This is a genomic window from Bacillus sp. SJZ110, from assembly GCF_006715455.1.
GTDB classification, from domain to species: domain Bacteria; phylum Bacillota; class Bacilli; order Bacillales; family Bacillaceae; genus Bacillus; species Bacillus subtilis.
On record NZ_VFNF01000008.1, the window covers coordinates 1 to 57,671 of the forward strand.

The 57,671-nt window shown below is 42.7% G+C and carries 56 protein-coding genes and 4 pseudogenes (1 of these 60 running past the window's edge); 27 read left to right on the plus strand and 33 right to left on the minus strand.

Features of this window, described 5'->3' with window-relative positions:
- The 14 genes and pseudogenes from ppsD to nrnB all read left to right on the plus strand — a co-directional run.
- A pseudogene (gene ppsD, locus FB592_RS19020) lies at positions 1-4,482 on the plus strand (plipastatin non-ribosomal peptide synthetase PpsD); the annotation flags it as partial.
- 7 nt (positions 4,483-4,489) lie between these two features.
- Complete coding sequence (gene ppsE / locus FB592_RS19025; protein ID WP_141949999.1) at positions 4,490-8,329, plus strand: plipastatin non-ribosomal peptide synthetase PpsE; 3,840 nt, start codon at positions 4,490-4,492, stop codon at positions 8,327-8,329.
- A gap of 107 nt (positions 8,330-8,436) precedes the next feature.
- Complete coding sequence (locus FB592_RS19030) at positions 8,437-8,829, plus strand: DUF1360 domain-containing protein (RefSeq protein WP_014476970.1); 393 nt, start codon at positions 8,437-8,439, stop codon at positions 8,827-8,829.
- 135 nt (positions 8,830-8,964) lie between these two features.
- Positions 8,965-10,497: a glycoside hydrolase family 10-like protein gene (locus FB592_RS19035; RefSeq protein ID WP_141950001.1), complete on the plus strand. Its 1,533-nt coding sequence runs from the start codon at positions 8,965-8,967 to the stop codon at positions 10,495-10,497.
- A gap of 84 nt (positions 10,498-10,581) precedes the next feature.
- Positions 10,582-10,733, plus strand: a pseudogene (locus tag FB592_RS19040) (hypothetical protein).
- Positions 10,723-11,026, plus strand: a pseudogene (locus tag FB592_RS19045) (DUF5367 family protein). Before FB592_RS19040 ends, FB592_RS19045 begins: the two co-directional pseudogenes overlap by 11 nt.
- A 90-nt stretch (positions 11,027-11,116) precedes the next feature.
- Positions 11,117-12,259: an acyl-CoA dehydrogenase gene (locus tag FB592_RS19050; RefSeq protein ID WP_021479787.1), complete on the plus strand. Its 1,143-nt coding sequence runs from the start codon at positions 11,117-11,119 to the stop codon at positions 12,257-12,259.
- 43 nt (positions 12,260-12,302) lie between these two features.
- On the plus strand, positions 12,303-13,952 hold the full coding sequence (locus tag FB592_RS19055; RefSeq protein ID WP_021479786.1) for an AMP-binding protein: 1,650 nt from the start codon (positions 12,303-12,305) through the stop codon (positions 13,950-13,952).
- Between the two features lie 9 nt (positions 13,953-13,961).
- A complete protein-coding gene (locus FB592_RS19060; RefSeq protein ID WP_038827841.1) occupies positions 13,962-15,296 on the plus strand; it encodes an acetyl-CoA carboxylase biotin carboxylase subunit in 1,335 nt (444 codons plus the stop codon).
- A gap of 14 nt (positions 15,297-15,310) precedes the next feature.
- Entirely contained in the window at positions 15,311-15,532 is a 222-nt protein-coding gene (locus FB592_RS19065) for an acetyl-CoA carboxylase biotin carboxyl carrier protein subunit (protein WP_021479784.1), read from the plus strand.
- A 14-nt stretch (positions 15,533-15,546) separates the two neighbouring features.
- Positions 15,547-16,446, plus strand: coding sequence for a hydroxymethylglutaryl-CoA lyase (gene ldeG, locus FB592_RS19070; protein WP_141950003.1), 900 nt, complete (start codon positions 15,547-15,549; stop codon positions 16,444-16,446).
- A 20-nt stretch (positions 16,447-16,466) separates the two neighbouring features.
- Positions 16,467-17,249: an enoyl-CoA hydratase gene (locus tag FB592_RS19075; protein WP_015251989.1), complete on the plus strand. Its 783-nt coding sequence runs from the start codon at positions 16,467-16,469 to the stop codon at positions 17,247-17,249.
- A gap of 10 nt (positions 17,250-17,259) precedes the next feature.
- Entirely contained in the window at positions 17,260-18,795 is a 1,536-nt protein-coding gene (locus FB592_RS19080; RefSeq protein ID WP_072175928.1) for an acyl-CoA carboxylase subunit beta, read from the plus strand.
- Positions 18,796-18,963: 168 nt separating this feature from the next.
- Positions 18,964-20,163, plus strand: a complete 1,200-nt coding sequence (gene nrnB / locus FB592_RS19085; RefSeq protein WP_015714023.1) for an oligoribonuclease NrnB — start codon at positions 18,964-18,966, stop codon at positions 20,161-20,163.
- A 48-nt stretch (positions 20,164-20,211) separates the two neighbouring features.
- Here nrnB and uptA read toward each other — a convergent pair whose 3' ends face one another.
- The 3 genes from uptA to FB592_RS19100 form a co-directional block, all read right to left on the minus strand.
- On the minus strand, positions 20,212-20,808 hold the full coding sequence (uptA, locus tag FB592_RS19090) for an undecaprenyl phosphate transporter UptA (protein WP_003231529.1): 597 nt from the start codon (positions 20,806-20,808) through the stop codon (positions 20,212-20,214).
- Between the two features lie 72 nt (positions 20,809-20,880).
- Positions 20,881-21,774, minus strand: coding sequence for a UTP--glucose-1-phosphate uridylyltransferase GalU (gene galU, locus FB592_RS19095; RefSeq protein WP_003245127.1), 894 nt, complete (start codon positions 21,772-21,774; stop codon positions 20,881-20,883).
- A gap of 6 nt (positions 21,775-21,780) precedes the next feature.
- The gene (locus FB592_RS19100) at positions 21,781-22,227 is read right to left on the minus strand and encodes a GtrA family protein (protein ID WP_014479951.1); all 447 of its coding nucleotides are present in this window, start codon (positions 22,225-22,227) and stop codon (positions 21,781-21,783) included.
- A gap of 676 nt (positions 22,228-22,903) precedes the next feature.
- Between FB592_RS19100 and xynD the strand changes: the two genes are divergently transcribed.
- Positions 22,904-24,445, plus strand: coding sequence for an alpha-L-arabinofuranosidase (gene xynD, locus FB592_RS19105; RefSeq protein WP_124048703.1), 1,542 nt, complete (start codon positions 22,904-22,906; stop codon positions 24,443-24,445).
- Between the two features lie 130 nt (positions 24,446-24,575).
- Entirely contained in the window at positions 24,576-25,844 is a 1,269-nt protein-coding gene (xynC, locus tag FB592_RS19110; RefSeq protein ID WP_038827855.1) for a glucuronoarabinoxylan endo-1,4-beta-xylanase XynC, read from the plus strand.
- Positions 25,845-26,102: 258 nt separating this feature from the next.
- On the opposite strand, the gene FB592_RS19115 is transcribed toward xynC, so the two are convergent.
- From FB592_RS19115 to FB592_RS19125, 3 genes are all read right to left on the minus strand, one after another.
- Entirely contained in the window at positions 26,103-26,366 is a 264-nt protein-coding gene (locus FB592_RS19115; protein ID WP_003231535.1) for a YnfE family protein, read from the minus strand.
- 66 nt (positions 26,367-26,432) lie between these two features.
- Positions 26,433-27,932 carry an endo-1,4-beta-glucanase EglS gene (eglS, locus tag FB592_RS19120; protein ID WP_021479778.1) on the minus strand — a complete coding sequence of 500 codons (1,500 nt, stop codon included), beginning with the start codon at positions 27,930-27,932 and terminating at the stop codon, positions 26,433-26,435.
- Positions 27,933-28,234: 302 nt separating this feature from the next.
- A complete protein-coding gene (locus FB592_RS19125) occupies positions 28,235-29,632 on the minus strand; it encodes an alanine/glycine:cation symporter family protein (protein WP_021479777.1) in 1,398 nt (465 codons plus the stop codon).
- Between the two features lie 509 nt (positions 29,633-30,141).
- On the opposite strand from FB592_RS19125, the gene FB592_RS19130 reads away from it, so the two are divergent.
- Both FB592_RS19130 and FB592_RS21215 read left to right on the plus strand, forming a co-directional pair.
- On the plus strand, positions 30,142-30,495 hold the full coding sequence (locus tag FB592_RS19130; protein WP_014476950.1) for a hypothetical protein: 354 nt from the start codon (positions 30,142-30,144) through the stop codon (positions 30,493-30,495).
- 25 nt (positions 30,496-30,520) lie between these two features.
- Positions 30,521-30,646 (plus strand): hypothetical protein, encoded by a 126-nt coding sequence (locus FB592_RS21215; protein ID WP_003231548.1) that lies wholly within the window; start codon positions 30,521-30,523, stop codon positions 30,644-30,646.
- A gap of 46 nt (positions 30,647-30,692) precedes the next feature.
- Here FB592_RS21215 and parC read toward each other — a convergent pair whose 3' ends face one another.
- The 3 genes from parC to FB592_RS19145 all read right to left on the minus strand — a co-directional run bounded on the left by parC (position 30,693) and on the right by FB592_RS19145 (position 35,890).
- Positions 30,693-33,113 (minus strand): DNA topoisomerase IV subunit A, encoded by a 2,421-nt coding sequence (gene parC, locus FB592_RS19135; RefSeq protein WP_014479945.1) that lies wholly within the window; start codon positions 33,111-33,113, stop codon positions 30,693-30,695.
- 3 nt (positions 33,114-33,116) lie between these two features.
- Positions 33,117-35,084, minus strand: coding sequence for a DNA topoisomerase IV subunit B (gene parE / locus FB592_RS19140; RefSeq protein ID WP_014479944.1), 1,968 nt, complete (start codon positions 35,082-35,084; stop codon positions 33,117-33,119).
- Between the two features lie 398 nt (positions 35,085-35,482).
- Complete coding sequence (locus FB592_RS19145) at positions 35,483-35,890, minus strand: CoA-binding protein (RefSeq protein ID WP_003245606.1); 408 nt, start codon at positions 35,888-35,890, stop codon at positions 35,483-35,485.
- A gap of 169 nt (positions 35,891-36,059) precedes the next feature.
- Here FB592_RS19145 and plsY point away from each other — a divergent pair, with 169 nt between their 5' ends.
- Both plsY and FB592_RS19155 read left to right on the plus strand, forming a co-directional pair.
- Complete coding sequence (plsY, locus tag FB592_RS19150; RefSeq protein ID WP_003231560.1) at positions 36,060-36,641, plus strand: glycerol-3-phosphate 1-O-acyltransferase PlsY; 582 nt, start codon at positions 36,060-36,062, stop codon at positions 36,639-36,641.
- Positions 36,642-36,728: 87 nt separating this feature from the next.
- Positions 36,729-37,016 (plus strand): HesB/YadR/YfhF family protein, encoded by a 288-nt coding sequence (locus FB592_RS19155; protein ID WP_003231562.1) that lies wholly within the window; start codon positions 36,729-36,731, stop codon positions 37,014-37,016.
- Positions 37,017-37,046: 30 nt separating this feature from the next.
- Here the strand turns inward: FB592_RS19155 and FB592_RS19160 are convergent, their stop codons facing one another.
- The 7 genes from FB592_RS19160 to acnA form a co-directional block, all read right to left on the minus strand.
- Positions 37,047-37,346: a hypothetical protein gene (locus FB592_RS19160; protein ID WP_024571429.1), complete on the minus strand. Its 300-nt coding sequence runs from the start codon at positions 37,344-37,346 to the stop codon at positions 37,047-37,049.
- 15 nt (positions 37,347-37,361) lie between these two features.
- Positions 37,362-37,778, minus strand: a complete 417-nt coding sequence (locus tag FB592_RS19165) for a YbgC/FadM family acyl-CoA thioesterase (protein ID WP_017696516.1) — start codon at positions 37,776-37,778, stop codon at positions 37,362-37,364.
- A gap of 84 nt (positions 37,779-37,862) precedes the next feature.
- Positions 37,863-38,114, minus strand: a complete 252-nt coding sequence (gene tlp / locus FB592_RS19170) for a small acid-soluble spore protein Tlp (RefSeq protein ID WP_003231568.1) — start codon at positions 38,112-38,114, stop codon at positions 37,863-37,865.
- Between the two features lie 36 nt (positions 38,115-38,150).
- Positions 38,151-38,297 (minus strand): acid-soluble spore protein SspN, encoded by a 147-nt coding sequence (sspN, locus tag FB592_RS19175; protein ID WP_003231569.1) that lies wholly within the window; start codon positions 38,295-38,297, stop codon positions 38,151-38,153.
- Positions 38,298-38,361: 64 nt separating this feature from the next.
- Positions 38,362-38,487 (minus strand): FbpB family small basic protein, encoded by a 126-nt coding sequence (locus tag FB592_RS19180; RefSeq protein ID WP_041851057.1) that lies wholly within the window; start codon positions 38,485-38,487, stop codon positions 38,362-38,364.
- A gap of 79 nt (positions 38,488-38,566) precedes the next feature.
- A complete protein-coding gene (locus FB592_RS19185) occupies positions 38,567-39,079 on the minus strand; it encodes a redoxin domain-containing protein (protein WP_041850783.1) in 513 nt (170 codons plus the stop codon).
- A 71-nt stretch (positions 39,080-39,150) separates the two neighbouring features.
- A complete protein-coding gene (acnA, locus tag FB592_RS19190; RefSeq protein WP_072174019.1) occupies positions 39,151-41,880 on the minus strand; it encodes an aconitate hydratase AcnA in 2,730 nt (909 codons plus the stop codon).
- 227 nt (positions 41,881-42,107) lie between these two features.
- Here acnA and sspO point away from each other — a divergent pair, with 227 nt between their 5' ends.
- The 4 genes from sspO to yneK all read left to right on the plus strand — a co-directional run bounded on the left by sspO (position 42,108) and on the right by yneK (position 43,568).
- Complete coding sequence (gene sspO / locus FB592_RS19195) at positions 42,108-42,254, plus strand: acid-soluble spore protein SspO (protein ID WP_003244839.1); 147 nt, start codon at positions 42,108-42,110, stop codon at positions 42,252-42,254.
- Between the two features lie 33 nt (positions 42,255-42,287).
- On the plus strand, positions 42,288-42,434 hold the full coding sequence (locus FB592_RS19200; RefSeq protein WP_003221237.1) for a small acid-soluble spore protein P: 147 nt from the start codon (positions 42,288-42,290) through the stop codon (positions 42,432-42,434).
- 79 nt (positions 42,435-42,513) lie between these two features.
- Complete coding sequence (gene cotM, locus FB592_RS19205) at positions 42,514-42,906, plus strand: outer spore coat protein CotM (RefSeq protein ID WP_072174018.1); 393 nt, start codon at positions 42,514-42,516, stop codon at positions 42,904-42,906.
- Positions 42,907-43,139: 233 nt separating this feature from the next.
- Positions 43,140-43,568 carry a DynA interaction protein YneK gene (yneK, locus tag FB592_RS19210; protein ID WP_003231580.1) on the plus strand — a complete coding sequence of 143 codons (429 nt, stop codon included), beginning with the start codon at positions 43,140-43,142 and terminating at the stop codon, positions 43,566-43,568.
- Positions 43,569-43,598: 30 nt separating this feature from the next.
- On the opposite strand, the gene FB592_RS19215 is transcribed toward yneK, so the two are convergent.
- The 3 genes from FB592_RS19215 to ccdA form a co-directional block, all read right to left on the minus strand.
- A complete protein-coding gene (locus FB592_RS19215) occupies positions 43,599-44,090 on the minus strand; it encodes a CcdC family protein (protein WP_072174017.1) in 492 nt (163 codons plus the stop codon).
- Positions 44,091-44,168: 78 nt separating this feature from the next.
- A complete protein-coding gene (locus tag FB592_RS19220; RefSeq protein WP_014476939.1) occupies positions 44,169-44,531 on the minus strand; it encodes a response regulator in 363 nt (120 codons plus the stop codon).
- A gap of 88 nt (positions 44,532-44,619) precedes the next feature.
- On the minus strand, positions 44,620-45,327 hold the full coding sequence (gene ccdA, locus FB592_RS19225; RefSeq protein WP_015383767.1) for a cytochrome c-type biogenesis protein CcdA: 708 nt from the start codon (positions 45,325-45,327) through the stop codon (positions 44,620-44,622).
- A gap of 219 nt (positions 45,328-45,546) precedes the next feature.
- On the opposite strand from ccdA, the gene ynzD reads away from it, so the two are divergent.
- The gene (gene ynzD / locus FB592_RS19230; RefSeq protein ID WP_010886518.1) at positions 45,547-45,720 is read left to right on the plus strand and encodes an aspartyl-phosphate phosphatase YnzD; all 174 of its coding nucleotides are present in this window, start codon (positions 45,547-45,549) and stop codon (positions 45,718-45,720) included.
- Between the two features lie 73 nt (positions 45,721-45,793).
- Here the strand turns inward: ynzD and FB592_RS19235 are convergent, their stop codons facing one another.
- From FB592_RS19235 to yneA, 6 genes are all read right to left on the minus strand, one after another.
- Complete coding sequence (locus tag FB592_RS19235) at positions 45,794-46,012, minus strand: YneF family protein (protein ID WP_003221221.1); 219 nt, start codon at positions 46,010-46,012, stop codon at positions 45,794-45,796.
- A gap of 85 nt (positions 46,013-46,097) precedes the next feature.
- The gene (gene sirA, locus FB592_RS19240; protein WP_003231591.1) at positions 46,098-46,544 is read right to left on the minus strand and encodes a sporulation inhibitor of replication protein SirA; all 447 of its coding nucleotides are present in this window, start codon (positions 46,542-46,544) and stop codon (positions 46,098-46,100) included.
- Between the two features lie 152 nt (positions 46,545-46,696).
- Positions 46,697-48,700, minus strand: a complete 2,004-nt coding sequence (gene tkt / locus FB592_RS19245; protein WP_141950005.1) for a transketolase — start codon at positions 48,698-48,700, stop codon at positions 46,697-46,699.
- A gap of 168 nt (positions 48,701-48,868) precedes the next feature.
- Positions 48,869-49,102, minus strand: a complete 234-nt coding sequence (locus FB592_RS19250) for a DUF896 domain-containing protein (RefSeq protein WP_003231595.1) — start codon at positions 49,100-49,102, stop codon at positions 48,869-48,871.
- A gap of 63 nt (positions 49,103-49,165) precedes the next feature.
- Positions 49,166-49,819, minus strand: a complete 654-nt coding sequence (locus tag FB592_RS19255; protein WP_003231596.1) for a YneB family resolvase-like protein — start codon at positions 49,817-49,819, stop codon at positions 49,166-49,168.
- An 18-nt stretch (positions 49,820-49,837) separates the two neighbouring features.
- A complete protein-coding gene (gene yneA / locus FB592_RS19260; RefSeq protein WP_003231598.1) occupies positions 49,838-50,155 on the minus strand; it encodes a cell division suppressor protein YneA in 318 nt (105 codons plus the stop codon).
- A 149-nt stretch (positions 50,156-50,304) separates the two neighbouring features.
- On the opposite strand from yneA, the gene lexA reads away from it, so the two are divergent.
- Positions 50,305-50,922, plus strand: coding sequence for a transcriptional repressor LexA (lexA, locus tag FB592_RS19265; protein WP_003238209.1), 618 nt, complete (start codon positions 50,305-50,307; stop codon positions 50,920-50,922).
- Between the two features lie 371 nt (positions 50,923-51,293).
- On the opposite strand, the pseudogene FB592_RS21220 reads toward lexA, so the two are convergent.
- Both FB592_RS21220 and fosB read right to left on the minus strand, forming a co-directional pair.
- A pseudogene (locus FB592_RS21220) lies at positions 51,294-51,552 on the minus strand (hypothetical protein).
- Positions 51,461-51,895, minus strand: coding sequence for a metallothiol transferase FosB (gene fosB, locus FB592_RS19275; protein WP_141950007.1), 435 nt, complete (start codon positions 51,893-51,895; stop codon positions 51,461-51,463). The pseudogene FB592_RS21220 and the gene fosB overlap by 92 nt, the downstream one beginning before the upstream one ends.
- Positions 51,896-52,105: 210 nt before the next feature.
- Between fosB and FB592_RS19280 the strand changes: the two genes are divergently transcribed.
- Positions 52,106-52,555, plus strand: a complete 450-nt coding sequence (locus FB592_RS19280; RefSeq protein ID WP_003245454.1) for a YndM family protein — start codon at positions 52,106-52,108, stop codon at positions 52,553-52,555.
- A 26-nt stretch (positions 52,556-52,581) separates the two neighbouring features.
- On the opposite strand, the gene pghL is transcribed toward FB592_RS19280, so the two are convergent.
- The 6 genes from pghL to FB592_RS19310 form a co-directional block, all read right to left on the minus strand.
- Positions 52,582-53,340 (minus strand): gamma-polyglutamate hydrolase PghL, encoded by a 759-nt coding sequence (pghL, locus tag FB592_RS19285; RefSeq protein ID WP_141950009.1) that lies wholly within the window; start codon positions 53,338-53,340, stop codon positions 52,582-52,584.
- Between the two features lie 223 nt (positions 53,341-53,563).
- Positions 53,564-53,878, minus strand: coding sequence for a hypothetical protein (locus tag FB592_RS19290; RefSeq protein ID WP_172849938.1), 315 nt, complete (start codon positions 53,876-53,878; stop codon positions 53,564-53,566).
- An 89-nt stretch (positions 53,879-53,967) separates the two neighbouring features.
- On the minus strand, positions 53,968-55,608 hold the full coding sequence (locus tag FB592_RS19295; protein ID WP_070549062.1) for a YndJ family protein: 1,641 nt from the start codon (positions 55,606-55,608) through the stop codon (positions 53,968-53,970).
- Positions 55,605-56,222: a DUF4166 domain-containing protein gene (locus tag FB592_RS19300; RefSeq protein ID WP_070549060.1), complete on the minus strand. Its 618-nt coding sequence runs from the start codon at positions 56,220-56,222 to the stop codon at positions 55,605-55,607. The genes FB592_RS19295 and FB592_RS19300 overlap by 4 nt, the downstream gene beginning before the upstream one ends.
- Before the next feature lie 4 nt (positions 56,223-56,226).
- Complete coding sequence (locus FB592_RS19305) at positions 56,227-57,033, minus strand: hypothetical protein (protein ID WP_021479209.1); 807 nt, start codon at positions 57,031-57,033, stop codon at positions 56,227-56,229.
- Between the two features lie 126 nt (positions 57,034-57,159).
- Positions 57,160-57,671, minus strand: partial view of a Ger(x)C family spore germination protein gene (locus tag FB592_RS19310; RefSeq protein WP_038827867.1) — the final stretch only. 703 nt of this gene lie beyond the right edge of the window; 512 of the gene's 1,215 nt are visible here — the last part of the coding sequence; its start codon lies off the right edge, out of view; its stop codon occupies positions 57,160-57,162.

Below are 57,671 nucleotides of genomic sequence, written 5' to 3' on the forward strand. Positions count from 1 at the left end.
AATATGCCGGCTGTGTTAGAGCTCGAAGGGAAGCTCAACCCTGAAAGGATGGACAGAGCTTTCAAAGAGCTGATCAAGCGCCACGAGTCGCTTCGGACCTCCTTCGAACAGGACGCAGGAGGCGATCCGGTGCAGCGCATCCATGACGAGGCGCCGTTTACGTTACAGACTACAGTTCTCGGCGCACGAACCGAACAGGAGGCCGCAGCCGCATTTATCAAACCGTTTGATCTCAGCCAAGCGCCGCTGTTCCGTGCCCAAATCGTAAAGGTATCAGATGAGCGGCACCTGTTGCTGGTTGATATGCATCACATCATTTCAGACGGTGTTTCCGTCAACATTCTGATTCGGGAATTCGGCGAACTGTACAATAATCGGAAGCTTCCGGCACTGCGCATTCAATATAAAGATTATGCCGTATGGCAAGAAGGATTCAAAACAGGAGACGCGTACAAAACGCAGGAGGCGTACTGGCTGAAGCAGCTCGAGGGCGAGCTGCCTGTGCTGGATCTTCCGGCTGATCATGCCCGCCCGCCGGTGCGAAGCTTCGCGGGTGACAAGGTCTCATTTACGCTGGAACCAGAGGTTGCATCAGGCCTTCACAAGCTGGCACGAGAAAACGGAAGCACACTGTACATGGTGCTCCTTGCGGCTTACACCGCGTTCTTGTCACGCTTAAGCGGACAGGAGGATATCATCGTCGGCTCGCCAATTGCCGGCCGTCCGCACAAGGATCTTGAGCCGATACTCGGCATGTTTGTGAACACGCTGGCGCTTCGGACACGCCCGGAGGGCGGGAAGCCATTCGTACAGTATTTGCAGGAAGTGCGTGAGACAGCATTGGAAGCCTTTGAGCACCAGGATTACCCGTTCGAAGAGCTTGTTGATAAGCTTGAATTGACACGGGATATGAGCCGGAATCCAGTGTTTGATGCGATGTTAGTTGTTCAAAATAATGATTACGAGCCATTGCATCTTCATGATTTGCAAATGAAGCCGGCACAAGTTTCTCATCTCGTTTCTAAATTTGATTTGACACTACAGGCATCTGAAGGCGACGGAAACATTCATTTCCTTTTTGAATATTCAACCGCATTGTTCGAGAAAACCACCATTGAACGCTGGGCATCGCATTTAACAAATGTACTTAGCATCATCGGCAAAAACCCGGAGGTGACACTCAACCATATCGACATCCTGACCCAAGAAGAGCGGCACCAGCTGCTTAATGAGTTTAACACCGGGCAAGCGAATCAATACGGAGTTCAAACAATCAGTCAACTGTTTGAGCAGCAAGCTGCACGAACACCAAAAGCTTCTGCACTTGTCAGCGGAGACAAAACACTCACTTATCAGGAGCTTGACGAGTGGTCCAATGGAATCGCACGTGCATTGCGCAGCCGAGGTGTTAAGCCGGACACACCAGTAGGCATCATGATGCATCGTTCGTTCAGTATGATAGCATCCATACTTGGTGTGTGGAAAGCCGGAGGCTGTTACGTTCCCATCGATCCTGAATACCCGACAGAACGGAAACGCTATATCCTTAGCGACAGCGGAACGAAACTGCTGATGACAATAAATGAAGCGGATCGGGAAGCACTTGCTGACTTTGAAGGAGAGATCTTAGCGATAGAAAGTGTAGAGGCAGACGACAAATCGCCGCTGCCGCAAATGTCGTCTGCCCATCATTTGGCTTATATCATTTATACCTCTGGAACGACTGGCCATCCAAAAGGGGTAATGGTCGAGCATAAAGGTATTGCCAACACTCTTCAGTGGCGGCGAAACGCTTATGCATTCAACGAGACAGATACCATTCTGCAGCTCTTTTCTTTCTCATTTGACGGCTTTTTAACTAGTATGTTTACACCGCTTTTGTCAGGTGCAAAAGCCGTTTTGCTTCATGAAGAGGAAGCGAAGGATATTCTGGCCATTAAGCATCAGCTGTCTCGTCAACGGATTACACATATGATTATTGTGCCTGTTTTATATCGAGCGCTTTTGGACGTAGTGCAGCCGGAAGATGTAAAGACGCTTAGAGTCGTCACACTGGCGGGAGAAGCGGCTGACCGCGAATTGATCGACCGCAGCTTAGCTATATGTCCGCATACCGAACTCGCCAACGAATATGGACCGACAGAAAACAGCGTGGCGACTACCGTCATGAGACATATGGAAAAGCAGGCATACGTAAGCATCGGCCAGCCGATTGACGGGACTCAAGTGCTGATTTTAAATAGCAATCATCAGCTTCAGCCAATCGGTGTTGCGGGAGAGCTTTGTATAGCAGGAACAGGGCTTGCAAGAGGGTACGTCAATCTTCCAGAACTGACAGAGAGAGCATTCACGCAGAATCCATTTAAACCCGAAACACGAATGTACCGAACAGGAGACGCCGCCAGATGGATGGCCGACGGTACACTCGAATATCTCGGAAGAATCGATGATCAAGTCAAAATCAGAGGATACCGTGTAGAAACGAAAGAAATTGAATCGGTCATCCGGTGTATAAATGGTGTAAAAGACGCCGCAGTAGTTGCTCATGAAACAGCGTCAGGACAAACCGAATTAAGTGCTTATGTGGTGGCAAAACCAGAGTTGAGCACAAATGCTGTACGCTCAGAATTACAAAACAAGCTGCCGGTGTTTATGCACCCTGCGTTTATTGAAAGACTGGATTCACTTCCATTGTCATCAAACGGCAAGCTGGATCGCAGAGCACTACCGAAACCCGTATCGAAGAGCGGAGCTGAACGTCCATTCCTCCCGCCAGCCAGCAAAATGGAACAAATACTGGCAGATATATGGAAAGAAGTACTGGGGGCAGAAAAGATCGGAACAGCTGATTCGTTCTTTGAACTTGGTGGAGATTCAATCAAAGCGTTACAGGTATCTGCGCGGCTTCACCGGTTAGGCAAGCAAATGGCAGTGAAAGATTTGTTTAGCCATCCGACCATTCAAGAATTGGCAGCTTATATCCGTGATTCAGATACAAGTTCCAGCCAAGCTGCGGTTGAGGGAGACGTACAATGGTCGCCTGTTCAAAAATGGTTTCTTTCTCAAGATATAAAAGAAAAACACCATTTTAATCAGTCCGTAATGCTGCATCGAAGCACCTCTGTACAAGAAGACGCACTGCGCAAAACGTTAAAAGCAATAACGTGTCATCATGATGCGCTGCGAATGGTGTTTACACAGAATGAACAAGGAAAGTGGGATCAATATAATCGGCCGCTCAGTCATTCGGACGGCGCGTTGTACGGCCTTCAGATGATTGATTTATCAGCTCCGGACGGCACTGATGGAAATAGAGCGTATGAGCCTATTATCAAACGCCATGTACTTGATATTCAGCAGAAAATGGATTTGAAGAATGGTCCGCTGCTGCAAGCCGGTCTTTTCCACACAATTGACGGTGATTTCTTATTTTTATCGGCTCATCACCTCGTCGTTGACGGCATCTCATGGCGGGTTTTGCTTGAAGATTTGGCTTTAGGGTATCGCCAAGCTGCAGGCGGGGAAGAGATTCAGCTGCCCCCTAAAACAAGCTCATTTAAAGCGTATACGAAAAAGCTCTCTGACTACGCTGAAAGCCAGCAGCTAATGAAACAGCTCAAGTATTGGCGCGAAGCCGAAGAGTATCAAACAGAGGCATTGCCTTTTGATCACATTGATGGCACTAGAGCACACGAGGGACAACGGTCCACGATTTCGTTTACCTTAAACGAGAAAGAGACAGCAGCACTCTTAAAAGACGCCAACAGCGCATATAACACTGATACGCAGGACATGCTGCTCGCTTCTGTCATTCTTGCGCTGCGCCATTGGACCAATCAATCCGCCTTCAAACTATCATTAGAGGGCCACGGGCGAGAGGATGTATTAGAAGGAATAGATGTGAGCCGGACGGTTGGATGGTTTACCGCCATTTATCCGTTATTGGTTAAATTGAACGCAGACTTGCCAGATTCGGAAGAATACATGGTTCATGTGCTAAAAACAACAAAAGATACACTGAGACGTGTACCTGACAAAGGATTCGGCTACGGTGTCATCAAATATTTGACGCCGCCTGGCAAAAAAGACATCAATTTCACAGGTGCACCAGAAATCAGCTTTAATTATCTTGGTCAATTTGAAAGCGGCCGCTCAGCTGAAGTACCTGAGGAGGACGCCTTCTCATTCTCTCCGCTGGGTGCCGGAGGTGATATCAGCACAACATGGAACCGTGAACAGTCGCTGGATATCAGCGCAATCGCTGCAGAAGGAAAATTGACTGTCAATATGACTTATGACAATGCCCGCTTTCAGCGCAAAACCATCGAACAGCTTAGCGAAACATGCCGTCAATTTTTATTACAGCTGATCGAACACTGCCAGAACAAAAGCGAAACAGAAAAGACGATCAGTGATTATGATGATCAAGAACTGACCGAGGACGCGCTGCAAGAGATCGCTGATATGCTCAGTTTTCACTAATGAATCCGTGAAGAAAGGTGCAGACACTATGGATAACATCAAAAAAATCAAGAACATTTATCCTCTGAGTCATATGCAGGAGGGAATGCTGTTTCATTCCTTCCTCCGTAAAGAGGAGGGGGCATACGTTGAGCAGTCGCTCTTCACCATTAAAGGAAGCCTCAGCTATGAATGGTTTCAGCGCAGCATTCAAGCCATTATCGACCGCCATGATATTTTCAGAACTGTGTTTTTGCCGCACGTCCCGCATTTGTCGGGACCTCGGCAAGTCGTGATGACAGAACGTGAATTCCATTTGTACAGCGAAGACATTTCTCATCTGCCAACAAACGACCAGAATGAGTATATTGAACGCTTTAAGGAGAAGGACAAGCAAAAAGGCTTTGATCTGCAAAAAGACATGCTGATGCGGATTTCTCTATTCAAAACAGCTAAAGATGAGCATGTCTGTATCTGGAGTCACCATCATATTTTAATGGACGGATGGTGCCTAGGTATTGTTATGCAGGAATTTATGCAAATTTATCAATCAATTCATGCAGGAAAACCGCTTTCATTAGACCCTGTCCGTCCGTACAGCACCTATATTTCCTGGCTGACAAACCGAGACAAAGAAAAAGCAGCAGCCTACTGGGATACCTATTTAAAAAACTACAGCACTCCATCACCTCTGCCTCGTGTGTCTGATAAAGAAACAAAAGAAGGTTATCACCGTGAAGATTTGATATTTTCATTAAATAAACCACTGACAGACAAGCTGAAAGAGACTGCAAAACAACACGGCGTCACGCTCGCTACCCTAATTCAGGCGGTCTGGGGTGTGATGCTGCAGCAATATAACCGCACAGACGACGTTGTGTTTGGCGCAGTTGTATCAGGAAGACCGTCAGAAATCCCGGGCGTGGAGCAAATGATAGGGTTGTTTATCAATACCATACCGATTCGAATTAAAACACATCAAGACGAAACGTTTCAAGAACTGCTCATACGATGCCAGAAAGAAATGCTGGAAGCTGAGCCGTTTACCTGCCAGCCTTTATTTGATATTCAGGCAAACACCGCATTAAAACAGGAACTGATTGATCACATTATCGTCTTTGAAAACTATCCGTTACAGCAGAAAATCGCCGATTCCGCTGATCAAACCGATTCACCGCTGCAAATCGATCAAGTTCAAGTATCCGAGCAATCAGGATATAACTTTAATCTTGTCGTTGCTCCCGGCGAAGAGCTTGTCGTCAAGTTCAGCTATAATGCATTCGTTTACGATGCTGCCTGGATCAGCTGTATCAAGAAGCAATTTACGCAAGCGCTTAGCACAGCTGCACAGCACCCTCATATGCCAATTGCTGATTTTTCTTTTCTTGATGCAACAGAAAAAGAGCAGATTGTCACACAGTTCAACAATACAAAAACGGAGTATCCAAAGAATCATACAATTATCGATTTATTTCGCGAACAAGCAGAAAAGACGCCAGACCATACCGCACTTGTGTATGGCAATATGTCTATTTCGTATAAAGAGCTTGATAAACGCTCTAATGCGCTCGCCAGAGAGTTAATTCAAAAGGGATTTCGGAAAAACGAGACAGCCGGAATATTGGCTGCACATTCTCCCGAATTCATGATCAGTGTGCTTGCCGTATTAAAAGCAGGGGGAGCATACCTCCCGCTTGATGAGGAGCTTCCGCCTGAACGAGTCAGCTTTATGCTTGAGGAAACGCAAGCAAAAATGCTGATTGTTCAAAAGGGGCTGGAGCAAAATGCTGCGTTCTCAGGAACATGTATGATTGCAGATGCGCAGGCATTGATGGGAGAGAACCATTTTCCTATCAACACCATCTCCAGTCCAGACGATCTTGCATATATCATGTATACCTCAGGATCAACAGGCCGGCCGAAAGGGGTCATGATCACGAATCGCAATGTCGTGTCCCTTGTCAGAAACAGCAATTACACGTCTGCGTCCGGTGATGACCGGTTTATTCTGACTGGATCTATCAGCTTTGACGCCGTCACCTTTGAAATGTTCGGGTCACTTTTACATGGCGCAAGCCTTCATATCATTGATAAATCGACAATGCTGACACCTGATCGGTTTGGAGCGTATTTGCTTGAAAATGACATCACAGTGCTATTTTTAACGACAGCTCTTTTTAATCAGCTGGCACAGGTACGATCTGATATGTTTCGCGGACTCCATACGTTATATGTCGGAGGAGAAGCACTTTCGCCTGCTCTGATGAATGCTGTCAGGCACGCCTGCCCAGATCTCGCGCTTCATAATATTTACGGGCCTACGGAAAACACGACTTTTTCAACCTTTTTTGAAATAAAGAGAGACTATGCGGGGCCGATTCCGATCGGAAAACCAATCAGCAATAGCACCGCTTACATCTTAGATACAAAAGGACGTCTTTTGCCAATAGGCGTTCCCGGCGAGCTTTGTGTTGGCGGTGATGGGGTCGCTAAAGGCTATTTGAACAAAGATGACCTGACAAATGCTGTGTTTTCTCCTCATCCTTTCTTGCCTGGAGAAAGAATATACCGTACCGGTGATTTGGCGCGCTGGCTGCCTGATGGAAACTTAGAATACATCAGCAGAATTGACAGGCAAATGAAAATCCGCGGAAAACGAATTGAGCCTGCCGAAATAGAAGCGCGACTGTTAGAAATGGAAGGCGTTCAAGAAGCAGCAGTGACATTGAGAGAAAAAGATGGAGAGGCGCAACTGTACACTCATTACGTCGGTGATCACAAAAAAACAGATACGGATTTTCGCGCCGATTTGGCGCGTGTGCTTCCAGACTATATGATCCCGCAGCACTGGGTGCGTGTGGAGCGGATGCCGCTTACCGGAAACGGAAAAATAGACCGCAGCGCGCTGCCTATTCCAGAAAATAAGCCTGCCAAACGACAGAACATCATATTGCCAAGAAACTTGGTTGAAGAAAAATTGGCGAACATTTGGAAGCAAGTCCTCGGTGTTAACACAATCAGTATTGATGATGACTTCTTTGCTATTGGCGGACATTCACTAAAAGCACTGCAAGTCATACATACACTAAAACATCAGCAGAACATTGACATACCGATTGATTTCTTGTTCGAACATCCGACAATCGCTCAGCTTGCCGAAAAACTTTATTCTAAACAGCTGACAGCGGCAGATGAACAGCATGTGATCAAACTGAACCAGCACGGCGCGCAAAATCTTTTCTGCTTCCCGCCGATATCGGGATTTGGCATTTATTTTAAAGACCTTGCTTTATTACTGAATGAGAAGGCAGCCGTATACGGGTTTCACTTTATTGAACAAGACACCCGCATTGAACAATATGTTAATTGCATGACGGACATACAGCCTGAGGGCCCATACGTTTTATTAGGCTACTCTGCAGGCGGAAACCTGGCTTTTGAAGTGGCACAGGCTATGGAGCGCAAAGGATTAGAAGTCAGCGACTTCATTATCGTGGACGCTTATCTAAAAGAACAGCCTTTGCCTATTGATACCGGGAATGACGAATCTGCAGCATATCTGCCTGAAGCAGTCAGAGAAAAGGTGATGAAGAAAAAAAGAAACTATCAAGAATATTGGGCACAATTGCTGAATGAAGGGCACATCAAAGCAAGCATTCATTTCATCGAAGCTGGAATTCAAATCGAAACCAGCGAGAATACAAGCTTAACGAAATGGGAAGGCGCCTGTGGAAACTACAGCGAGTACACGGGTTTTGGCGCTCATAAAGACATGCTGGAAGGAACATATGCTGAAAAGAATGCTGACATCATCCTTGACATTTTAGAAAAGATCACTTCAAATAAAGCAATTCCGCACAAACAATAGAACAGATTCGCGGACAGAGGCATTCTCTGTCCGCTTCTTTTTGTATCAAAGAATGGATCGATGACACTAGGGAATGATAACATCATCCTTTTTCTTGGAGGCTTGTCATGGATCATCTATCTTTTCTTACGTTTATCATGCTGATTCTAGCCAGTTACAGGCTGACACATTTGATTGTATTCGACAAAATCACAGAATTTATCCGAAAACCTTTTATGAAAAAGAAAAGGATTGTTGATCAAAACGGGCATGTAGATGAAAAAAGCGTGCCGGCTTCTAACTTTGGATACATGCTCAATTGCTACTGGTGTGCCGGTGTTTGGTGTGCCATCTTGATCGGACTTGGCTATCTTTTTTTGCCTCGTATTGCAATACCGCTGATCTTTATTTTAGCTATTGCCGGAGCACAAGCGATCCTTGAAACGGCTGTCGGTGTCGGCGTAAAACTTATTGACGTGTTAAAAAGTCTGCAAACCATGATGAATGATAAAAAGTCCTAAAAGCGGTTCACAACATGCTTTAGGACTTTTTTCGTTTATTTAGTGAGATAGACATTCTGTTAATCACCCTTTTATAGCCCGGGAATACCGTAATAGCGAATAGTGAAAGTGATGTAATGGGGGAGAAGAAACAGAATGAAGGTTTGCCAAAAGTCGATTGTCCGTTTCCTTGTCAGCTTGATCATCGGAACGTTTGTCATTTCCGTTCCGTTTATGGCCAATGCGCAGTCTGACAGGGAGCTGAGAGCCGTATGGATTGCTTCCGTATTAAATATTGATTGGCCGTCCAAAAAAGGGTTATCTGTGAAAGAGCAAAAACAGGAGTATAGCAAACTGCTGGACGATGTGCAAAAAATGGGAATGAATGCCGTTATCGTTCAGATTAAACCGACGGCTGATGCCTTTTATCCGTCAGCTTACGGGCCTTGGTCGGAATACTTAACCGGTGTCCAAGGGAAGGACCCGGGCTATGATCCTCTTGCATTTATGATTGAAGAAACCCATAAACGAAATTTGGAATTTCACGCGTGGTTTAACCCTTACCGTATTACAATGAATCATACAGATCTTAATAAATTGTCTGAGAGTCACCCGGCAAGAAAACATCCAGATTGGGTTGCCGCCTACGGAAACCAGCTGTATTATCATCCAGGCATTCCAGAAGCGAGAGATTTTATCGTCAAAGGCATTGAAGAAGTCGTAAAACATTATGATATCAATGCTGTTCATATGGATGATTATTTTTACCCTTATAAAATAGCAGGACAGGAATTTCCTGATCAAGCACAGTATGAACAATACGGAAAAGACGCTTTTTCTAATATCGATGACTGGCGGCGGGACAATGTGAACCAGCTTGTCAAACAAATCAACCAAACAATTAAAGCTGCAAAACCGTATGTCAAATTCGGCATCAGTCCCTTTGGAGTATGGAGAAACGCCGCAGATGACCCGACCGGATCGAATACAAAAGCAGGCGTCAGAAATTATGACGATCTATATGCAGACACAAGACATTGGATCCAAGAAGGCGACATCGATTATATTGCTCCGCAAATTTATTGGAGTATCGGCTTTAACGCAGCGGCTTACGACGTGCTGGCTGATTGGTGGAGCAATGAAGTCAAAAATAGGCCTGTTCACTTATATATTGGCCAGGCAGCATATAAAATCAATAACAATTTTGATCCGCCTTGGTCCGACCCTGAGGAATATGTGCGGCAAATCACTTTGAACCGCCAGCTTGAACTGGTGAAAGGAAGCATGCATTTCAGCCTCAAGGACCTCAACAAAAATCCGCTTGGCATCAAAGACAGGCTTATCGCCGATCTTTACAGCAAGCCGGCACTGGTTCCGCAAATGCCTTGGCTTGACAATACCGCCCCAAAAAAACCGAAGCTTACGAAAGTCACCGAAGACAAAAACGGCAATCTTCTGCAGATTAAAGATCACCCATCAAATCAAAAAACGAAAGAAACAGCCTATTATGCGATATACAGAGCCGAAGGGAAAAAGCAGAACACATTGCTGGCAACGCAAAGAAAAACACATGAGCAGCAAACCTTCTTAGATAACACGGCAGATCCTAACAAGAAATATACGTATTATGTCACTTCAGCAGACCGGCTTCATAACGAAAGCAAGGCTTCCAAACGAACAACAAAATAAGAAATGAGAAGGACGGCTTTCTAAGTCGTCTTTTTTTAAAAAGTGATTTTGGAGACAGGAAACAATGGTAAACCGCTGTAGGCGGTGTTTGGACATTTTCCATTATTGGAATCTGAGAAACTAGTGCTAAGTAAATCGAAGAGAAACACGTACAGGACGTGTTTTACGTTTTCATTTCTAGTCTGGTTAGGTGCCACATTATTTTTTGTGCTGTTCGAAGATGCTGTGTTGACTGATCCGGCTGAAGAAGCCTTTTTGCCGAACTTTCTTCTCTTGGAAGCGGGCACCGCTCTTGTTTTATGCCTTGTGTTCTTTCTCTATCAAAAACTCGATCAATCACAGTTCGCGGTGATCAAGCTAGGTATATGGGGATCAGCGGTCGGTTTATTGATTGATACGATTTCCCTTTGGAATCTCCCTCATCTTCCCGGCTTTATCAAAGGGCCAAGTTATTGCGTTTGCGATATGGATGGTATGCGCCTACTGCATGTATTTGCTCATTCCGCTGAAATTATCACATAAAAAATGATTCAGTTTTAATTTTCAGACTTTTCTTGTCAGGGAATGATTATAGAACTCGCCTAATAGGATGTTACAAAGATGTGAAGGAGGAAACGATGTGAATTTTGAGCTGACAAAAGAACAACAAATGGTGCGTGAAATGGTAAAAGATTTTGCGAAAAAAGAAATTGCTCCTCACGCTGAACATGTAGATCAAACAGGCGAGTTCCCGATGCAAACATTTAAAAAAATGGGTGAACTCGGTCTGATGGGTATTCCATTTCCAGAAGAATACGGCGGATCTGGCGGTGATACGATTTCATATGCCTTAGCGGTTGAAGAAGTCGGCAAAGCCTGCGGCAGTACTGGATTAAGCTATGCTGCAGCGGTCTCGCTAGGCGCAAGCCCTCTATACTACTTCGGAACAGAAGAGCAAAAACAGACGCATTTGACGCCGCTGGCTTCAGGCACAGCACTCGGATCATTCGGCCTGACGGAGCCAAATGCCGGCTCAGATGCAGGAGGCACTCAAACAAAAGCGATTTCAAATGGTGACGAGTATGTAATCAACGGCGAAAAGTGCTGGATCACTAATGCAAGCTACGCACGCACAGTTATTGTAACCGCCGTAACAGGCAAAAACAAAGACGGAAAAAACATCATCTCCGCATTAATCGTGCCAACTGACACACCAGGACTTACGATTACGAGCCCGTACGATAAAATGGGCGTCCGCGGTTCGAATACAGCGGAAATTTTGCTTGAGGATGTAAGAGTGCCTGCGGCCAACTTACTAGGCGATCCAACAAAAGGGTTTAAACAGTTTCTATATACGCTGGACGGAGGGCGAATCTCCATCGCTGCTCTTGCAGTCGGCATTGCCCAAGCGGCCCTTGACGCATCATTGGCATATGCGAAAGAACGAAAGCAGTTTGGACAGCCGATTTCTTCCTTTCAAGCGATTCAATTTAAGCTTGCTGACATGGCGATGGAAATTGATCTGGCACGGCAAATGGTGTTAAAAGCCGCCTGGCTGAAAGACCATAACCACCCGTTCACCAAAGAAGCGGCGTACGCCAAGCTATTCGCATCTGAAATGGCGACAAGAGCTTGCAATCAAGCCATTCAAATCCATGGAGGTTCAGGCTATATGAAAGAGTATGGGGTGGAACGGATGCTGAGGGACGCAAAATTAATGGAAATCGGTGAAGGCACATCTGAAATTCAGCGTCTCGTGATCGCCAGACAGCTTTTAAAATAAAAATGTAAACGCTTTCCTATCATTGAGAAAGGAGGAACAATGAATGGCTGAACTCATCCATTCCACAATCGGCAGGCTGCTGGAACAAACAGCTGATGCGTATCCCGATCGAGATGCTGTTGTGTATCCAGACCGAAATATCCGCTATACGTACGCTCAATTTGACAGTCTGTGCCGTCAAACCGCTAAAGGTCTTATGCGGATGGGGATTGGAAAAGGAGACCACGTCGCCATATGGGCTTCTAATATCCCTGAATGGCTTGCCGTCCAGTTCGCAACTGCGAAGATCGGAGCCGTGCTCGTAACCGTCAATACCAATTATCAAGCACACGAGCTGGACTACTTGTTAAAGCAATCGGATGCCGCCGCGCTTATTATCATGAATTCATACAGGGGCACTTCTTATCCAGACATCGTGAGCAGTTTAATTCCAGAACTGCAAGAAGCAAAGCCCGGCCAACTGAAATCTGAACGCTATCCCTTTTTAAAAACGCTAATCTATATTGGCAATAAACGGTTGCCTGGCATGTATCATTGGGACGATACAGAGATATTGGCGAAAACAGTGACAGATGCTGAGCTTGAAGAGAGAATGAACAGCTTGGATAAAGACAATGTGATTAATATGCAATACACATCAGGAACGACAGGGTTTCCAAAAGGCGTGATGCTGACCCATTTCAATGTCATCAATAACGCTGCTAATATCGCTGAATGTATGGCTTTAACCTCTCAAGACCGCATGTGCATCCCGGTTCCGTTTTTTCACTGCTTTGGATGCGTCCTTGGGGTTTTGGCATGTGTATCCGTCGGGGCAGCCATGATACCCGTGCAAGAATTTGATCCCGTTACCGTCCTTAAAACGGTAGAAAAAGAGAGATGCACAGCGCTCCATGGTGTGCCTACCATGTTTATCGCTGAGCTGCATCATCCGAATTTTGATGCATATGATCTATCGACGCTCCGAACAGGAATCATGGCCGGCTCTCCCTGTCCAAGTGAAGTGATGAAAGCTGTGATTGAAAGGATGGGCATGAAAGACATTACGATCGCCTATGGACAAACCGAAGCCTCGCCAGTCATTACGCAAACGAGAGCAAATGATTCCTTCATAAGAAGAGTCGAAACAACCGGCCGCGCCCTGCCACATACTGAGGTGAAAATTGTAGAACCTGGGACATGTCAAGAAGTTCAAAGAGGCATGCAGGGAGAACTGTGCACCCGTGGCTATCACGTCATGAAAGGCTATTATAAAGACAAAGATGCGACCAGAAAAGCAATCAATCATGACGGATGGCTGTTTACCGGAGATCTTGCTGTCATGGATGAAGACGGATACTGCCGCATCACCGGAAGATTAAAAGATATGCTCATCAGAGGCGGCGAGAACATTTATCCGCGGGAAATTGAAGAATTTTTATACCGGCATCCCGCTGTTTTAGATGTACAGGTCGTTGGTGTGCCTGACGCCAAATTCGGGGAGGAAGCTGCAGCCTGGATTAAACTGAAAGACGGTAAAAGCGTTTCACCTGATGAGCTTAAAGCCTATTGCAAAGGGAAAATCGCCCGCCACAAAATTCCGCGTTATGTTATTTTTACGGATGACTATCCGATGACGGCCTCAGGCAAAATTCAAAAATATAAACTGCGAGAAAAAACGATTGAAATGTTCAACCTATCATCAAGTCAATGAGGTGAAATCATGTTTACAAAAGTACTGATCGCCAACCGCGGAGAAATTGCAATGAGAATTATCCGAACATGCAGCCGTCTCGGCATTAAAACGGTTGCGGTTTATTCAGAAGCCGACAAGGACGCGCTCCATACAAAAGCCGCTACAGAGGCTTATTTGATCGGGGAATCGAGAGTCAGTGAAAGTTATTTAAATATAGAGAGAATCATAAAGACGGCGAAAAAAGCAAATGCCGACGCGATCCACCCTGGATATGGATTGTTATCAGAAAACAGCCGATTCGCTGAACGCTGCAAGCAAGAAAACATCGTGTTTATCGGACCTTCCCCTGATATCATCGCAAAGATGGGCAGCAAAATTGAAGCGCGAAAAGCAATGGAGGCTGCAGGTGTCCCTGTGGTGCCGGGCGTTTCTGAATCCCTCGGAGATATAGAGGCAGCCTGCCGCACCGCAGGTCAAATCGGCTATCCTGTCATGCTGAAAGCTTCAGCGGGCGGAGGGGGCATCGGAATGCAGCGTGTTGAAAATGAAGAAGCATTAAAAAAAGCGTACGAGGGAAACAAAAAGCGCGCAGCAGATTTTTTCGGTGACGGGTCGATGTATATAGAAAAAGTTATTGAACATGCGCGTCACATCGAGGTTCAGCTTTTGGCCGATCAACACGGCCATACAGTACATCTGTTTGAACGTGATTGCTCTGTTCAGAGGCGCCACCAAAAAGTCATTGAAGAAGCACCGTCTCCATTTGTAGACGATGAACTAAGAATGAAGATTGGGCAAACAGCGGTAAAAGCAGCAAAGGCAATCGGCTATACGAACGCAGGCACCATCGAATTCATAGTTGACCAGAAGCAAAATTTTTATTTCCTCGAAATGAATACGAGACTGCAAGTTGAACACCCCGTGACTGAAGAAATAACAGGCCTGGACTTAGTTGAGCAGCAGCTGCGGATTGCTGCGGGCCATACACTCACATTCTCCCAAAAAGACATCCAACGGAACGGGCATGCGATAGAGGTTCGAATATACGCGGAAGATCCCAAGACCTTCTTCCCGTCACCAGGTACGATCACTGCGTTTTCACTTCCTGACCAAAAAGGAGTCAGACACGAATGTGCGGTAGCAAAAGACAGCACCGTTACCCCTTTTTATGACCCGATGATCGCTAAGATGATTGTCAAAGGCCAAACCAGAACAGAAGCAATTGAAAAACTAGAGACAGCGCTTCGCGACTATCGTGTAGAGGGAATCAAAACAAATCTTCCGCTTCTCATACAGGCTGCGGCAACAAAGGCATTTAAAGGAGGGGATGTCACGACTGACTTTTTGAAACAACACCTGTAAAGGAGGCAGTTGTCATGACGGTTAACATACAAATGGCAGGAAACCTGTGGAAAGTCCACGTCAAAGCCGGCGACCAAATCGAAAAGGGCCAGGAGGTAGCCATTTTGGAATCGATGAAAATGGAAATCCCGATCGTTGCAGATAGAAGCGGAATCGTAAAAGAAGTCAAAAAAAATGAAGGCGACTTTGTAAATGAAGGAGACGTACTGCTCGAACTGAGCGATTCCACTCAATAATTTGGAGGAAGAACATGTCATATCCTAAAAAAGTGACAATCAAAGAAGTCGGCCCGCGTGACGGCTTACAAAACGAGCCCGTATGGATCGCAACAGAGGATAAAATAACCTGGATCAACCAGCTTTCCCGGACAGGGCTTTCGTATATTGAAATCACATCCTTCGTTCACCCGAAATGGATTCCGGCGCTTCGAGATGCTATCGACGTAGCAAAAGGCATCGACCGTTTAAAAGGGGTAACGTACGCGGCACTTGTCCCGAATCAAAGAGGACTGGAGAATGCACTTGAAGGAGGCATTAACGAGGCTTGCGTTTTTATGTCCGCCAGCGAGACGCACAACAGAAAAAACATCAATAAATCCACTTCTGAATCCCTTCATATACTCAAACAAGTAAACAACGACGCACAAAAAGCAAACCTCACAACAAGAGCCTACCTCTCGACTGTTTTCGGCTGTCCGTACGAAAAAGATGTCCCCATTGAACAAGTCATTCGCCTTTCAGAAGCTCTATTTGAATTTGGGATTTCTGAACTTTCGCTTGGAGATACGATTGGAGCGGCTAATCCCGCCCAAGTGGAAACTGTACTTGAAGCTCTTTTGGCACGATTACCGGCTAATCAAATTGCCTTGCATTTTCATGATACGAGAGGAACCGCTCTGGCCAACATGGTCACAGCACTCCAAATGGGCATCACGGTGTTCGACGGCTCGGCAGGCGGGCTTGGGGGATGCCCATATGCGCCAGGTTCATCAGGAAACGCCGCAACTGAGGATATCGTGTACATGCTTGAACAGATGGATATCAAAACAAATGTAAAGCTAGAAAAACTGCTATCTGCGGCCAAATGGATAGAAGAAAAAATGGGCAAACCGCTGCCGAGCAGAAATTTACAGGTGTTTAAATCATCTTGATAAAAGGGAGGACGCATACAATGGGAGACTCTATTCTTTTTACTGTTAAAAATGAACATATTGCGTTGATCACCTTAAACAGGCCTCAGGCAGCAAATGCTCTTTCAGCGGAAATGCTTAGAAACCTGCAAATGATTCTTCAGGAAATTGAATTCAACTCAAACATCCGTTGCGTCATCCTCACAGGCACCGGTGAAAAAGCGTTTTGTGCAGGGGCAGACCTAAAGGAACGGATAAAACTGAAAGAAGATCAGGTTCTGGAAAGTGTATCTCTCATTCAAAGAACGGCGGCTTTACTTGATGCCTTGCCGCAGCCGGTCATAGCTGCGATAAATGGAAGCGCATTAGGCGGCGGACTAGAATTGGCATTGGCATGCGACCTTCGAATCGCAACTGAATCAGCTGTGCTGGGACTTCCGGAAACAGGGTTAGCTATTATCCCGGGCGCTGGAGGGACCCAAAGGCTGCCCCGGCTGATTGGCAGAGGAAAAGCAAAAGAATTCATTTATACAGGCAGACGCGTGACCGCACACGAAGCAAAAGAAATCGGCCTTGTAGAGCATGTCACGGCTCCTTGTGACCTTATGCCAAAAGCAAAGGAACTGGCCGCAGCCATTTCTGCCAACGGGCCGATCGCTGTCCGTCAGGCTAAATTTGCAATCAATAGAGGATTGGAGACAGATCTCGCTACAGGCCTTGCGATTGAACAAAAAGCGTATGAACAAACCATCCCGACAAAAGACAGGAGAGAAGGGCTTCAGGCCTTTCAAGAAAAAAGACGGGCCGTATACAAGGGAATATAAAAGGGAGGCAATGCTCATGGATTATGAAAAGGAACGAACAGAACGGGCTGAACGGATTCGAAAAGGCGGAGCGGAAAAGTATCATCAAAGCAATCGGGAAAAAGGCAAGCTCTTTGTCAGAGAGCGGCTTTCCCTTCTCTTTGACGATGACATTGAGCTAGAAGACGCTTTTTTTGCGGAATGTATGTCAGACGGGCTTCCCGCTGACGGAGTTGTAACCGCTATCGGCAAAATCGGCGGCCAAACCGTTTGCGTCATGGCGAATGATTCAACAGTGAAAGCGGGGTCATGGGGAGCAAAAACAGTTGAAAAAATCATCAGAATTCAAGAAACCGCCGAAAAATTAAACTGTCCGCTCATTTATTTAGTCGATTCGGCAGGCGCCCGAATTACCGACCAAATCAATGTCTTTCCAGGGAGACGCGGTGCAGGAAGAATTTTTTACAATCAAGTCAAATTATCGGGACGCATTCCGCAAATCTGTCTGCTTTTCGGACCATCTGCAGCAGGTGGCGCTTATATTCCGGCCTTCTGTGATATCGTCGTTATGGTAGACGGTAACGCCTCCATGTATTTAGGCTCGCCAAGGATGGCGGAAATGGTTATTGGCGAAAAAGTGTCTCTTGAAGAAATGGGTGGTGCCCGTATGCATTGCTCAATCTCCGGCTGCGGAGATATTCTTGCAGAAACTGAAGAAGAAGCCATACAGCTGGCGCGGGCTTATTTGTCTTACTTTCCGGCAAATTTTCAAGAAAAAGCGCCCATTCATGAGAAACGCCCGCCAAAACACTTCAAAACTCCGCTTGCCGACGTCATTCCGCAAAATCAAAACGCACCTTTTGATATGCATGAGCTGATTGAGCGGGTCATAGATGAAGACTCATTTTTTGAGATCAAAGCCTTATTTGCACCGGAATTATTGACGGGCCTCGCACGAATCCACGGACAGCCTGTCGGCATTGTTGCAAACCAGCCGAAGGTAAAAGGAGGCGTCTTATTCCACGATTCAGCAGACAAAGCGGCTAAGTTTATTACCTTATGTGACGCTTTTCATATCCCATTGCTGTTCTTAGCCGATATCCCCGGTTTTATGATTGGCACAAAAGTAGAACAGGCTGGGATTATCAGACACGGAGCGAAAATGATTTCTGCGATGTCGGAGGCAACTGTTCCAAAACTCTCTGTCATTGTCCGAAAAGCTTACGGGGCTGGGTTGTATGCAATGGCAGGGCCGGCATTTGAACCGGATTGCTGTCTAGCGCTCCCAACCGCCCAAATCGCCGTCATGGGCCCTGAGGCAGCTGTAAACGCTGTCTACGCTAAAAAAATCGCCGAGCTGCCAGAAGAAGAGAGAGCCGCATTTATCAGCAGCAAACGGGAAGAATATAAAGAGGACATCAATATCTACCGTCTGGCTTCAGAAATGATCATTGATGCTGTTATCCCAGCCAATTCGCTGCGTGATGAGCTGGCCAAACGGCTCAAGGCATACATGACAAAGGAAATGACATTTACCAATCGAAAGCATCCGGTTTATCCGGTGTAAAAGCAAGAACTTAGGAGCGCAAAAAAGCGCTCCTTTATATATTTACAATAACAACATTATGTCAACTAATTACATTTGTATAAAACGCTTTGTTTTTTAGAATAGTAAATAAAGGCTGCCGCACCTCTAGCGGCAATTGTCAGTTTATCATAAAAAGGGGCCCACATTATGTATCATTTATATTCACATAACGACTTGGACGGAGTAGGGTGCGGAATCGTAGCAAAATTAGCGTTCGGAAAAGACGTAGAGGTCCGGTATAACTCTGTCAACGGCTTAAACGCACAGGTGCAGTACTTTTTAGAAAAAGCGAAGGAGAGCAACAGACAGGACGCGTTATTCATCACCGATCTCGCCGTCAATGAAGAAAACGAAGAGAGATTGAATGAGTATGTTCATGCAGGGGGCAAAGTGAAGCTCATTGACCATCATAAAACAGCCCTTCATTTGAATGAGCATGAATGGGGATTTGTCCAGGTGGAATACGATGATGGAAGGCTCACATCCGCGACATCGCTTTTATATGGCTATCTCGTTGAAAATGGCTTCATGAAACCGACAAATGCCTTAGATCAATTCACAGAGCTCGTCCGCCAATACGATACATGGGAGTGGGAGCGGTACGATCAAAAACAGGCGAAGCGGCTTAATGATCTTTTCTTTTTGCTGTCAATCGATGAATTTGAAGCAAAAATGATCCAGCGCCTTTCCACGCATGACGAATTTTTCTTCGATGATTTTGAAGAAAAACTGCTTGATTTAGAAGACGAAAAAATCGAGCGCTACCTCCGCAGAAAGAAAAGGGAAATGGTACAAACCTTTGTTCACGAACACTGTGTAGGCATCGTTCACGCTGAATCGTACCATTCAGAGCTGGGGAACAGGCTAGGGAAAGATAACCCGCACCTCGATTACATTGCGATTTTGAGCATGGGGTCAAAACGAGTCAGTCTCCGCACCATTCATGATTACATCGATGTGTCAGAAATCGCCGGCCGATATGGCGGCGGAGGGCATGCAAAAGCGTCCGGCTGTTCAATAACCGATGAAGTATACGAGTTGTTTGTAGCTGAAGCTTTCCGCATTGATCCTGTACGGCCGGATGCCTTCCGTAACATCTATAATCTAAAGGGATCTGCGAATGGATCATTATATGAAAATCGCGCACAAATGAGATTTTTTCTTTTCCCTTTAGACAACGAATGGAATATTCAAATTAACGGAGAAACCCAAGACGAAACATTCGCAGCGTTTGAAGAGGCAGAATGGTTTATTAAGAGAAATTATGCCGCATCGCTCGTGCGGGATGAAGTGTTTGTCGCATTTTTAGCGGAGAATCTGAAGCTGGCAAATCAACATCGGAAGTAAAAAAATATGCATAGGGGAGCGTCAGTCACCCCTATGCATATCTGCTAGCTATCGTTTAAATATGGCTGTACGTTTCTTAATCACAAAATAAAGGGCTATCACGACAACAGCCAATATCATAATCGGTGTTGTATAAGTGCCTGCTATATTCTCAACATCATCCCACTGGCTTCCTAGCTGTATGCCTAAATAAACAAACAGAATAGACCATGGAATGATAGCAAGCACAGTCAGTACCACAAATTTGAGAAAAGGCATTCTGGCAATACCTGCCGGAATGGATATGGCATGTCTGACAACCGGTATAAAACGAGCCGAGAAGACAACTCCGGCGCCGTATTTCTGAAACCAGTTTTCCGACATGTCGATATGATGCTTTTTAATCAATAAATACTTCCCGTATTTGTCCAGAAATGGCCTGCCGCCATAGCGGCCGATCCAGTAAATAAAGATCTGGGCAATGGTGCCCCCGATAACACCCGCAATAATTGCGCCAATAAATCCAATCGTGCCCTCCGATACCATATAGCCGCCATAAGCTAATACAATCTCACTCGGAATGATTTCAATCATTAACCCAATCGCAATACCCGCATATCCCATGTTCGTCAGCCATGTTAAAATTTCGCTTATCAAACTGCCCACATTCTTCACAACCTGTCCTAATCTTTTTCACTATTATATGACTGATTGACGAGCAAGATGGTTACAATTTTTTTACCGCAGCATTTCTTTCGTTTCCCGTTTGATCACATCTTCTAAATAGGCCAAAAGCTGAGATCTCATTTCGGGACGCATTAAGCCGATTTCGGTGCTCGCTTTAAAACAGCCCAGCTTATCGCCAATGTCATATCGATTTCCTTCCAGCAACCGGGCATGGATCGGCTCCTTACGGCAAACCTCACGAAGCGCATCTGTCAGCTGAATTTCGTTGCCCGCGCCTCTGCCAATTGTCTTCAAAACGGAGAAGATCGAAGAATTCAGCACATAACGTCCCATTACTGCGATTTCCGAAGGTGCTTCTTCAGGAGAAGGCTTTTCCACTAAATCGTTCACTTCATATACATGCCCTTGAGACCCTGATGTATTTATAATACCATATTTGCTGACATCCTCAGGGAGAACTGACTGTACACCGACAACCTCTGTGCCATAAACGTCATATACATCCATTAATTGCCGAAGAGCCGGTGTTTCAGACACCATAATATCATCACCTAAGAGAACAGCAAAAGGCTCATCTCCGATAAAATGCTCCGCACACAGCACCGCATGGCCTAATCCGAGCGGTTCTTTCTGGCGGATGTAATGAATGTTGGCCAAATCGGCAATCTGCTGCATTTCCTTAAGTGTCTCCGTCTTGCCTTTTTCCCGGAGATTGAATTCCAATTCCGCCGACCGATCAAAATGATCTTCAATCGAGCGTTTGTTTCTCCCTGTAATAATCAGTATATCTTCAATTCCTGACTCTGCGGCCTCTTCTACAATATATTGGATTGCTGGTTTGTCGACGATTGGGAGCATTTCTTTAGGCTGCGCCTTTGTCGCCGGCAGAAATCTCGTTCCTAAACCCGCTGCGGGAATAACTGCTTTTCTCACTTTTTTTCTCATTCATCCTCACTCCTGATCCTGTATGTTTTTCAGTGAATCTCCAAATACCCAGATTCGGTTTCCGATAAAATTCATCATCATTCCGCCGATAGTGGCGGCGAGCTTACTCACCAAAAGCGAGCAGCCGCAATTTTGAAACAAATAAAGCAGCAAAAAGGTGATCCCCGACGCGGCAATATTAATCATGAGAAAACGCACGATCTCTTTCCCGTCAGCCTTACGTTTCACACAAAACGTCCAATTCCGGTTCCACACATAGCTGTTGACGATACCTGCAGTATAGGAGCAGATCTGCGCCGGCAGATAAGAGACATGACAAGCGGTAAGAAGAAAGAAGACACCAAAATCTATCAGCGTATTGCCGACGCCTACGGTGCAAAAACGGCCTAAGGTCTTTATTTTTTCTTTCAGCGTAACGGACCTCCCTTCATAAAAGATGCGAGTGGCAGTCATATTTGTTGATATGGATTACTATAGCGGACAGTGTTGAATAAACAATTAATAAAATATGAACAAAACATGAAAAAAGCGGGTATACCGCTCAATAGTTTTTATACTCTTTAAAAAGCAGCGGCATGAACGGCTGATTTTTCGAAAACGCTCATTACAAAAAGATGAAAAAATATGACATATTTCGCAGGGGAAGAGGGCGAAATGATAACGAAAGGTCTTGCAAAGAAGAGAACAATACTTCAATAGATTGAGTGGTTTTAAGCCTTGATTCCCTATCAGCAGAGATGATGTCTATTATGTCAATAATCGAGGGAACAGTCTAAGCGAAGAAGAGTCGGTAACAGCCGTATATGTAGCCCCATCTAAACAATGAATAAATGTATCCAGTTCCTTTGTAGAATCGAACACGAATTCCTCCAAAAGTATTCTATACACTATTTTTTTAATAAGGTAGGATGTTAGATAAAGGGATTTTTTTGAATAAATATACATACCTGCTCAAGCGTTATAGGGGACTTGAACAATTCGCCATTTTATTTTCTGGACAATGACCGCTAGGAATGGGGGAACTTTTCTAGATTGATCTTGAAGAAACAAGTGGTGCAGTCTTCATGACCTGTTGTTAACAAATTTCAAAAGAACCCTTCATTTTAAGGAAAAAGGAGGCTGTTAAGTGATGAGGAAAAAGTGTAGCGTATGTTTATTTGTTTTTGCTTTACTATTGAGCTGTTTATCTGGAAAGTCTGCGTATGCTGCCACCAGTAGTACAATTGCAAAACATGTAGGGAATTCAAACCCGCTTATCGACCATCATTTGGGCGCAGATCCGATTGCGCTGACCTATAACGGGAGAGTCTATATTTATATGTCAAGTGATGACTATGAATATAATAGCAACGGAACGATTAAAGATAATTCATTTGCCAATTTGAATAAAGTATTCGTCATTTCTTCAGCGGATATGGTGAACTGGACAGACCACGGAGCCATTCCGGTAGCAGGTGCCAATGGAGCTAATGGTGGCCGTGGGATAGCAAAATGGGCAGGGGCGTCATGGGCACCGTCAATCGCAGTAAAAAAAATCAATGGCAAGGATAAATTCTTCCTTTATTTCGCAAACAGCGGCGGAGGTATCGGGGTTCTCACCGCAGACAGCCCGATTGGTCCATGGACCGATCCAATCGGAAAACCGCTCGTAACGCCAAGTACGCCAGGAATATCTGGTGTTGTATGGCTTTTTGATCCGGCAGTATTTGTAGATGACGACGGCACCGGTTACCTGTATGCCGGCGGAGGCGTTCCTGGCGGTTCAAATCCAACGCAGGCACAATGGGCCAATCCTAAAACGGCTAGAGTCATAAAATTGGGGCCTGATATGACGAGTGTTGTTGGAAGTGCATCTACAATTGATGCGCCTTTCATGTTTGAAGATTCGGGATTGCACAAGTATAACGGAACATATTATTACTCCTATTGCATTAATTTCGGCGGCACGCACCCGGCCGATAAACCCCCGGGTGAGATCGGCTACATGACCAGTTCAAATCCCATGGGTCCCTTTACATATAGAGGGCATTTCCTGAAAAATCCGGGTGCATTTTTCGGAGGTGGCGGAAACAACCATCATGCTGTTTTCAATTTTAAAAACGAGTGGTATGTGGTGTACCACGCGCAAACTGTCAGTTCCGCTCTGTTCGGGGCCGGCAAAGGATACCGTTCTCCCCATATTAATAAGCTGGTGCATAACCCAGATGGATCCATCCAAGAGGTAGCAGCAAATTATGCAGGTGTAACACAGCTTTCCAATTTGAATCCTTATAACCGGGTAGAAGCTGAAACGTTTGCTTGGAATGGACGCATTTTGACAGAGAAGTCCACAGCACCCGGCGGGCCAGTAAATAATCAGCATGTAACAAGCATTCAAAATGGAGACTGGATTGCTGTAGGAAATGCAGACTTCGGAGCGGGCGGTGCCAGGTCATTTAAAGCAAATGTAGCATCCACTTTAGGCGGGAAAATAGAAGTGCGCCTCGATAGTGCAGACGGTAAGCTTGTTGGAACTCTGAATGTGCCTTCAACAGGCGGAGCGCAAACGTGGAGAGAAATAGAAACTGCAGTAAGCGGGGCAACCGGTGTGCACAAAGTATTCTTTGTATTTACCGGAACAGGTACAGGAAACTTGTTTAATTTTGATTACTGGCAGTTTACGCAAAGATAGGACTCGTAATGGGACCGCTTAAAAACGAGTCGGGTGAAGTACGAGCCATCACCGGAACAGCCCGCCATTATGGATATGCCATACAGATTTTTTAATACCGTAAAAGACACATGACGAAGGAGAGGAATAAATGATTCCACGCATAAAAAAAACAATTTGTGTACTATTAGTATGTTTCACTATGCTGTCAGTCATGTTAGGGCCAGGCGCTACTGAAGTTTTGGCAGCCAGTGATGTAACAGTTAATGTATCTGCAGAGAAACAAGTGATTCGCGGTTTTGGAGGGATGAACCATCCGGCTTGGGCTGGGGATCTTACAGCAGCTCAAAGAGAAACTGCTTTTGGCAATGGACAGAACCAGTTAGGATTTTCAATCTTAAGAATTCATGTAGATGAAAATCGAAATAATTGGTATAAAGAGGTGGAGACTGCCAAGAGTGCGGTCAAACATGGGGCAATCGTTTTTGCATCTCCCTGGAATCCTCCAAGTGATATGGTTGAGACCTTCAATCGGAATGGTGACACATCAGCTAAGCGGCTGAAATACGATAAGTACGCCGCATACGCGCAGCATCTTAACGATTTTGTTACCTTCATGAAAAATAATGGTGTGAATCTTTATGCGATTTCGGTCCAAAACGAGCCTGATTACGCTCACGAGTGGACGTGGTGGACGCCGCAAGAAATACTTCGCTTTATGAGAGAAAACGCCGGCTCGATCAATGCCCGCGTCATTGCACCTGAGTCTTTTCAATACTTAAAGAATTTGTCGGACCCGATCTTGAACGATCCGCAGGCTCTTGCCAATATGGATATTCTCGGAACTCACCTGTACGGCACCCAGGTCAGCCAATTCCCTTATCCTCTTTTCAAACAAAAAGGAGCGGGGAAGGACCTTTGGATGACGGAAGTATACTATCCAAACAGTGATAACAACTCGGCGGATCGATGGCCTGAGGCATTGGATGTTTCACAGCATATTCACAATGCGATGGTAGAGGGGGACTTTCAAGCTTATGTATGGTGGTACATCCGAAGATCATATGGACCTATGAAAGAAGATGGTACGATCAGCAAACGCGGCTACAATATGGCTCATTTCTCAAAGTTTGTGCGTCCCGGCTATGTAAGGATTGATGCAACGAAAAACCCTAATGCGAACGTTTACGTGTCAGCCTATAAAGGTGACAACAAGGTCGTTATTGTTGCCATCAATAAAAGCAACACAGGAGTCAACCAAAACTTTGTTTTGCAGAATGGATCTGCTTCAAACGTATCTAGATGGATCACGAGCAGCAGCAGCAATCTACAACCTGGAACGAATCTCACTGTATCAGGCAATCATTTTTGGGCCCATCTTCCAGCTCAAAGCGTAACAACATTTGTTGTAAATCGTTAAGAGCACAAAGACACACATAAATAATAGAGTGTCTGAATTGGCGATTTTCCGATTGGGAAATCGCTTTTTTATTTTGTTGCTGAATTACAGGAAGAAGAAAGGATGTACATAAAAACAGCAAAGCTTTAATCTTCATCTTTTCTAGTTTACATAATATATATTCTAGGAAGCAAACAAAATAAATAAATTTCTGTCTCAATATCAAAGTATACTTAAGTTAGTGAGACAGAAATTAAAATTTTTCTGCTGAATGACAAATCAAAAAAATGGCGTTGTCAATCCATAATAAACTGCTTCTAAATCCTCCAGCGTCATATCGCCATATGCGCATTTGATAACAGAATCAGCAAACACATCATAGTCATAATCTGTAGAAAATCCTTGCTGCAGCTGTTTTTCGTAAACTTCGATCTGATCTTTTTGATGCTGGATGTCTTTTTCCTTACCTGGATAGTCCGGACCATTTATCATATTACTCATTTTTTTGTACAGCACCATATACTGTTTCAGTATTTCATCCACAACGCAAACCTCCTATTAGATGATAAAAACGGACATCGTTACTGATGTCCGCCAAAAAAAGCTTAACTAATTTGGTTCTGTTCCCCAAATCAGTTTTCCTTGATCATATAATGTGATTTTTTTCGTTGTTTTAAACGTATTTGATTTGAAAAAGGAATAATCGCCGCTTTGTGCATAATTGCTCCAGTCATCATTGTGAAGACGGAGCTGAATATTCCCTGTGCTTGCTCCCGGTGCCAGCGTTCCGTTTTTAAACCCAAGTTCCAGATAGGTATCTGCACCTTGCTTTGGTTTATGCAACGTCACAAACTTGTGTGTCACATTGCCGCATCCAATCTGCGCGTAGTCACAGTCAAAGTTTTGGCCTTTGTTTTTCGCTTTATACCAGTAACGGGCAGTGACATCTTTTAAATCAACCGTGGTATTGCCGTTATTTTTTATTTGAAGCTGCGGACGGATTTGGTTGCTGTTCATACTCCCATCCCCTGCTCTGTATTGTACAGAAATACCGTTTTCCTGTGTGGGTTTATCTTTTGCTGGCGTTTCAGGAATGTCCTTCGTCGAATCTTTGGTGCCGAGAATGTTTTCTCTAACGAATGTTCCTGAAGCAGATAAATCTGACAACTGCCAGCCGCCTGTTTTAGATGCCCCCGACTTTAAAGCTGAGGATGATTCCTGCTTATCAGAAAGATTCCAGTTCACCCAGCTAATGGTCTTGCTATCGAGATATTTCAGCCATTCCCGCGATTGATCAAGGAATACACCACCATTTCCGGAAGCATCACTTGTCCCCCATTCTGTCACAAAAATAGGCGCTCCTTTGCTGAGTGCATAGTTTGCTTTATCCCGTAAAAACTGGCCGTGTGTGCCGGCATAAAAATGAAGTGCGTACATAACGTTTGCATCTTTTAGCTGGTCATCGGCTGCATCATTCACATCCTGGCTCCATGTACCGGTTCCGACAATGATGATGTTGTCTGGATCATTTTTGCGGATAACGGAAATCACTTCTTCCGCATAGGGTTTAATATCACGCTTCCAGTTCACATCACCGTTTGGTTCGTTTGCAATTTCATAAATGACGTTTGGCGTGTTTCCGTAAAGACTTGACATTTCCTTGAAGAATTCTTTTGCCTTCTCTTTATTTTGGTTTGGGTTACCGTCATTTAAGATATGCCAGTCAATGATGACATATATCCCAAGCTCTTTTGCCGCTTCAACCGCTTCTTTTACTTTATTTTTCACGGACGGGTTGTCAATATAACCGCCATCTGCCGTATACATCGCTGCACGGAAAACGGTTATACCCCAATCGTCCCTCAGCCATTTTAAGCTGTCTTTATTGACATATTCTCCATACCATTGCAATCCGTGTGAACTGATCCCCTTCAGCTGTACCGCTTTACCGTCTCGGTTAACGAGCTGTGTACCTTTTATGCTAAGCTGGCCATTCTTGGCTACTGGCGTTTTTGTCCCTGCTGCTGATGCCGGCGAAGCCAGCATGCCGCCCATTGTCAATAACGTAATCAATAAACACGTAATAAAAATCGAGATTGACCGTTTCATATCTGATCTTTTCCTCCTTCGCATCATTTTGGCTCTCCACTTCTTATGAGCACGAACTCATTGTAAAAATCTTTCTCATGATTGTCTATCAACCTAATTTCTTGTTTTTGGGAGGTTTAAAAGCCTGTCAATTTACTCTATCTCCATTGAATAAGACACACATGACACATATAGAACAAAGAAAACTGGACTGAATTGGGACTTTACACGTCATTTTTCATTCGAGTCGAAAAATTAAATTTATTTCCAATAATGAAAAAGCTGCATTCAACTATTGAATGCAGCTTTGTTTTATATTTATATTATGCTTCTTGTTTCTCATCTTCCCATGTTTCAGCGTTTTTCAGCCCTGGGATGTTTTTCGCTTTAAACACAGGATCAAGTCCTTGCTTACGCTGTTTCGCGTAATCTTTATACACTTTGTAAGCAACGTTTGACAGCAGCGTAATCACAATTAAGTTGATCAGCGCCATGATACCCATAAAGAGGTCCGCCATATCCCAAACGATTTGGAAGCCTGATAAAGATCCATACACAACCATAGCAATTACAGCGATACGGTAAATGTTCAGCCATGTTTTGCTTGTTTTAATAAATTCAATGTTTGTCTCGCCATAATAATAGTTGCCGACAACTGAACTGAATGCAAACAAGAACATTGCGACTGCGATGAAAGTCGGCGCCCAGCCTCCAATATGATGGTTAAGAGCAGCCTGTGTTACTTGGATGCCGTCGCCTTTTGGTGTTACACTGTACAGCAAAATAATAAATGCTGTGGACGTACATATGATAAATGTATCGAAAAATACACCTAATGTTTGAATAAAGCCTTGCTTTGCCGGATGGGATACATGAGCCGTCGCAGCCGCGTTTGGTGCGCTCCCCATTCCTGCTTCGTTTGAAAACAGTCCGCGCTGCGCACCGATAACGATGATGCCGCCTATTCCGCCGCCGACGACTTGTTCAAAACCTAAAGCATTTTTAACAATTGTAGCGATAACGCCAGGGAAAGCCGTAATATTCGTGATGACAACAAATAAAGCGATAAGAATATAAATGCCTGCCATAACCGGCACAATTAGCTGTGAAACAGCGACAACACGTTTTAAACCGCCGAAAATGATAAACGCAGTTAAAACCGCCAGAACTATGGCTACAACTATTTTATTCACATGGAATGCACCATCCAATGCTCCAGCAATTGTATTTGTTTGAACAGCGTTAAAAATCAAGCCGAATGAGACGGTAATTAAGATTGCAAAAACGATGCCAAGCCATCTGGCACCAAGACCCTTTTGAATATAGTAGGCCGGCCCTCCGCGGAAATCCTCCCCGTCTCTCACCTTATAAAGCTGCGCTAACGTACTCTCAACAAAGCTTGAAGCCATACCTACTGCAGCCACTACCCACATCCAAAATACAGCGCCTGGTCCGCCTGTCGCAATTGCTAAGGCTACACCAGTCAAATTCCCTGTGCCGACTCGGGATGCGGCCGAAATAAAGAATGCCTGCATAGATGAAACACCTTTATTTCCTTCCGGCTTCTCCCCTACTATTCTGAACATTTCAATAAAATAACGGAATTGGATAAAACCAAAACGTATGGTAAAAAATAATCCAAGCCCTATTAAAATATAAAATAGGTATTTCCAGATGAAATCACTTGGAATATTAATCAAACTATTGAAAAAAGACTCCATATTTACCTCCCGTTTTCATCAATTCAATACGAATTCGATTTTGATGTTAGATTTTTTAACATAACGAGTTTTATTATATCACAATATGACGAATTAGGAAGTTTTTTCGAGAAGAATATTGTCATAGCCAGATGTTACTCTGTTGATCCCTTCTCTATTATTTTCCTACGAATAAAAACATTCCTTGCAAGCTGGCATTTAATTAAGAGTGCCCTATTAACAATGTAATGATTTCTTCCCATTCTCTTGCCTTCCCTATGATTTAGCTCTTAAATAAAGTAATAAACCCTAAACAACAAACATATCATCTAAAATATGCTTTTATTCACAACATAAATCGGGTATACATACACTAAAAAAAGAATGTTTCTCTTTCAAAGATAAGTAAAAAGATATATACTTAACAAAGTGAAATTTATTTTTAAATTTAATAAATCAGGTTTACTTTTAGGATGGATTGGGGTATTATTATAAAAATATTCAGTAATATTAAAGGAGGGGGAGATCATTTGAAAAAAGTAACGATATTGAAAGCATCCATCTTATTCTTGGCGATTGCCAGTTTTCATTTGCTCTCAATTCCCCACGCCTTTGATATCGGTCATCATTATAAAGCCGTAGCCGACCAGCAGGAAATGCATGAGATGAAAGCCGGCCAAAATGCTGATGATGAGAAGAAATCCATCACAGGGGCATTTACACTGACCGCTTTATGGGCAATGGCTGTTCTGCTGTTGACCGCTGAAAGCAAAAGTACGGGATACTCCCGCAGACGTCAGCGGAAAAAAAGCTTTATACTAGCCAAATTTTATCAATCGTCTTATTTCGGCAAACTTCATGTTCAACATCACCCGATTATGTAACGAAAATATGAGGAGGCTGTTTAACATGTTGTTTATCTTAAGAATGGTGATTTTAGGCTTATTCTCTTTCACAGCGCTAAATTTATTTGTATGGCAGGGAATTGAAGTCATTCATGCGGTAACAGATCTATTCACCAACCATGAAAGCTGATAAAAAACAAACGAAACCCGCTCATATAGTATGAGCGGGTTTTTTATTATTGTTCTGTATGAAGGCGCCAAACAGCTGTAACCTTACCTGATTCCTCTTCATCAAAAAAGAAAGAGCCATTGCTGTATCTGTCGTTTGTCCGCAACTCTTTTGCCTGCAGTTCTTTTCTGTCGCCTTTTTCTGTTTCTGCCATTAGTCGCTGTTCAAGACCGCAAGCGAACAGTGCTACAACTCGGTGTGGATTCTTTTTCAGTTCCCTTAGCATTACGACACCGCGTTTTGCGCGGGATGTCTTCTCGAACTCAGAAAGACTCATGCGTTTTACCGCTCCCCGCTGTGTGAACAAGACAATTGAATCAGATTGTTGAAGGATCTCACCGGAGACAACAAAGTCATCCTCTTTTAAGTTAATCCCTTTGACACCTGCCGCACGCGCGCCAACTACATTCACTTCGTCTTCTCCAAACCATAGGCCGTACCCTAAGTGAGTGGCCATAAAGATCTGGCTTTCCCCATTTGTTACATGTACATCAATCAGTTCATCTTCACCCTTCAGATTTAAGGCCACAAGCGCCTTAGAATAACGCTGTGCTTTATAATGGGTGAGCTCTGTCTTTTTCACCATCCCGTTTTTCGTAAAGAATAGAAGATATGCCGACGGATCAAATTCTTTTATCGGTATGGCCTTTACAATCGTTTCATCACGGTCAATAGTGATCAGATTTGAAAAATGCTGGCCCATGTCCTTCCATCTGATATCAGGCAGCTGGTGAACAGGACAATAGATGTAGCTTCCTTTGTTCGTAAAGAGCAGCAGCACGTCTGTCGTATTCATTTCAAACTGATGCAGCATCCTGTCCGTATCTTTCATTCCGAAGTCCTGACCGTTGGAAGCGGCAAATGAGCGCTGGCTCGTCCGTTTTAGGTAACCATCCTTCGTAACGGTTACATATACATCCTCAGATGCAACCATGACTTCGAGATTGATTTTAATTTCTTCAATTTTTTCTTCAATCACGGAGCGTCTCGTATCTGCATATTTCTTTTTCAATGCTTTTAAGCTGTTTGTAATCACTTTTAGCAGTTTTTTATCATTGCTCAGAATAGATTCGAGCTCTTCAATTTTTTTACCGAGCTCTTCTGCCTCTTCCTTAAGCGCTGTGATATCGGTATTGGTTAAACGATATAGCTGCAATGACACGATGGCTTCAGCCTGAGGCTCTGTAAATTCATATTTGGCGATCAAATTGTTTTTAGCGTCACGTTTATCGCTAGAAGAACGGATTGTTGCAATCACTTCATCCAAAATAGACAAAGCTTTCATGAGCCCTTCTACGATATGATGTCTGTCTTTTGCTTTTTGAAGCTCGTAAACGGACCGGTTTGTGACAACTTCCTTTTGGTGTCCGATATATGCATCCAAAATAGACGGCAGGCTCATCAGCATCGGACGGCGGTTATGGATAGCCACCATATTGAAGTTATATGTGATCTGCAAATCAGTATTTTTATATAAGAAATTCAAAATGCCTTTGGCATCAGCTTCTTTTTTCAGTTCAATGACAACTCTCAGCCCTGTTCGATCCGTTTCATCACGAACCTCTGAGATGCCTTCAACCTTTTTATCAATACGGAACTCGTCCATTTTTTTTACAAGGTTTGCTTTATTTACTTCAAATGGAATTTCAGTAATGACAATTTGTTCTCGTCCGCCTCTGATTGTTTCAATTTCAGCCTTTCCGCGGATAATGATTTTTCCTTTTCCGGTTTCGTAAGCTTTTCTTATCCCGTCAACGCCCTGAATAATACCGCCTGTCGGAAAATCAGGCCCTTTAATGACTTCCATGAGTTCATCAACAGAGCAAGATGGCATTTGAATACGCTTAATGACAGCATCAATGACTTCTCCCAGATGATGAGGGGGAATGTCGGTCGCGTATCCTGCTGAAATACCGGTAGATCCGTTGACCAATAGGTTAGGAAACATCGCCGGGAGTACGACAGGCTCCTTGCTTGTATCATCGAAGTTCGGCACAAATTCAACCGTGTTTTTGTCAATATCCCGAAGAAGTTCAGATGCTATCGGAGATAATCGTGCCTCTGTATAACGCATGGCTGCCGGGGGATCTCCGTCGATGCTTCCATTGTTTCCATGCATTTCGATTAACACATTACGAACTTTCCAATCCTGGCTCATCCGCACCATTGCTTCATAAACCGAGCTGTCACCGTGCGGATGATAGTTACCGATGACGTTACCGACCGTTTTGGCCGCTTTTCTGAAGTTTTTATCAAACGTATTTCCATCTGTATGCATTGCATACAGAATTCTGCGCTGTACCGGCTTTAATCCGTCTCTCGCATCGGGCAGCGCCCTGTCTTGAATAATATATTTACTGTAGCGTCCAAAACGGTCGCCGATCACCTCTTCTAATGGTAAATCATGAAATAATTCTGGCTGTGACAATCATTAAACCTCCTCAGCGACCGATAAGTTTTCATTTTCTAAAATATTGCTTTCTTCATCTAAGCCGAAAGCGACGTTTTTCTCAATCCACTTTCTGCGCGGCTCTACTTTGTCTCCCATTAACGTCGTCACACGTCTCTCTACACGTGCCGCATCGTCAATTTTGACCCTAACAAGTGTGCGGGACTCCGGATTCATCGTCGTTTCCCACAGCTGGTCTGCGTTCATCTCTCCAAGACCCTTATATCGTTGAATGGTATAGCCTTTGCCGACTTTTTTCAGGACATCACCCATCTCTTCATCAGACCATGCATATTCAATGATTTCCTTTTTCCCGCTTCCTTTACTGACCTTATATAAAGGTGGCAGCGCAATGAACACCTTGCCATGCTCAATGAGCGGTTTCATATAGCGATAGAAAAAGGTAAGAAGCAGCACTTGAATATGGGCGCCGTCAGTATCGGCATCGGTCATTATGATGATTTTGTCGTAGTTGATGTCATCGATTGAGAAATCTGCTCCGACTCCCCCGCCGATCGCATGAATGATCGTATTGATCTCTTCATTTTTAAAGATATCAGCAAGCTTAGCTTTTTCTGTATTAATAACTTTACCGCGTAAAGGCAGAACCGCTTGGAATCTGCGGTCTCTTCCCTGTTTGGCTGACCCGCCTGCTGAATCTCCCTCAACGAGATACAATTCATTTTTTGCCGGGTTTCTTGAACCCGCAGGCGTCAGCTTTCCGCTTAAAGTCGCTTCTGATTTTTTTCGTTTTTTGCCGCTTCTTGCTTCTTCACGGGCTTTGCGTGCCGCTTCGCGCGCCTGACTCGCCTTGATTGCTTTTTTGACAAGAAGCGTTGCGGTGTCCCGATTTTCCTCTAAAAAGTAAGCAAGCTGCTCTGAAACAATCGCATCAACCGCTGATCTTGCTTCACTGGTACCGAGCTTTCCTTTTGTTTGTCCCTCAAATTGAAGAAGCTCCTCAGGAATGCGGACAGAAATAATGGCTGAAAGCCCTTCCCTTATATCGGTGCCTTCAAGGTTCTTATCCTTTTCTTTCAGCAAAGCCACTTTTCGTGCATATTCATTAAAAGCACGCGTCATCGCAGTTTTTGCACCTGACTCATGCGTCCCGCCGTCTTTTGTTCTGACATTGTTGACAAACGACAAAATATTTTCAGAATAACCATCGTTAAACTGGAACGCAAAGTCCACTTCTATAGAATGATGCTCACCCTCAAACGAGACCACTTCAGACAAGACGTCTTTTTCTTCATTTAAATAAGCAACAAACGCTTCTATGCCGTTTTCATAATAAAAGACCTCATGCTGGTCATTGCGTTCATCAATCAGCTCAATTTTCAATCCTTTTAACAAAAACGCAGACTCTCTTAAGCGCTCAGAGAGCGTTTCAAAATTATAAGTGGTTGTGCTGAACATCGTTGGATCTGGCTTAAAGTGTGTAAGAGTTCCCGTCTTTTTTGTTTTGCCGATCTTTTCGAGAGATGTAACCGGTTTTCCTCCATTTTCAAATCGCTGCTGATAGACAAAACCGTCCCGCTCAATGGTAACCGTCAGCCATTCAGATAAAGCATTCACGACTGATGCACCAACTCCGTGGAGCCCGCCGCTTGTCTTATAGCCGCCTTGGCCGAATTTTCCTCCGGCATGAAGCACCGTTAAAATCACTTCAGGGGTTGGTTTGCCGAGCTTATGCATTCCGGTCGGCATGCCGCGGCCTCTATCCTGTACAGAAATACTATTGTCTTTATGTATTTTGACGATTATGTGATCTCCATGGCCGGCAAGCACCTCGTCGACAGAGTTATCTACAATTTCATAAACCAAGTGGTGCAAACCTCGCGCGTCAGTAGAGCCAATATACATACCCGGCCTTTTCCTGACAGCCTCAAGGCCTTCGAGCACCTGTATGGCATCTTCGTTGTAATCAAATTGCTGTTTTCTAGCCAAACGTACAAACCCCTTTCAAAAACTAACATTGTCTTTCTCTTTTTCAGTGTTACACATCATTTGTATATAAGATATTTTTTATAAACCTCGCCTCGAGCCAGTACTGCCTTGGACTCCTCATTATAACCAATATGTTTGCAATCGCAACATAGAGCTAACGAATCAGTTCTTCTCAAAACATCGGCTAGTGCTGTATTTACACTATGAGAACGTATGTTTGTTTATTATATATAAAGCAGCAGACCTTCGCAAATCGAACGGCCAAACCCAGCTGGACAAGGTATTCAAAAAAAGCTGTTCAAGCTTTATTGTATCTGTTTCACCGTAATACGCAAACAATATCTTAAAATTAAAAAGCAAAAATCCTTGAATTTACAAGGATTTTTGCAGTTCTGCACCTATTTTGTTACAGCGTGTGCCACTTTTATGCACAGATCCATGATAACCGTTCTGCCTTTTTCTTTTAGCATCTGGTATGCTTCCTCATTAACTAGCCCTTGCTGTGCCCAAAATACTGGCGCATCTGTCTCTAAAAACTCTTCCGCCACTCCAGGAAGCTGTTCTGAGCGCCGGAATACATTTACGATGTCAATCGGACCGTCAATCTCTTTTAAAGATGAAACGGCTTTGACACCTAGCGCCTCATCAATTGTCGGGTTCACAGGGATAATTTCATAACCCGCGTCCTGCATTGCTTTTGAAACCATATGTGACGTTCTATCCGGACGGTCTGAAAGCCCTACTACGGCTATACGTTTGCTTCTTTGAAGAATCTCTTTAATTTCCGCTTTAGAAGGGTTTTGCATCGTATGTCACTCCTTTTCCACTTATTTTACACGATCAAAACAGGAGAAATCAAAATATGATGCATGTTTGATTGGATTTGTAAGCAAACTTTACAAAAAAACTTATCATCAGATCATGACATCTCATGTTAAAATAAAAAGAAGGGAATTTGAAAAAGGAGAAATGTAGATGTTAATTGCTTTATTGATTATTTTGGCCTACTTGATAGGCAGCATTCCATCTGGCTTAATTGTGGGCAAGCTTGCCAAGGGAATTGATATTCGGGAGCACGGAAGCGGCAACTTAGGCGCTACCAATGCATTCCGTACATTGGGTGTAAAAGCTGGTTCGGTTGTCATAGCCGGAGATATTTTGAAAGGGACACTGGCAACTGCATTGCCTTTTCTCATGCATGTTGATATTCACCCGCTTCTTGCAGGAGTCTTTGCTGTTTTAGGCCACGTGTTTCCCATCTTCGCCAAATTTAAAGGCGGTAAAGCCGTGGCGACATCAGGAGGCGTTTTGCTGTTTTACGCACCCCTGTTATTTATCACGATGGTTGCGGTATTCTTCATCTTTTTATACTTGACTAAATTTGTTTCTCTCTCATCGATGTTAACAGGGATCTATACTGTTATATATAGTTTCTTTGTCCATGATACGTATTTATTGATTGTCGTTACCCTGCTCACTATTTTTGTCATATACAGACACCGAGCGAACATTAAACGAATTATCAATAAAACAGAACCTAAAGTAAAATGGTTATAAGCTTAAAAAACTTCTCTTTTGACACAGAATAGCCTAATACGTTTATAATAGAGAAAATTCAAATGAAGAACAAAGGGGTGTTCTGTTATGAATATGACAATTAACGAAGACGCATTGAACTGGTATAAAGAAGAACTCGATTTGGAAAGCGGAGACCAGGTTCGCTTTTTCGTGCGCTATGGAGGCTGCAGCAACGTTCAAAAGGGTTTTTCTCTCGGTGTAGCGAAAGATGCCCCACAAGAGGCTGGAGTCACTGCAGAAGCTGACGGCATTACCTTCTTTATTGAAGAAAGTGATTTATGGTACTTTGATAACCACGACCTTCTCGTCAGCTATTCAGAAGACGCTGATGAACCGGTTTTTGAATACCAATAAAAAAGAACGCACATCATGTGCGTTCTTTTTTTACAAATGAAATCGTATAAGATGATCGGTTAGGTTTTCTTGTTCCAAAATATATTTTTGTGTTTCACCCAGCAGATCAAAGTGAGGAAATTCACTTTTCTTATGGATCCATTCTTTTTTTAACCCGTACGCCGCTCCCCACTGAACCAGCTTATCAATGTCTGCACAGCCGGCTTTTGTCACAGTCCTTGCTTCTGGAAATCGGTCATCCAGCCAGTAATGTGTTAAAAATGCGATTTCTCCTCTTTTCACTGCTTGTTTCCACCGGTTAAGTTCCTCCCGTTTCACACCAAACGCCATATCCCGTTCACTTCCCTATTTTTTGGCCTTTTCATATGCTGTGTGCCAATCAGGAAAAGCTTTGCGGAATTGAATTGGCTTAAAGCTTTCTTTATCCACACAAATATGAGATGAGGTGGCTTTGATGGAAAGCTCACCGGCCGGATTATAAATGTGATAACCATAGACGGTTTTAAAGCCGTTATATTCCTCTATCCATGTATGTACAACCGCGGTTTCTCCGTAATGAAGCGGCTTTTTATAGGAAATGTTGATATCAACGACTGGGGACAGAACGCCTCTTTTTTCCATATCACTATATAAAAAGCCTAAGTCCTTAATTAAGGCCGTTCTGCCGACCTCCATCCACACAAGATAATTTGCGTGATAGACAATTCCCATTTGATCTGTTTCTGCATAACGCACTTCTATTTCTTTTTTTGATACATGCAAGATTACTCTGCTCCCTTAACGTCAATTTAGCCCCATTTTACCATAATCAAATCAGAAAGAAAAAAACCAGGTTTCCCTGGTTTTTTAAGAACGGTATCCGTTCTGTCTCGCTGCAGATTCGTCCTGTATTTCATTACGAAACGCTTCAATGCTCTGTTCGCGTCTTGCATTTTTTTCTTTGATACGCTGTTTATCTTCTCCTGAAGCAAACTCCATTGATGCTTCTGCTTCTTCTATATTTTCAATTGTATTTTGAACCATATCCTGCAATTTTTCCACATTGTCAGAGCGATCATCAGGATTAGGCTGCTGATATTGATTTTGGTTCTTTGTCATTCGGATGTACCTCCTAGAAATAAACTCGATTTTTCGCTACTCGCCTTTTGTCTGCATGATGATCGGCCGCTGACCTGAAGTATCATGCATTTTTTCCCCTTTATTGGCTTTATATTTTACAGGCTTTGTACCCAAGTGGCTTGGAGCATATTGAGGCTGACCGTTTTTCTTGTTGTTTCCCATGTTTATCCCTCCTCAACAGATAGGTTTCTCAAAAGGAGGGGTAAACATGAATACAAATTAAAGGTTATTTTTGCTTAAATCGCTGTTCAAGCTTTTCCTCAAGCTGATTTAAAAACTCTGTATTGGTCATCAGCTCTTTTTTGTTTTCCATGACGAGCTCATGAAAAGAACGTTTTCTCATCTTCTTCACGCTTTTCACCTCCGCATATTCTTTTATTTTTTCCAATTCTGAAAACTTGTAAGCATATCTGAGCATAAAAAAACTGAATCTAATCAAGATCCAGTTTTTGTTCCATTTCTTTTTTTGTCATGGTGCCAACGTGTATGTCTTGGATAACACCTTTTTCATCTAAGATATATGTCGTTGGATATGACATCACGTTATAGTCAGCATTGATCCCTTTTTTATCAATCAGAATTGGGAACGTTAAATCATACGTATCAGCAAACGCTCGGACCTGTTTCTCACTTTTCTCAGCTGAAGTGAAATTTACCGCAACAACCGCAAGTTTGTCGGCGTATTCTTTTTGCAACTTTTCCATCGCAGGCATTTCCTGACGGCACGGCTTACACCAAGTTGCCCAAAAATTGAGCAGCACTTTTTTGCCTTTTGCATCCTGTAAAGAGCTTTTCTCTCCTGACAGCGTTTTCAAAGAAAAATCAGGTGCTTGTTTCCCCACTTGAATTCCGACTTCTTTTTTGCTGTATGTTTGATATAAATTCCATCCCGTATAACCGGCAAGCATGATAAGCAGGATCCCTGCGAGCCATTTTTTCAGCATATGCCACCTCCGCAGCACATTGTGTCATAAAAAGAAGAGAAAGCGAAATGCCTTCTCTTCCTATTGATTCATCAGGACTGCTTCATTTTTTCACGAAGCACCATTTGAAGGATGCCGCCATGGCGGTAGTAATCAATTTCAACTTCACTATCAAAGCGGACGACTGCTTCAAAAGTTGTTACATTGCCGTCTTCATTGATTGCTCTTACAGTCACAAGGTCACGAGGACGAACTGTTTCATCAACATCTACCTCAATGACTTCTTTACCCGTTAAGCCGAGTGTATCCGCATTTTCACCTTGTTTAAACTGAAGCGGCAGCACACCCATGAATACAAGGTTGCTTCTGTGAATTCTTTCGAAGCTCTCTGCAATGACCGTTCTGATGCCGAGAAGGTTTGTTCCTTTTGCAGCCCAGTCACGTGAAGATCCCATACCATAGTCTTTTCCTGCTAATACGACAAGACCAGTTTTATCTTCTTTGTATTTCATGCACGCATCATAGATGGATGTTACTTCACCAGTCGGCCAGTACGTTGTAAATCCGCCTTCTGTACCCGGTGCAATTTGGTTTTTGATGCGAATGTTTGCAAATGTTCCTCTCATCATGACTTCATGGTTTCCGCGGCGGGAACCGTAGGAGTTAAAGTCACGAGGAGAAACACCTTTTTCTTGCAAGTACTTTCCGGCAGGCGTATCTTTTCCGATTGCCCCCGCAGGAGAAATATGGTCAGTTGTGACTGAATCGCCGAATTTACCGACAACACGCAAACCTTTTAATGGTTCAACCTTGCCTGGCTCAACAGACATTTCTTCGAAGAATGGCGGATTTTGAATGTAAGTTGACTCGCTATCCCATTTATATAAAGCTTCATCTGTTGTTTCAATTTCGTTCCAGCGCTTGTTGTCATCAAATACTGTTTCATACTCTTTGCGGAATAGCTCTGGCGTAACAGTTTGCTTAACAAGTGCATTGATTTCGTCCATTGACGGCCAAATATCATTAAAGTATACTTTTTGACCATCCTTGCCCACACCAATTGGATCAGTTTTCAAGTTAATGTTTACCGTCCCAGCCAGCGCATATGCCACAACAAGCGGCGGTGAAGCAAGATAGTTGCCTTTAACAAGCGGGTGAATACGCCCTTCAAAGTTACGGTTTCCGGAAAGGACAGACGTAATCAGAAGATCATTTTTCGCAACCGCTTCTTCAATTTCCGGTGAAAGCGGACCTGAGTTCCCGATACATGTTGTACAGCCGTACCCAACGAGGTTAAAGCCAAGCTCTTTCATGTATGGAAGAAGGCCTGAATTCACAAGATATCCTGTAACAACTTTAGAACCCGGTGCAAGTGACGTTTTCACGTAATTAGGCACCTTAAGCCCTAACTCAACCGCTTTTTTCGCTACCAGTCCGGCGCCGATCAGAACGTATGGGTTTGATGTATTTGTACAGCTTGTAATCGCAGCAATGGCGATCGCACCCGTTTTCATAACTGTTTCTTCGCCGTTAAGGAGTTTAAACTTAATTTCTTTATTTTCTTCCTCAGCATTTAAACCGAATCCTTGGTTACCTGCAGGGCTGACTAATTGCTTTTTAAACGTTTCCTGCATAGCAGATAGCGGGATCAAATCCTGAGGACGCTTTGGACCCGATAAGTTTGCTTCAATTTGAGACAGGTCAATTTCAACCACATCAGTAAATTGAGGGTCTTCAGCATCTGGAGTGTAGAACAAGCCATTGCTTCTGCAGTATGCTTCAACAACATCAATATGTTCAGGATCACGGCCAGTCAGGCGCAGGTAGTTAAGCGCTTCTTCATCTACTGGGAAGAATCCGCATGTAGCACCGTATTCCGGAGCCATATTCGCAATTGTTGCGCGATCTGCAAGCGGCAGTTCAGCAATTCCCGGTCCAAAGAATTCAACAAATTTACCAACAACGCCTTTTTCACGCAGCACTTGTGTTACTTTTAACGCCAAGTCAGTAGCTGTTGTTCCATTTGGAAGCTTGCCGACAAGTTTCGCTCCGATTACCTCTGGAACTGGGAAGTAAGAAGGCTGTCCAAGCATTCCCGCTTCAGCTTCAATTCCACCGACACCCCAGCCGAGAACACCGATACCGTTAATCATTGTTGTGTGTGAGTCTGTTCCGACAAGCGTATCAGGATACGTAACAAGCTCGCCGTCTTCTTCAATGGCATGGACAACACTTGCCAAGAACTCAAGGTTGACCTGGTGCACAATACCTGTTGCAGGCGGCACTGCCTGATAATTGTTAAACGCTTTCTTTGCCCAGCTTAAAAATTTGTAGCGCTCTGCATTTCTTTCGAATTCCAAGTCCATATTTACTGCTAATGCATCTTCTGTACCAGCTTTATCTACCTGTACAGAGTGGTCGATAACGAGATCAACAGGAATTTCAGGGTTGATTTTATCAGGATCTCCGCCGACAGCTGCCATTGCTTTACGCAGTGAAGCCAGATCTACTACTGCCGGAACCCCTGTGAAGTCTTGTAAAATAACACGAGATGGTTTGAACGGAACGTCGATATCCTTTAATTCGGCAGTTCCCCATTTTGCCAAATTTTCCACGTGTTCTTTTTTGATAACGAATCCGTCAACTTGACGCAATACTGATTCTAAAAGAACTTTGATGGAATAAGGAAGCTTCGAAACCTTTCCTATACCTGAATCTTCTAACGCTTTTAAAGAGTAGTAATGATATGTTTTCCCATTTGTAGTAAACGTTTTTCTCGCTTGGAAAACGTCTTTTGCTGCAGTTTTTTGCTCGTTTGCCATTCTCCAAAATCCCCCTTCAGATCAGATCATTCTCAGATGAACATTACATTCCATCACAATTTTCTCACAATTTCATATTAAAACAAAATCATACATAAGTAAATATCAATGTTTTTATTAAATACAATAAGTTCGACTTATGAGAAAAATGTACCGGTAATTTTTACTGTTTACGCTCTCTCATATAACACAATAAAAGGAGCCATATTATGATTGAGGTGATAATGATGGTCAAAAGAAAAGCGAATCACGTCATTAACGGAATGAATGACGCAAAAAGCCAAGGCAAAGGCGCCGGCTATATTGAAAACGACCAGCTTGTACTGACTGAAGCAGAACGCCAAAATAACAAAAAAAGAAAAACCAATCAATAACACCGAACTCTTTTTTAAGGAGGTTCTCATTTTATGACCAATAAGAATACAAGTAAAGATATGCATAAAAACGCCCCTAAAGGACACAATCCCGGCCAACCTGAGCCTCTAAGCGGAAGCAAAAAAGTAAAGAACCGAAACCATACAAGACAAAAGCACAACTCAAGCCATGATATGTAAGAAAAGCAGACCTTAGTGTCTGTTTTTTTATGCGTTCACCCATTATAATCCACCGCATATGATGTAAAGCAAGGTTGATATGTGGAGGAATGCTTCCATGGACCATTCAAAACGCAACGATGCAAATGATTTCGATAGTATGGATGAATGGCTTCGGCAATTTTTTGAAGACCCCTTCGCCTGGTACGACGAAACATTGCCTATTGATTTATATGAAACTAGTCAGCAGTATATTATAGAAGCGGATCTGACTTTTTTACAGCCTACACAAGTAACAGTTACCCTTTCTGGATGCGAGTTCATCTTAACTGTCAAATCGTCAGGACAGACTTTTGAAAAACAAATGATGCTTCCTTTTTATTTTAATGACAAAACAATTCAAGCCGAATGCGAAAATCAAATACTCACAGTCGCCGTCAATAAAGAAACAGAAGATGGCTCTTCTTTTTCTCTTCAATTTCCTCTCAGCTAAACATAAAAAGTCACTTTCATCCCCTATTATGAAAGTGACTTTTTTTCCGTCCATTTATCGTCAAATACCCTCTAGTGACTCTCCCATGGCCAAATAGCAGATTCACTATACAATAGAATATGATCTACTATCTCTTTTGACTAGACGTCTATCACTTTTTTCTATTCTTTTTTTACTGTGTTCTTCTAATCTCTCTTCGTATACAATATGGTTAGAATAAGGGGGAATGATTGATGCTGGAAGGATGGTTTTTATGGTTTATTCTGTTTTGGGTGATCATGATGGTAGTCTTATTATCAATCGGCGGTTTTTTCATGTTTCGAAAGTTTTTAAAGCGTTTACCAAAAGAGGACGGCAGATCAGAGCTTGATTGGCAGGATTACTATATTGAAAACAGCAGACATTTATGGAACGATGAAAACAAACAGTTTCTAGATGAATTGACTGCGCCGGTGCCAGAGCTGTTCAGAGATGCAGCAAAAGCTAAAATCGCAGGCAAAATCGGTGAGCTTGCATTAAAAGAAAAGGTAGCAAAGATTGATCAGCAACTTATGATCAAAGGCTATATTCTCGCAACTCCTAAAAGAGACCATACCTTCTTAAAAAGGCATCTGCGAGACAAAAAAATCGATTTGGAACCTTATCAGACCCTTCTCAAATAAAAAACCTTTCCTGACAAGAGGAAAGGTTTTTTAATTCATTTGAATATTAGCTGACTGCAGCTCGTTATGAAGTTTTCGGTATGATAAATACATGGCGATTCTCCAAGGCACAATCATACCGAAAGCCAGAATCCAAAACATTCCGCTCAGTGCACCATAATCAATTGATGTGCTCAAGATCGATTTCATCACGATTCTGATCACCAAAAGACCGACTAATATAAAAACAAATGCTTTAGAGCGTTTCATGTAAATTTCATTATTTTTAATTTCGAACTTAGAAGTTTTGATTAGAAAAATAGAGAAAATCACACCTAAAGTGAATGCTTCCAAAAACTCTGCACCAGTTACCCAAAATACCGGAAATAAAAACATTAACGCTCCCGTACTCATAAAAATCGGCGGAAGAATGATTTTTTTTGGTGAAACAGGCTTGTCAGAGGACTTTATTCTGACCACCATCACAGCTACAGCCATTAACACAGCAATAATCGATGAAACTATAATCATCATACTTATCATTCCTTTGTTTCTCGGAGTGTTGATACTATATACTATACTCCAAAACAATAAAAAAAACCATTTTGAAAAGAAATGACTTTAATGTCCCATAACGCGGCTTACAGCTTCCAGCACTTTTGTTTCCTCAAACGGCTTAACAATAAAATCCTTTGCCCCCAGCTCAATTGCTTCCGTTACAATTCTTTGCTGGCGCATGGCGGTGCACATGATGACCTTCGCTTTAGGATCAAAGGTTAAGATATCACGAAGCGCTTTTATGCCGTTTTTCACCGGCATTGTAATATCCATTGTCACAAGGTCCGGTCGCAGTTTTTTATACAGGTCCGCTGCTTGTTCACCGTCCGCCGCTTCGCCTGCGATTATGTAATTTGCATCTTCCAAGATCTCTCTGATTTTCACTCTCATGAACTTGGCGTCGTCTACAACTAAAACTCTTGTCATATTCCCCTCCAACAATCGATTTCCACAGATAATAGTCTTATTGTACCAAAAACAAAAGGATTAGTAGTAGTACGAAAGTAATTTACCGTCAAAAACCAGTAAAGCCTCCAAAAAGATCTGACAGCAAAATAATGATCAGGCTCATCCAATTAAAGAATAACAGCACACCAATCACAATCATCAAAACGCCGCCAGCTTTCATAATGAAAAGCTGGTTCTTCCTTATCCACTTCAGCTTTGTGATAAAAAAAGACAATAAAAGAAACGGTACCGCAAAACCGAGTACATATAACATCATGTATGGCACCGCTGAACCCGGATTGGTGCCTGCAAGTGTGATAACAGCACCTAATATCGGACCGGTACATGGTGTCCATCCAGCTGCAAATGCCATTCCGATTAAGACCGACCCTAAAAACCCGCTTGGTTTATGCTTAAAATGGATTCTCCGCTCTTTCATCATAGCCTCAGGCCGAAACACACCGAGTGTAATGAAACCGAACAAAATAATAAGCAACGCGCCAATTTGCCGAATCGCATCGTGATAATCCCTAAACAGGCTGCCAATAAAAGATGTTCCATAGCCTAAAGCAATAAAAATGACTGAAAAGCCAAGCAAAAAACACAAAGTATGAAACAGGCTTCTTTTCTGCAGCAGCAGCTTTTCTGTTTTTACATCGTCCATGCTGACCCCTGTAATATATGACAAAAAAGCTGGGTAAAGCGGCAGGCAGCAAGGCGAAATAAAGGATAAAAACCCCGCACCGAATGTCAAAAAATAATTCACGTCTCCCATGTCATCATCCCTTCATGATTTGACATTCCTTCAAGTTATGACAAAATCATTTCATTTTTTTAACACTTTCACTTGAAGGATTTCTATTTTCAGAAAAAACTTATATAATTTAATTTGACATTGAGACATTATACTCCTTCTCATTTGAAAATTAGTATAAATATGGATATAATATAAACATTCACTTTGAAGATCTAATGTATGAAAGGATACATCCCTGTGATTAGAGAGCATCTATTAAAAGAAATTGAAAAAAAAAGAGCAGAGCTGCTGCAAATTGTCATGGCGAACGGAATGACATCTCATATTACGATAGAGCTCAGTCAGGAGCTTGACCATCTTCTCATACAATATCAAAAGCAGCGCCTTCGAGCAGTAGCGGGTGATGAATGATTGCAAAATAAAAAACCCGTATAAGGGTTTTTTATTTTATAACCATGTTTCTCTATATCATAATCTTTACGTATTATTTCGTTTGATTATTCATGGCTTTCATCATTTGATTGATTTTCTTCTGAGAAGGTTTCATTCCCATTTGCATCATCATCATGCGTAACATTTGTTCATTAATAGGCGGATTCTTTTTCAGGTAGCTCATCATATATTTACGAGCAATAAAAAACCCGAGTGCAACACCTATGAGCAATGCAACAACGCCCACTAGGATGCCAACCCATAAAGTCATTTTATTTCCTCCTTCATGTTGTCTAGTTTAAAGTGTACTAAACCAAAAGCTATTATACAACATTTACATCTCTTTTTCTTCGGTTTTAGACAAAATTTCTTTCTTTCACCGGATTTAGCCATCCGTAACGCTTCGAATTGAAATCCATTGCTAAAAAGCAAGGGCTTACTTTTCTTAACACTTCAAAGAATATTGTTTCTGCCTCGTAATCTCCCGAAGCCACAATTTCTATCATGTGCTCCTTCATCATAAACGTCGCGTGGCCTTTTGCTTTCGGCAAAGCTATTCTATAAATATAATCCAGCTGCCTGTAATCCGTCTTGTTTAAATTCATTTTTAACCGCTGATGCATATGTAAAATCGGGATTGGTTGTGTAATATATTGAATCTGTTTCTCTGTCATTTCATACTGCTGCTTTTCAAGGCTTGTCCAATGATAGTCTTGAAACAGCTCAAACATAACCGATTCCCGGCCGAAATAGTGATTGGCAAATTCCTCTTTGATCAGGTACGTATAGTAGTGACGTTCCATCTTTTCATCCCCTTTTCCAGCAGCATTTCATTTGCTCTCTATTATACAAAAGAAGAAAAGAAAGAATTGTCTATTACTGTTAAACAGCCAATACTATTTTTGTCGGATAAACAAGAAAAAGAGGATGATTTGACTCATCCTCTTTCAAAAGCTTACTTATTGATTAATGCCTTAACTCGATTCACTACGTTCGGAACTGAGAAGCCGTATTCGTTAATGATGGTTTCACCAGGAGCAGATGCACCGAATCGGTCTATGCCGAGAACGTCACCTTCAAGCCCCGTGTATTTGCCCCATCCAAATGATGAGCCCATTTCAATTGCAAGACGTTTTTTCACATCTGCAGGAAGGACTTCGTTTTTGTATTCATCAGATTGTTTCTCAAAACGGTCCATTGAAGGCATGCTGACAACAGAAACATCGATATTTTCTTTTGCCAATTCAGCCTGCGCTTCAATTGCAAGACCTACCTCTGATCCGGAAGCGATGAGAAGAGCGTCAGGTGTTTCGTTTTTAGATTTAGAAACGACATATGCACCTTTTTCTACTCCTGCCAATGCTTCTTCAGATGTTTGATCGATGGTAGGAAGGTTTTGACGTGTAAGCACTAGCGCTGTTGGGTGGTCAGTGCTTTGCACTGCAAGCTTCCATGCTGCTGCTGTCTCATTGCCGTCTGCTGGACGGATCAAAGAAAGGTTAGGCATCGCACGGAGTGAAGCAAGCTGTTCAACAGGCTCGTGCGTCGGACCGTCTTCACCAACCGCAATACTGTCATGTGTGAAGACATATGTCACAGGAAGGCCCATTAACGCTGCAAGGCGAATCGCAGGACGCAGGTAATCAGAGAAGACAAAGAAAGTTCCGCCGAATACACGAAGACCGCCATGAAGCGCCATACCGTTTAAGGCTGCACCCATCGCAAATTCACGTACACCAAACCAGAAGTTTTTGCCTGAGTAATCAACCGCTGTAAAATCACCGGCATTTTTAATAGTCGTTTTGTTCGATCCCGCTAGGTCAGCAGAACCTCCGACAAAGAAAGGAATTTTTTTCGCAAGTCCGTTGAGAACTTCACCGGAAGATGCACGGGATGCCAGGCTGCTTCCTTTTTCATACACAGGAACCTCTTGATCCCAGTCCTTCGGAAGCTCTCCTTTGATTGCCAGTTCAAGCTGTTCAGCAAGTTCAGGATAAACTTCTTTATATTTAGCGAATTGATCATTCCATTCTTGTTCTTTTTTCTCACCTGATTCTTTAACAGCTGCAGCGAAATGCTCATAAACTTCTGACGGAACGTAGAAGTCTTCTTCATATGTCCACGCGTAAGCTTCTTTTGTTAATTTGCTTTCTTCTTTACCAAGCGGCGCACCGTGAACACCGGATGTACCGGCACGGTTAGGTGAACCGAATCCGATTGTCGTTTTCACTTCAATTAATGTAGGTTTCTTTTCATTTTGGCGTGCTTTTTCGATAGCCGCTGTTAATTCTTCAATATTGTTTCCATCCTCAACATAAAGAACTTCCCAATTCATTGCTTCAAAACGCTGTTTCACGTTTTCAGAGAATGAACGGTCGAGGTCTCCATCAAGAGAGATGTCATTAGAATCGTATAGTACGATCAGACGGCCAAGCTGAAGATGGCCTGCGAGTGAAGCGGCTTCAGAAGAAATACCTTCCATTAAATCACCATCACCGCAAATACTGTATGTATAATGATCGACTACGTTAAATGAATCGCGGTTGTATGTTTCCGCTAAATGGCGTTCAGCAATTGCCATACCGACTGCCATGGCAATTCCTTGGCCAAGCGGACCTGTTGTAGCATCAACACCGGCAGTATGTCCGAATTCCGGATGTCCTGGTGTTTTGCTGCCCCACTGGCGGAATCCCTTAAGATCTTCAATACTAAGATCAAACCCGCTTAAATGAAGCATGCTGTATAATAGTGCTGACCCGTGTCCAGCAGATAAAACAAAACGGTCACGGTTAAACCAGCCAGGGTTTGCCGGACTTACGTTCATAAATTTTGTCCACAGCGTGTATGCCATTGGAGCGGCTCCCATCGGCATCCCTGGGTGACCAGAATTTGCTTTTTCAATAGCGTCTATTGACAGTGTGCGAATGGTAGCAACTGATTTCTTTTCAATTGTATCCATAAAAATCCCCTTCCTTATGTGTTGTACCCTTACATCATAAATGTCTGACGACTTTTTCTCAACTGTTTCAGCTTAAATTTGAGAGAAACTTGTTGAATTTTGTCATATAAGAGTTTTGATTATAGTATATGCAAAAGAGGAATACGATATTGCCGTATTCCTCTTATATTAGTGAAGTTTGTTATTTCTTTGTTCTCTTTTTAGCTTTTCTGGTGTAACATCATTGCCTTCTGGGTCAATGATTTTCACACTTTTTAACGTGTTCTTCATAGAAGAACGAAAACCTTTCAAGTACTCTTGACGGAGCTTTTGCTGTTCGGCTTTTTCTTCTTCTGTAATAACGCCAGCTTTAGCTTTGGCAGCAAGTTCATTAATTCTGGCAATTTTCGCGTTTGAAATCATGTTAAACTCCTTTATTGCATTTTGTCTATATAGTACTAGATCAAAAAAAGTTTTACAACTGATTCACTCTGCTGTCTCTTCATTCTCTATGTATTCCTGAAAACGCCGGTGAACGGTTGCTTTAGAGACATCATAGCCAAACCCTCTTAGGGTAGCCGCGATTTCAGCAAACGTCAGTTTATTCGCTCTCAGGCGGACGATCTCTGAGATTGGCACCTCTATTTTTTCTTTTCCACTGTTCCCATGTTGGTTTTTTAAGTTTTTTTGCGGTTTAAAACCGTTTTTTACTGCACGTTTCATTCCCCGTCTGATTTTCATGTTGTGAATCTTTCGCTGATACTCTTCCACAATGCTGACGATTTCCAAGACCATTGAGTCAGCCTCCGATAACTCCAGTTCACCTCTATGAGCCGTTGTATAGACTTTCACACCTTCTCTATAAATACAATGAAGCAGTGCGATTTTTGCGTTTCCCCGTCCGAGCCTTGTCTCATCCTGAACCAAAATGACATCAATATCAGCGTTCTTAATCTCATCAAGCAGCTCAAATACACCATCCCGATCCATTTCATATCCGCTGGCTTTTTCTGAAATCACTTTGACCACTTCCATGCCGTTCTCCGCTGCAATGGCCGTAAGCTCCTCCTCCTGCCGCTTTAATGACGTTTCCTGCTGTTCTTTATTTGTGCTTACACGGGCATAAATGAGTGCTTTCATTTTATCTCTCTTTCCTCTCTATCTTACAGTTGCTAATTCATATGCATCCTGATGCTTCTTTTTCAATGGGATCACTAACTCATCACCCGGCTGGATATCAGAGGTTTGAAGTTGATTTTTATCAGCTACCCATTCAATAAAATCATTTTTGTTTATCTTTTTTGTATCGGCTACCTGATCAGCAATTGACCAGAGTGTGTCGCCTTGCTGGACTTCTATTTTAACATACTGATTAAGCTCTTGGCCGCTGCTTGTATATGACAGCATAAGGATAACCGCGCTCAAAATCACTGTGAACAGACCGACAAAAATAATAGATTCTTTACTCATGATCATAACCTCCAACAGGAATGTTTGTTCGCATTTTTATAATTTCAGTATATACGAACAAACGTTTCTGTCAATTGTTTTTTCGAACCTATGTTTGTACTGTAAGGAAAATCATGCTATAATCTTCTTAAAATCGACGTTTTGAGGTGCGAAAAATGACGAAGCTATCAAAAAGGCAACTTGATATCCTCCGTTTTATTAAAGCAGAGGTTAAATCAAAAGGATATCCGCCTTCCGTGAGAGAGATCGGAGAGGCTGTCGGGCTTGCGTCCAGCTCTACTGTCCACGGCCATTTGGCCCGCTTGGAAACAAAAGGGCTGATCAGACGGGATCCGACAAAACCAAGAGCAATAGAAATTCTTGATGAAGAAGTAGACATTCCGCAAAGCCAGGTCGTTAATGTACCAGTCATCGGGAAAGTCACGGCGGGATCTCCTATTACTGCAGTAGAAAATATTGAAGAATATTTTCCGCTCCCTGACCGCATGGTTCCTCCAGACGAGCATGTATTTATGCTGGAGATTATGGGAGACAGTATGATAGATGCTGGTATTCTCGATAAGGACTATGTCATCGTTAAACAGCAAAACACAGCGAACAATGGGGAAATTGTAGTTGCGATGACAGAAGATGATGAAGCAACTGTAAAACGATTCTATAAAGAGGATACACACATTCGCTTGCAGCCTGAGAACCCAACGATGGAACCTATCATTTTGCAGAATGTCAGCATTCTAGGGAAAGTGATTGGCGTGTTCAGAACAGTCCATTAATCTATTGATCTATCAGATGCATGAAATAACCCCCTTTTCCTTTACGGAGAGGGGGTTTGTTGTTCAAAAAAAGCAGGCTCGCCCTGACTTTTGGGTGCGAGCCTGAATAGGAGGAAAAAGAACATCATGTTTACACCATAATTATCCACCAAACAATTGTTGAAGTCAAGAAATTTTCTTTCCTTCAGGAAACTTTTATTCAAAATATGAACGTTTAGAATATTAGACGCTATCTTCTTAAAAACGTTTCATTTTTTAGGTCGTGGAAGGATGCGGTTTTATATTTATTAAAGGGCGAGGCAATTGATATAACTGAAAATTTAGTACATAGTTTAGGTAGTTCAACACTCTGTTAAAACAGCTCGCTTTCTTCATATAAAATGTAATATGTATTTCAATTTCACCTGCACCCAATCACTCGTGCAGTTCAAAAGATATGGCATCGTTGAACTAATCGGGTAGAAACCTTCCCCAAACATAAAGTCTCCACCAACACCCTTCTTTAAATTTAACCTTATATGAAATATGGTGTGTGATATCAAAAGGCCGTTTCATCATAAAAGTGCATATGGTTTTTTTCTTGTTTGTAATATCGAAGCCTGTCTTGAAGGGTTCCGGTATGAAATTCAAATTTGTGGCCGTCAGGGTCGGTAAAATAAATTGATTTTCGATCGCGTTCATCTCGTTCTCTGCCAGGCAGAATATTGACATGAAGTCTTTTTAATTTAGCTGATTCCTCCTCAAATTCATGATCTTCAATTGTAAAAGCAATATGGGTATAAGAAAGCTTAATGTCATTTCTCGGGATGTCTGGTTCTTCATTAAGCGCTAGCCAGATGCCGTTCATGTCAAAATATGCAGTTGTTCTTCCCTTTACCAAAAGCTTTGCATCAAACACTTTTTGATAAAAATCAATCGATGTATCCAAATGCGAAACTGAAAATAACAAGTGATTGATTCCTTTTATCTCCACAAATCATTCCCCCCCCTTGAAAGCTGATCATCCACATATACGTCTTTTTTCATAAGAAAGTTTCATACTGCTGAAAAAAAATACCAGTGTAAACAAAAACGGACTGTTTAAAATAGTAACATGACCATTATGAATGGTTTTGAATTGCATTATTTATCATTTGTTTACGCCCAAGAATTTTCTTCAAAAAATAACAATTTAGGTGGTCAAATGAAACATATCATTGCGCTTGCTTCAAAGATTGCTTTCACTCTCGCCCTTTTATATGTGATTTTGGACAGAGTCTATCACGCATCCTTTTTAAGTGTGATGTTTATTGCACTTTTCTTAGGTTTTGTTTCCTATCTTTCTGGTGACATGCTCGTCTTACCCAGAACAAACAATATTACAGCTTCATTGGCTGACTTTGGCCTTTCATTCGTTATTCTTTGGGTATTTGTTTTAACCCAAACAAGAAACGATTTCTCACCATTTGGAGCAGCTCTCCTTTCCGCTGCCTGTCTTACTGTTTTTGAATACTTTTTTCATCGGTATTTACTGAAAAATGTGCTTGATGAAAATTTCCGAAATGAACTGTCAGCGAGAGATAACACGTTGCAGTATCAAACGGAAGCCGCGGACGAGCTATTTCCCGAAACGAAAGAGAAGCATAAGGAATAGGAGGCTGTCTTATCGCCTCCTATTTTTCAGTAGCTATTTTTGAGAAAACGGAACATCACTTCTGTAAACTTATAAAACCTCTCATTTTGAGTAACAGCTCTGCTTTTTAAAGAAAAGATGCCGAACAAAGACTTTCTAAAGCCTGTGCTCATTTCTATCTGGATACTTAAACCTGCTTTTGATTTATTTGCAATGTTATTCGGACTAACGCCCGCATGCGGATGGTCCGTATTGAGCAATACAGCAGGAAAACCGGCATGCTGCAATTTCTCAACTAAATCTGCCGCTCTTACGCGATCTGTACCGCCGACTTCGATCTGCTGATCTTCTTCTGCGTACCCGTGTAATGAAATGACATATTCATGATTTCCCGTCATTTTAAGGGCCCGAGGTTCATCAAAGTGCGTGCTCGTAATGTGCAGGACTGAGTTTCCTGTCGATTTTAAGCCTTCAAATAAATACATCGAGTACTCTTTGCTGAGCTCTCTCGCTACTTCACTTGTCCCGCCTTCAATACCTCCTCCGTGAATAGCTAAAACAAGAACAGGGCTTCCGGTTTCTTTCGTAAAAATGTCGTAATCAGAAGGATCTTCATTGTTTTTTAATTCCTCAAAATTCTGATATACATCTTCAGCATAAATTGAAGAAATCGGAGTAAATACCATAAAAATAAACAATAATTTTACAATTTTAATAGTTGATGGAAAACGTTTGGCTATGTTACAATCAACATGCTTCAAGGAATGGAGCAAACGGCGGAGCAGGGATACTTTGGCCGGTTTCATCTACTCCGCCTCTAAGTCCAAATCAACAGGATGTAGGTCTCTTTGAGGCTTTAGCACGAATTCTCTTGTCCTCCTTGTTAAATTTTTGTTAAATTCACAATATTATATACCATTAGCCCGGGCGCTGTTCTTCTCATTTTTGAATTTATGAAAAGTAAGCTGGTACCACCTCCCCCATTTCCATACAAAACAAAAATGCACCTGCCCTTTGGCCTGTGCATTTTTATTTTCTCTTCATTCTTCGTTTTTTTACTTGATTTAATTTCATGATGTTTTTTTCAATTTTTCTTATGTTTCGCCTTTGCGGGATTGTTTTCATTTCATAATAAACAGAAATAAACCCGCTTAATGTCACTGCTGCAATATAAAGGGCGCGCTGTTTGATCATCCGGTCAGCGTGTCCATGATCATTCGCTTCTTTTTCCAGCCTTTCGATCACAGTTTTATCAAACAGCTGATCGACATACACTTGTTTCATTCCCACTGCAAACCCCGCAGCCAGCCAAAGAATCAGAAATAAACTGATATAAAACACCATAAACCCTTCCTTTCCTGTCTTGATGCGGCGCAGAATTTTTTTAAAACAGTTCATCTATTACAACTGGCAGACGAAGCTTCTTCTTTGTGTTAGGTTCTTTCAATAGGCTGGTTAATATGTGTAATGCTGTAATGAACAGTTAGAAATTTTATTCCGAACAGCCACATATGATGAACAGCGGTTAATTTGTTGTCATGTGCAGCTTCTATCAGAAAGGTTTCAGATAAAGGAAGCGGACAAGTTCCCGCTATTGTTTGCAGATAAATCCCCTCATCCCCCGCTCTGCTTTTTCTCCGCCTGCTTGTTAAAACCAGCTTCTCCTGATGATGATATGGTTTTAAAATACCTGTCATGCTGCTGAATGGAAGCGGTAAAGAAATATTCATATACCCCTCTCCATTTGAACGATACACTGAATAAAGAGCGGTAAAAATGGTTTCGTTTTTTTCATTTGTTCTAATCCAGGCACGTACTCTTTCCCTTCCGTCTTTTTTCGAATGAACACCTCTTATCTTGCTGTACATCCTATACCAGTCAGGGTTCGTCGAAAGATGTATTTGGCCGATTCTTCTGCTGAACCATTCGTAAATAATTGCAAGCGGCCGAAACCACGTGCTCCATGTTACTTTTGCTTTAATATTGTATTCGATGGTTTGTTCATAAAACGAAAGAATGAGCGGCGCCAGTTTTTCTGGTGAAAAATCTTTTGAACGCAGGCTGCCCATATCATCCACAAGTCCGCTGTACCGAGCGTTATTTTCAGCTTGAATGCTAGCTAAAAATTCTTCTCCAATCTTTCTTTTTCCGTAGATACGGCTGAATGTCTTTACACTGTCTGCATCAAAAGACTTCGGATCCTCTATTCTCCACCCTATGAGAGCGGGCAAGATAACACCAAACGCGTTGACAAAACCGTGAATCCAAATCATCTGATTGATGGTCAATGTAACTTCTTGCCGAAATACACCAAATGAATAAATCATCGAGAAAGCAATCGTTATCATTAAAACAGCGGAAGAAAGCCGAATAAGAAATGTCCCCGTCTTGGTGCGAAAAGCTGCCGTGAACACCAAAAATGCATGAAGATAAATCGCCGCCATATAAATGCTAACCGCAATGACATCAAGTGTTTTTGAATATGTGATGCCCAGTGCGATAAGAAGGGGCGAAAGCAAAATCACCCATGTTATCCAACTATACAACATCCGATGTTTTCTAATGGTTCTGCCGAGTAAGCCGTTGAAGATCGGGATCAGAAAAGCAGAATAGTGAAAGTGGACAGCAGTCAGCAAAATGATGAGAGGGCCAAATTGCATGATCTGCAAATGGGCAGCATAAGCAAAAAACCAAAATCCTCCTCCCGCCAAATAAATAAGACCGAACAAAACTGATGTCTCTTCGATTCTATGTATCTTTGTTTCCCAAAGGCGGAGGATCGCATACAATGCAATAAAAACTGTGTACATCCACCAGATTAGCGCGAAACCTCCAACCTCCGTCACTAGAGCCAGCACCGCAAAGAATGCGGCTACCGGATAGCACTGGATTAGCCCATATTCCATAAACTGAGCAGCACGAACCGGCGATTGACGAAAAACAAAAGGGAAAATTCCCGGCACAAAAAAAAGAATGGATAACAAAACGAGTGCCTCTGCCACTGAAATATCCGGTGCTTCCTCTGCAAGAAATCCTATAAAACAAAGCGCACTGACTATGCCATTTCGTTTCATGATTCTCTCTCTTCCTCCTGAAACGTTCCTTTATAAAAGAAAAGAGTGCCGAGAATTGTATTTTGCACATGCACTTCAATGGTGAAACAATTCTTTCTATCATCAAACGTTTCGCAAACTACGGATGTACCGGTCAGCCATTTCGGCAGCGGGATTCTTTTTCCGCATATTAATAGCCATTGCTTTCCCGATGTGATCGTAAGAGAGCCGTCATGAGATGCCTCGAACGTCAAAACAGACAGCAGCAGATGAGGTTTGCCGAAGAAATCAAGTATTCTATTTTCTTTCTCGTCATATATCATTATCGCGTCAAAGAAACGTTTTTTGCCTTTAAAGAAAAATGTACGCTTCCATTCTATCCCTGTATGTTGCGATTTCAAAAGACAAGTTCTATTTTGTATTGTAAATGGAATGTCTTTGCCTCTTTCTGAAAAGAAGCATCTGAAAAAAACACCCAGCTTTAACAGCATTCTAACCAGAAATGAGCCTCCGCTTATTTCTGACATCGTTCCCGTCCCGCTGAATGTATGAGACCCGTCTAATTGGTACCGTTTCTGCAGCTTGGGATGCAGCAAATGATAGTTAATAATTGATTTTTCATAAATCGAACTCACAATGTCACTTCTTTCTCTTTCGTTTTGTGCGCCTGGCACTGGGGAGCTGCAGGCTAAGAGCGCCGCTTGCAGCGGAAAACACACTCAATAGAACCCACATGAATATTTCGGAACCTAGACAAGCAAACCCAGCAAAAATACAAGCCTGGACACCATGAATGATCCATTTTCTTTTTAAAGGAATCAGCCACAAAATAGCTAAGCCTATCTCCGCTGTTCCTGCCAATATGCTTGTCTTAAAACCTGCAAAGCCTTGATAGAACCAAAACAGGCTGAAAAACAGACACATGAACACATAGATGATAGCGGATCGAATAAAGCGCTTCGGATGTTTATTTTGCTCTACCCAAAGCCTTAATGCATCAAAGCTCCAGGCAGTCGCCCAGCCAAGCAGCGGTCGAAATAATAAACGATCGATCCATCTTCCCGGCAGTCCGTAGGCTGTTTTGTATTGGTACTGTGTTAAAAACGTCATTTTCCCATTTTCTCTCTGTATATACTTCCAGTAGCCGCTTCCATGCCGAATCAGAGATAACGGATGATTAGAGCCAAAAGCCAGTGAAGAAGACCTTTCAGATGAACATTTGTTGAAAACACCGACGGTTTCTCCTGTACCTGACACCTTTAATCCAAAGCCTACCCTTGTTTCGTAAAGAAACTTCTGTTTTTCGCATGGTTGTCTATTCAAATACGTAATATTTGAAAACCGGAGATCCCATTCCTTATGCAGTGATGGGTTTTGTGTATATTCCCAGAGTGTATCCAGATCAGATTTCATTTCGATTTCTACATAAATCGGTTTCTGCCTCACAGCCCCTTCTCCCTTCTATTTCAAGCAATTCCTATATTAGCATATTGGTCGATTTGAAAAGTGTATATCTCTCCAAAAAAAGTATAAAAAAGAGAAGAGAGGTTTCCTTCTCTTCCTTGGGATTCATTACTGAGTTTTAACCGTGCCGTAATGAGTAATTGTGACGTTCACACTGTATGTGATGTCGGCTTTACTGAAGGTGTCATCCCAGTTATTTTTCACCCTTTTCCATAAGTGGGGATATGTAAGTCTTAAAGATTCATCAAAACCCGCAACATCTGCTTTATAATCACGCTGAATTTTTTTTAATACCTGACCAACTATTTTCTTTACTTCGTTTTCAATAGTCGTTTCGAGACGATCTATAAACTGGGTGTCCAACGCCTCTTTTGTGTTCCAGTTTTCAACCAAATCGCCTTCTGATTCAATATCGACATGGAATGAAATATTTTTCCCTTTTACGATTGGCTGAATTTTGCTTTTGATTTTATTGATATCGTACGCTATCGTTTGTTGGCTCTTTTTATCATGGCTTTTGACAACTCCGCCTTTCCCTTCTCCTCTAATCCATGTAATTCCCTCAGTTTCATATTCATTTAAAGTGCCTATCATTTTTTTCGATTTTCCGTTGATTACAG

Bases quoted from the DNA above. Each gene is read 5' to 3' on its own strand.
- FB592_RS19030 (WP_014476970.1), top strand. From the start codon at position 8,437: ATGGATCATCTATCTTTTCTTACGTTTATCATGCTGATTCTAGCCAGT.
- FB592_RS19035 (WP_141950001.1), top strand. From the start codon at position 8,965: ATGAAGGTTTGCCAAAAGTCGATTGTCCGTTTCCTTGTCAGCTTGATC.
- FB592_RS19055 (WP_021479786.1), top strand. From the start codon at position 12,303: ATGGCTGAACTCATCCATTCCACAATCGGCAGGCTGCTGGAACAAACA.
- FB592_RS19060 (WP_038827841.1), top strand. From the start codon at position 13,962: ATGTTTACAAAAGTACTGATCGCCAACCGCGGAGAAATTGCAATGAGA.
- FB592_RS19065 (WP_021479784.1), top strand. From the start codon at position 15,311: ATGACGGTTAACATACAAATGGCAGGAAACCTGTGGAAAGTCCACGTC.
- ldeG (WP_141950003.1), top strand. From the start codon at position 15,547: ATGTCATATCCTAAAAAAGTGACAATCAAAGAAGTCGGCCCGCGTGAC.
- FB592_RS19075 (WP_015251989.1), top strand. From the start codon at position 16,467: ATGGGAGACTCTATTCTTTTTACTGTTAAAAATGAACATATTGCGTTG.
- FB592_RS19080 (WP_072175928.1), top strand. From the start codon at position 17,260: ATGCTCATGGATTATGAAAAGGAACGAACAGAACGGGCTGAACGGATT.
- nrnB (WP_015714023.1), top strand. From the start codon at position 18,964: ATGTATCATTTATATTCACATAACGACTTGGACGGAGTAGGGTGCGGA.
- galU (WP_003245127.1), bottom strand. From the start codon at position 21,774: ATGAGAAAAAAAGTGAGAAAAGCAGTTATTCCCGCAGCGGGTTTAGGA.
- FB592_RS19100 (WP_014479951.1), bottom strand. From the start codon at position 22,227: ATGACTGCCACTCGCATCTTTTATGAAGGGAGGTCCGTTACGCTGAAA.
- xynD (WP_124048703.1), top strand. From the start codon at position 22,904: ATGAGGAAAAAGTGTAGCGTATGTTTATTTGTTTTTGCTTTACTATTG.
- xynC (WP_038827855.1), top strand. From the start codon at position 24,576: ATGATTCCACGCATAAAAAAAACAATTTGTGTACTATTAGTATGTTTC.
- eglS (WP_021479778.1), bottom strand. From the start codon at position 27,932: ATGAAACGGTCAATCTCGATTTTTATTACGTGTTTATTGATTACGTTA.
- FB592_RS19125 (WP_021479777.1), bottom strand. From the start codon at position 29,632: ATGGAGTCTTTTTTCAATAGTTTGATTAATATTCCAAGTGATTTCATC.
- FB592_RS21215 (WP_003231548.1), top strand. From the start codon at position 30,521: ATGTTGTTTATCTTAAGAATGGTGATTTTAGGCTTATTCTCTTTCACA.
- FB592_RS19145 (WP_003245606.1), bottom strand. From the start codon at position 35,890: ATGCAAAACCCTTCTAAAGCGGAAATTAAAGAGATTCTTCAAAGAAGC.
- plsY (WP_003231560.1), top strand. From the start codon at position 36,060: ATGTTAATTGCTTTATTGATTATTTTGGCCTACTTGATAGGCAGCATT.
- FB592_RS19155 (WP_003231562.1), top strand. From the start codon at position 36,729: ATGAATATGACAATTAACGAAGACGCATTGAACTGGTATAAAGAAGAA.
- FB592_RS19160 (WP_024571429.1), bottom strand. From the start codon at position 37,346: ATGGCGTTTGGTGTGAAACGGGAGGAACTTAACCGGTGGAAACAAGCA.
- tlp (WP_003231568.1), bottom strand. From the start codon at position 38,114: ATGACAAAGAACCAAAATCAATATCAGCAGCCTAATCCTGATGATCGC.
- sspN (WP_003231569.1), bottom strand. From the start codon at position 38,297: ATGGGAAACAACAAGAAAAACGGTCAGCCTCAATATGCTCCAAGCCAC.
- FB592_RS19185 (WP_041850783.1), bottom strand. From the start codon at position 39,079: ATGCTGAAAAAATGGCTCGCAGGGATCCTGCTTATCATGCTTGCCGGT.
- acnA (WP_072174019.1), bottom strand. From the start codon at position 41,880: ATGGCAAACGAGCAAAAAACTGCAGCAAAAGACGTTTTCCAAGCGAGA.
- sspO (WP_003244839.1), top strand. From the start codon at position 42,108: ATGGTCAAAAGAAAAGCGAATCACGTCATTAACGGAATGAATGACGCA.
- FB592_RS19200 (WP_003221237.1), top strand. From the start codon at position 42,288: ATGACCAATAAGAATACAAGTAAAGATATGCATAAAAACGCCCCTAAA.
- cotM (WP_072174018.1), top strand. From the start codon at position 42,514: ATGTGGAGGAATGCTTCCATGGACCATTCAAAACGCAACGATGCAAAT.
- yneK (WP_003231580.1), top strand. From the start codon at position 43,140: ATGCTGGAAGGATGGTTTTTATGGTTTATTCTGTTTTGGGTGATCATG.
- FB592_RS19215 (WP_072174017.1), bottom strand. From the start codon at position 44,090: ATGATAAGTATGATGATTATAGTTTCATCGATTATTGCTGTGTTAATG.
- FB592_RS19220 (WP_014476939.1), bottom strand. From the start codon at position 44,531: ATGACAAGAGTTTTAGTTGTAGACGACGCCAAGTTCATGAGAGTGAAA.
- ccdA (WP_015383767.1), bottom strand. From the start codon at position 45,327: ATGGGAGACGTGAATTATTTTTTGACATTCGGTGCGGGGTTTTTATCC.
- FB592_RS19235 (WP_003221221.1), bottom strand. From the start codon at position 46,012: ATGACTTTATGGGTTGGCATCCTAGTGGGCGTTGTTGCATTGCTCATA.
- sirA (WP_003231591.1), bottom strand. From the start codon at position 46,544: ATGGAACGTCACTACTATACGTACCTGATCAAAGAGGAATTTGCCAAT.
- tkt (WP_141950005.1), bottom strand. From the start codon at position 48,700: ATGGATACAATTGAAAAGAAATCAGTTGCTACCATTCGCACACTGTCA.
- FB592_RS19250 (WP_003231595.1), bottom strand. From the start codon at position 49,102: ATGATTTCAAACGCGAAAATTGCCAGAATTAATGAACTTGCTGCCAAA.
- FB592_RS19255 (WP_003231596.1), bottom strand. From the start codon at position 49,819: ATGAAAGCACTCATTTATGCCCGTGTAAGCACAAATAAAGAACAGCAG.
- yneA (WP_003231598.1), bottom strand. From the start codon at position 50,155: ATGATCATGAGTAAAGAATCTATTATTTTTGTCGGTCTGTTCACAGTG.
- lexA (WP_003238209.1), top strand. From the start codon at position 50,305: ATGACGAAGCTATCAAAAAGGCAACTTGATATCCTCCGTTTTATTAAA.
- FB592_RS19280 (WP_003245454.1), top strand. From the start codon at position 52,106: ATGAAACATATCATTGCGCTTGCTTCAAAGATTGCTTTCACTCTCGCC.
- pghL (WP_141950009.1), bottom strand. From the start codon at position 53,340: ATGAAACCGGCCAAAGTATCCCTGCTCCGCCGTTTGCTCCATTCCTTG.
- FB592_RS19290 (WP_172849938.1), bottom strand. From the start codon at position 53,878: ATGGTGTTTTATATCAGTTTATTTCTGATTCTTTGGCTGGCTGCGGGG.
- FB592_RS19295 (WP_070549062.1), bottom strand. From the start codon at position 55,608: ATGAAACGAAATGGCATAGTCAGTGCGCTTTGTTTTATAGGATTTCTT.